The organism is Pseudomonas sp. JZ134 (genome assembly GCF_051027695.1).
GTDB classification, from domain to species: Bacteria; Pseudomonadota; Gammaproteobacteria; order Pseudomonadales; family Pseudomonadaceae; genus Chryseomonas; species Chryseomonas luteola.
The window spans coordinates 1,037,017-1,093,835 of sequence record NZ_CP069250.1; the positions used below are offsets into that span (position 1 = coordinate 1,037,017).

Annotated in this window: 55 protein-coding genes and 1 pseudogene (2 of these 56 only partly in view); 20 read left to right on the forward strand and 36 right to left on the reverse strand. The window is 54.2% G+C overall.

Features of this window, described 5'->3' with window-relative positions; all coding sequences use genetic code 11:
* Positions 1–589 carry the 3' portion of a tRNA (guanosine(46)-N7)-methyltransferase TrmB gene (gene trmB, locus JQR86_RS04685; protein WP_219653295.1) on the forward strand. Its footprint begins 83 nt before the window's first position, so only the last 589 of its 672 coding nucleotides appear in the window; its start codon lies beyond the left edge, outside the window; it ends in the stop codon at positions 587–589.
* Positions 590–631: 42 nt separating this feature from the next.
* Here the strand turns inward: trmB and JQR86_RS04690 are convergent, their stop codons facing one another.
* From JQR86_RS04690 to JQR86_RS04730, 9 genes are all read right to left on the reverse strand, one after another.
* Positions 632–955, reverse strand: a complete 324-nt coding sequence (locus JQR86_RS04690) for a DUF3392 family protein (RefSeq protein ID WP_010795411.1) — start codon at positions 953–955, stop codon at positions 632–634.
* A gap of 13 nt (positions 956–968) precedes the next feature.
* Positions 969–2,126 carry a radical SAM family heme chaperone HemW gene (hemW, locus tag JQR86_RS04695; protein ID WP_434154418.1) on the reverse strand — a complete coding sequence of 386 codons (1,158 nt, stop codon included), beginning with the start codon at positions 2,124–2,126 and terminating at the stop codon, positions 969–971.
* Positions 2,123–2,716 carry an RdgB/HAM1 family non-canonical purine NTP pyrophosphatase gene (rdgB, locus tag JQR86_RS04700; protein ID WP_074824946.1) on the reverse strand — a complete coding sequence of 198 codons (594 nt, stop codon included), beginning with the start codon at positions 2,714–2,716 and terminating at the stop codon, positions 2,123–2,125. Before rdgB ends, hemW begins: the two co-directional genes overlap by 4 nt.
* Before the next feature lie 130 nt (positions 2,717–2,846).
* The gene (gene metW / locus JQR86_RS04705) at positions 2,847–3,446 is read right to left on the reverse strand and encodes a methionine biosynthesis protein MetW (protein WP_010795408.1); all 600 of its coding nucleotides are present in this window, start codon (positions 3,444–3,446) and stop codon (positions 2,847–2,849) included.
* 10 nt (positions 3,447–3,456) lie between these two features.
* Positions 3,457–4,596: a homoserine O-succinyltransferase MetX gene (metX, locus tag JQR86_RS04710; RefSeq protein ID WP_407362187.1), complete on the reverse strand. Its 1,140-nt coding sequence runs from the start codon at positions 4,594–4,596 to the stop codon at positions 3,457–3,459.
* 106 nt (positions 4,597–4,702) lie between these two features.
* The gene (locus tag JQR86_RS04715; protein ID WP_407362186.1) at positions 4,703–6,658 is read right to left on the reverse strand and encodes a dynamin family protein; all 1,956 of its coding nucleotides are present in this window, start codon (positions 6,656–6,658) and stop codon (positions 4,703–4,705) included.
* A 158-nt stretch (positions 6,659–6,816) separates the two neighbouring features.
* Positions 6,817–7,449: a YggT family protein gene (locus JQR86_RS04720; RefSeq protein WP_010795405.1), complete on the reverse strand. Its 633-nt coding sequence runs from the start codon at positions 7,447–7,449 to the stop codon at positions 6,817–6,819.
* Between the two features lie 9 nt (positions 7,450–7,458).
* Positions 7,459–8,277 (reverse strand): pyrroline-5-carboxylate reductase, encoded by an 819-nt coding sequence (proC, locus tag JQR86_RS04725; RefSeq protein ID WP_019364342.1) that lies wholly within the window; start codon positions 8,275–8,277, stop codon positions 7,459–7,461.
* 11 nt (positions 8,278–8,288) lie between these two features.
* On the reverse strand, positions 8,289–8,993 hold the full coding sequence (locus JQR86_RS04730) for a YggS family pyridoxal phosphate-dependent enzyme (protein ID WP_407362185.1): 705 nt from the start codon (positions 8,991–8,993) through the stop codon (positions 8,289–8,291).
* A 73-nt stretch (positions 8,994–9,066) separates the two neighbouring features.
* Between JQR86_RS04730 and JQR86_RS04735 the strand changes: the two genes are divergently transcribed.
* Positions 9,067–10,101: a type IV pilus twitching motility protein PilT gene (locus JQR86_RS04735; protein ID WP_010795402.1), complete on the forward strand. Its 1,035-nt coding sequence runs from the start codon at positions 9,067–9,069 to the stop codon at positions 10,099–10,101.
* Positions 10,101–11,240: a PilT/PilU family type 4a pilus ATPase gene (locus tag JQR86_RS04740; protein WP_010795401.1), complete on the forward strand. Its 1,140-nt coding sequence runs from the start codon at positions 10,101–10,103 to the stop codon at positions 11,238–11,240. The genes JQR86_RS04735 and JQR86_RS04740 overlap by 1 nt, the downstream gene beginning before the upstream one ends.
* Positions 11,241–11,243: 3 nt before the next feature.
* Here JQR86_RS04740 and JQR86_RS04745 read toward each other — a convergent pair whose 3' ends face one another.
* From JQR86_RS04745 to JQR86_RS04755, 3 genes are all read right to left on the reverse strand, one after another.
* Positions 11,244–12,662 (reverse strand): UdgX family uracil-DNA binding protein, encoded by a 1,419-nt coding sequence (locus JQR86_RS04745; protein ID WP_407362184.1) that lies wholly within the window; start codon positions 12,660–12,662, stop codon positions 11,244–11,246.
* Positions 12,663–12,664: 2 nt separating this feature from the next.
* Entirely contained in the window at positions 12,665–13,876 is a 1,212-nt protein-coding gene (locus JQR86_RS04750) for a putative DNA modification/repair radical SAM protein (RefSeq protein WP_407362183.1), read from the reverse strand.
* Between the two features lie 97 nt (positions 13,877–13,973).
* Positions 13,974–14,642 carry a C40 family peptidase gene (locus tag JQR86_RS04755; protein ID WP_434154419.1) on the reverse strand — a complete coding sequence of 223 codons (669 nt, stop codon included), beginning with the start codon at positions 14,640–14,642 and terminating at the stop codon, positions 13,974–13,976.
* 208 nt (positions 14,643–14,850) lie between these two features.
* Between JQR86_RS04755 and JQR86_RS04760 the strand changes: the two genes are divergently transcribed.
* Positions 14,851–15,267 (forward strand): NINE protein, encoded by a 417-nt coding sequence (locus JQR86_RS04760; protein WP_010795397.1) that lies wholly within the window; start codon positions 14,851–14,853, stop codon positions 15,265–15,267.
* A gap of 39 nt (positions 15,268–15,306) precedes the next feature.
* On the opposite strand, the gene JQR86_RS04765 is transcribed toward JQR86_RS04760, so the two are convergent.
* From JQR86_RS04765 to gshB, 7 genes are all read right to left on the reverse strand, one after another.
* Positions 15,307–16,578, reverse strand: a complete 1,272-nt coding sequence (locus JQR86_RS04765) for a dihydroorotase (RefSeq protein WP_125887765.1) — start codon at positions 16,576–16,578, stop codon at positions 15,307–15,309.
* A 21-nt stretch (positions 16,579–16,599) separates the two neighbouring features.
* Positions 16,600–17,577 carry an aspartate carbamoyltransferase catalytic subunit gene (locus JQR86_RS04770; RefSeq protein WP_407362181.1) on the reverse strand — a complete coding sequence of 326 codons (978 nt, stop codon included), beginning with the start codon at positions 17,575–17,577 and terminating at the stop codon, positions 16,600–16,602.
* An 18-nt stretch (positions 17,578–17,595) separates the two neighbouring features.
* On the reverse strand, positions 17,596–18,108 hold the full coding sequence (gene pyrR / locus JQR86_RS04775; protein WP_010795394.1) for a bifunctional pyr operon transcriptional regulator/uracil phosphoribosyltransferase PyrR: 513 nt from the start codon (positions 18,106–18,108) through the stop codon (positions 17,596–17,598).
* Positions 18,105–18,566: a Holliday junction resolvase RuvX gene (gene ruvX, locus JQR86_RS04780; RefSeq protein WP_125887764.1), complete on the reverse strand. Its 462-nt coding sequence runs from the start codon at positions 18,564–18,566 to the stop codon at positions 18,105–18,107. The genes pyrR and ruvX overlap by 4 nt, the downstream gene beginning before the upstream one ends.
* Entirely contained in the window at positions 18,567–19,136 is a 570-nt protein-coding gene (locus tag JQR86_RS04785) for a YqgE/AlgH family protein (protein WP_010795392.1), read from the reverse strand.
* A 51-nt stretch (positions 19,137–19,187) separates the two neighbouring features.
* Positions 19,188–20,081, reverse strand: coding sequence for an energy transducer TonB (locus JQR86_RS04790; RefSeq protein WP_407362180.1), 894 nt, complete (start codon positions 20,079–20,081; stop codon positions 19,188–19,190).
* Between the two features lie 107 nt (positions 20,082–20,188).
* Positions 20,189–21,151: a glutathione synthase gene (gshB, locus tag JQR86_RS04795; protein WP_407362179.1), complete on the reverse strand. Its 963-nt coding sequence runs from the start codon at positions 21,149–21,151 to the stop codon at positions 20,189–20,191.
* A 229-nt stretch (positions 21,152–21,380) separates the two neighbouring features.
* On the opposite strand from gshB, the gene pilG reads away from it, so the two are divergent.
* The 8 genes from pilG (at position 21,381) to JQR86_RS04835 (ending at position 34,455) form a co-directional block, all read left to right on the forward strand.
* Positions 21,381–21,788: a twitching motility response regulator PilG gene (gene pilG / locus JQR86_RS04800; protein ID WP_010795389.1), complete on the forward strand. Its 408-nt coding sequence runs from the start codon at positions 21,381–21,383 to the stop codon at positions 21,786–21,788.
* 39 nt (positions 21,789–21,827) lie between these two features.
* Complete coding sequence (gene pilH / locus JQR86_RS04805; protein WP_010795388.1) at positions 21,828–22,193, forward strand: twitching motility response regulator PilH; 366 nt, start codon at positions 21,828–21,830, stop codon at positions 22,191–22,193.
* 24 nt (positions 22,194–22,217) lie between these two features.
* Positions 22,218–22,754 (forward strand): chemotaxis protein CheW, encoded by a 537-nt coding sequence (locus tag JQR86_RS04810; RefSeq protein ID WP_074824906.1) that lies wholly within the window; start codon positions 22,218–22,220, stop codon positions 22,752–22,754.
* 183 nt (positions 22,755–22,937) lie between these two features.
* Positions 22,938–24,968 (forward strand): methyl-accepting chemotaxis protein, encoded by a 2,031-nt coding sequence (locus JQR86_RS04815; protein ID WP_010795386.1) that lies wholly within the window; start codon positions 22,938–22,940, stop codon positions 24,966–24,968.
* A gap of 30 nt (positions 24,969–24,998) precedes the next feature.
* On the forward strand, positions 24,999–25,883 hold the full coding sequence (locus JQR86_RS04820) for a CheR family methyltransferase (protein ID WP_407362178.1): 885 nt from the start codon (positions 24,999–25,001) through the stop codon (positions 25,881–25,883).
* Positions 25,884–25,902: 19 nt separating this feature from the next.
* On the forward strand, positions 25,903–32,949 hold the full coding sequence (locus JQR86_RS04825; protein ID WP_434154420.1) for an Hpt domain-containing protein: 7,047 nt from the start codon (positions 25,903–25,905) through the stop codon (positions 32,947–32,949).
* A complete protein-coding gene (locus JQR86_RS04830) occupies positions 32,942–33,964 on the forward strand; it encodes a chemotaxis protein CheB (protein WP_019364357.1) in 1,023 nt (340 codons plus the stop codon). The genes JQR86_RS04825 and JQR86_RS04830 overlap by 8 nt, the downstream gene beginning before the upstream one ends.
* Before the next feature lie 11 nt (positions 33,965–33,975).
* Positions 33,976–34,455: a chemotaxis protein CheW gene (locus JQR86_RS04835; protein ID WP_010795382.1), complete on the forward strand. Its 480-nt coding sequence runs from the start codon at positions 33,976–33,978 to the stop codon at positions 34,453–34,455.
* A gap of 37 nt (positions 34,456–34,492) precedes the next feature.
* Here JQR86_RS04835 and JQR86_RS04840 read toward each other — a convergent pair whose 3' ends face one another.
* The 5 genes from JQR86_RS04840 to JQR86_RS04860 all read right to left on the reverse strand — a co-directional run bounded on the left by JQR86_RS04840 (position 34,493) and on the right by JQR86_RS04860 (position 37,431).
* Positions 34,493–35,212: a 16S rRNA (uracil(1498)-N(3))-methyltransferase gene (locus tag JQR86_RS04840; RefSeq protein WP_019364358.1), complete on the reverse strand. Its 720-nt coding sequence runs from the start codon at positions 35,210–35,212 to the stop codon at positions 34,493–34,495.
* Between the two features lie 167 nt (positions 35,213–35,379).
* On the reverse strand, positions 35,380–35,727 hold the full coding sequence (locus tag JQR86_RS04845; protein WP_019364359.1) for a HopJ type III effector protein: 348 nt from the start codon (positions 35,725–35,727) through the stop codon (positions 35,380–35,382).
* A complete protein-coding gene (locus JQR86_RS04850) occupies positions 35,724–36,017 on the reverse strand; it encodes a DUF1244 domain-containing protein (protein WP_019364360.1) in 294 nt (97 codons plus the stop codon). The genes JQR86_RS04845 and JQR86_RS04850 overlap by 4 nt, the downstream gene beginning before the upstream one ends.
* Before the next feature lie 35 nt (positions 36,018–36,052).
* On the reverse strand, positions 36,053–36,763 hold the full coding sequence (gene folM, locus JQR86_RS04855) for a dihydromonapterin reductase (protein ID WP_312600851.1): 711 nt from the start codon (positions 36,761–36,763) through the stop codon (positions 36,053–36,055).
* Between the two features lie 95 nt (positions 36,764–36,858).
* On the reverse strand, positions 36,859–37,431 hold the full coding sequence (locus JQR86_RS04860) for an antibiotic biosynthesis monooxygenase (protein ID WP_286787693.1): 573 nt from the start codon (positions 37,429–37,431) through the stop codon (positions 36,859–36,861).
* A 280-nt stretch (positions 37,432–37,711) separates the two neighbouring features.
* Between JQR86_RS04860 and JQR86_RS04865 the strand changes: the two genes are divergently transcribed.
* Entirely contained in the window at positions 37,712–38,164 is a 453-nt protein-coding gene (locus JQR86_RS04865) for a flavodoxin (protein WP_286787432.1), read from the forward strand.
* 86 nt (positions 38,165–38,250) lie between these two features.
* Here JQR86_RS04865 and JQR86_RS04870 read toward each other — a convergent pair whose 3' ends face one another.
* Positions 38,251–39,153 carry a LysR family transcriptional regulator gene (locus JQR86_RS04870; protein WP_434154421.1) on the reverse strand — a complete coding sequence of 301 codons (903 nt, stop codon included), beginning with the start codon at positions 39,151–39,153 and terminating at the stop codon, positions 38,251–38,253.
* Positions 39,154–39,241: 88 nt separating this feature from the next.
* Here JQR86_RS04870 and JQR86_RS04875 point away from each other — a divergent pair, with 88 nt between their 5' ends.
* Positions 39,242–39,616: a CidA/LrgA family protein gene (locus JQR86_RS04875; RefSeq protein ID WP_010795374.1), complete on the forward strand. Its 375-nt coding sequence runs from the start codon at positions 39,242–39,244 to the stop codon at positions 39,614–39,616.
* Complete coding sequence (locus JQR86_RS04880) at positions 39,609–40,292, forward strand: LrgB family protein (RefSeq protein ID WP_434154422.1); 684 nt, start codon at positions 39,609–39,611, stop codon at positions 40,290–40,292. The genes JQR86_RS04875 and JQR86_RS04880 overlap by 8 nt, the downstream gene beginning before the upstream one ends.
* A 33-nt stretch (positions 40,293–40,325) precedes the next feature.
* Here JQR86_RS04880 and JQR86_RS04885 read toward each other — a convergent pair whose 3' ends face one another.
* From JQR86_RS04885 to yaaA, 9 genes and pseudogenes are all read right to left on the reverse strand, one after another.
* Positions 40,326–41,204, reverse strand: a complete 879-nt coding sequence (locus JQR86_RS04885; protein WP_409438717.1) for a methyl-accepting chemotaxis protein — start codon at positions 41,202–41,204, stop codon at positions 40,326–40,328.
* A gap of 27 nt (positions 41,205–41,231) precedes the next feature.
* Positions 41,232–41,951, reverse strand: a pseudogene (locus tag JQR86_RS04890) (MCP four helix bundle domain-containing protein); the annotation flags it as partial.
* A gap of 125 nt (positions 41,952–42,076) precedes the next feature.
* The gene (locus JQR86_RS04895) at positions 42,077–42,886 is read right to left on the reverse strand and encodes a SirB1 family protein (RefSeq protein WP_434154841.1); all 810 of its coding nucleotides are present in this window, start codon (positions 42,884–42,886) and stop codon (positions 42,077–42,079) included.
* A 157-nt stretch (positions 42,887–43,043) separates the two neighbouring features.
* Positions 43,044–45,662, reverse strand: a complete 2,619-nt coding sequence (locus JQR86_RS04900; RefSeq protein WP_434154423.1) for a DEAD/DEAH box helicase — start codon at positions 45,660–45,662, stop codon at positions 43,044–43,046.
* 162 nt (positions 45,663–45,824) lie between these two features.
* The gene (locus JQR86_RS04905; protein WP_286787437.1) at positions 45,825–46,796 is read right to left on the reverse strand and encodes a 2-hydroxyacid dehydrogenase; all 972 of its coding nucleotides are present in this window, start codon (positions 46,794–46,796) and stop codon (positions 45,825–45,827) included.
* Between the two features lie 32 nt (positions 46,797–46,828).
* Positions 46,829–47,704, reverse strand: a complete 876-nt coding sequence (locus JQR86_RS04910; protein ID WP_434154424.1) for a TIGR01459 family HAD-type hydrolase — start codon at positions 47,702–47,704, stop codon at positions 46,829–46,831.
* A gap of 174 nt (positions 47,705–47,878) precedes the next feature.
* A complete protein-coding gene (locus tag JQR86_RS04915) occupies positions 47,879–49,330 on the reverse strand; it encodes a mannose-1-phosphate guanylyltransferase/mannose-6-phosphate isomerase (RefSeq protein WP_434154425.1) in 1,452 nt (483 codons plus the stop codon).
* 497 nt (positions 49,331–49,827) lie between these two features.
* A complete protein-coding gene (locus tag JQR86_RS04920; protein ID WP_434154426.1) occupies positions 49,828–50,517 on the reverse strand; it encodes a PilZ domain-containing protein in 690 nt (229 codons plus the stop codon).
* A gap of 91 nt (positions 50,518–50,608) precedes the next feature.
* On the reverse strand, positions 50,609–51,385 hold the full coding sequence (yaaA, locus tag JQR86_RS04925) for a peroxide stress protein YaaA (RefSeq protein WP_434154427.1): 777 nt from the start codon (positions 51,383–51,385) through the stop codon (positions 50,609–50,611).
* Between the two features lie 378 nt (positions 51,386–51,763).
* Here yaaA and JQR86_RS04930 point away from each other — a divergent pair, with 378 nt between their 5' ends.
* The 5 genes from JQR86_RS04930 (at position 51,764) to JQR86_RS04950 (ending at position 54,859) form a co-directional block, all read left to right on the forward strand.
* Positions 51,764–53,155, forward strand: a complete 1,392-nt coding sequence (locus JQR86_RS04930) for a PhoH family protein (protein ID WP_434154428.1) — start codon at positions 51,764–51,766, stop codon at positions 53,153–53,155.
* A 101-nt stretch (positions 53,156–53,256) separates the two neighbouring features.
* Positions 53,257–53,733: a cyclic pyranopterin monophosphate synthase MoaC gene (gene moaC / locus JQR86_RS04935; protein WP_010795362.1), complete on the forward strand. Its 477-nt coding sequence runs from the start codon at positions 53,257–53,259 to the stop codon at positions 53,731–53,733.
* Positions 53,730–53,981 (forward strand): MoaD/ThiS family protein, encoded by a 252-nt coding sequence (locus JQR86_RS04940; protein WP_074824862.1) that lies wholly within the window; start codon positions 53,730–53,732, stop codon positions 53,979–53,981. Before moaC ends, JQR86_RS04940 begins: the two co-directional genes overlap by 4 nt.
* Before the next feature lie 2 nt (positions 53,982–53,983).
* Positions 53,984–54,433, forward strand: coding sequence for a molybdopterin synthase catalytic subunit MoaE (moaE, locus tag JQR86_RS04945; protein ID WP_434154430.1), 450 nt, complete (start codon positions 53,984–53,986; stop codon positions 54,431–54,433).
* 36 nt (positions 54,434–54,469) lie between these two features.
* Complete coding sequence (locus JQR86_RS04950; protein ID WP_434154431.1) at positions 54,470–54,859, forward strand: DUF3592 domain-containing protein; 390 nt, start codon at positions 54,470–54,472, stop codon at positions 54,857–54,859.
* A 44-nt stretch (positions 54,860–54,903) separates the two neighbouring features.
* Here JQR86_RS04950 and rhlB read toward each other — a convergent pair whose 3' ends face one another.
* Together rhlB and JQR86_RS04960 are read right to left on the reverse strand one after the other, a co-directional pair.
* A complete protein-coding gene (gene rhlB / locus JQR86_RS04955; RefSeq protein WP_010795358.1) occupies positions 54,904–56,355 on the reverse strand; it encodes an ATP-dependent RNA helicase RhlB in 1,452 nt (483 codons plus the stop codon).
* Positions 56,356–56,460: 105 nt separating this feature from the next.
* Positions 56,461–56,819 carry the 3' end of a GGDEF domain-containing protein gene (locus tag JQR86_RS04960; RefSeq protein WP_037030444.1) on the reverse strand. 580 nt of this gene lie beyond the right edge of the window, so 359 of the gene's 939 nt are visible here — the last part of the coding sequence; the start codon falls outside the window, past its right edge; its stop codon occupies positions 56,461–56,463.

The window sequence follows — 56,819 nt, forward strand, 5'->3', positions numbered from 1 at the left end:
CTTCGGTCTCGACCTGGATGCGGGGCTACAGGATTTCGACGCTGTGTTTGGTCGCCAAGCGCCTCGTACCTTTGAAATCGGCTTTGGTATGGGACACTCTCTACTGGAAATGGCAGCCGCAGCGCCGGAGCAGGACTTCATTGGTGTTGAGGTCCACCGTCCTGGGGTCGGCGCGTTGCTGAATGGTCTTCTGACCCAGCAATTGTCCAATGTGCGTGTCTATAGCTGCGATGCCTTGGAAGTGCTTCGCCAGTGCGTGGCTGATGCAAGCCTGGATCGGGTCCTACTGTTTTTCCCGGACCCATGGCACAAGGCCCGCCACCATAAGCGTCGTATCGTTCAGCCTGAGTTTGCCGAGCTGATTCGTAGCAAGCTCAAGGTTGGTGGGGTGCTGCATATGGCAACCGACTGGGAGCCATATGCGGAATACATGCTGGAAGTCATGAGTGTCGCGCCGGGGTATCGGAATCAGGCTTCAGATGAGCGCTATGTTCCGCGTCCCGAAGAGCGACCCATCACCAAGTTCGAGCGTAGAGGTGAGCGACTTGGGCACGGTGTCTGGGATCTGAAGTTCGAGCGTACCGAATAATAAAAAAGGCCTGACAGATGTCAGGCCTTTTTTCTGCGTATCTCAGCGTCGCTCGGCTAGAACACCCAGCAGACAAGCACCGACCAGCAAGGCGGGTGCCAGGCTGTAATTGTTGAACTGTCCTAAGCCTTTCACAACCCAGGGGGTCAGGTGGGTAGTTGCTGCGCCGTAAAGACTTACTGAAGCCGAAGCCAGAACCGGAACCCGTACAAAGGTAGGCAAATTGCCCAGGCGCTGCTTCATCCAGTTGTTGATTTCAGTGCCGAACATTACCAGCAGGGTTGAAATCAGAGCCAGGGCGATCTCGGCCAGATGACCGCGGCACCAGCGAGAAGCCTCTGCAATAAGGCTAAGTAGGTAGTCCAAGCGTCATGTCTCCTTAGTCAGACAGAAAATGCTGCAGCACATCATTCAAAAAAAGCTGCCCTCGGGACGTAGGGGCCAACCTGGTCGAATCCTTCTCAAGCAGACCTTTGCCGCGTAGCGCTTCCAGTGCCCCAGATAGGCTTTCCAAGGGCTGACCAGTTCGCTGTGTATACTGCTCACTTGAAACGCCCTCTACCAGGCGCAGGGCATTCATCATGAATTCAAAGGGTAGCTCTGCTGGCGTCAGTACACGCTCACCGGCCTGGAAATGCTTGGCAGAATCCAGATAGTCCTTGGGAAGGCGCGTCTTCCAGGTGCGAATAATCTGACCATCAGGTGCGCTCAGCTTGGCGTGGGCGCCCGCGCCAATTCCAAGGAAGTCACCGAATGTCCAGTAATTCAGGTTGTGACGTGCCTGGCGTCCAGGCTGGGCATAGGCCGAGGTCTCGTATTGCCGATAACCCATTTCGGCAAGTCGAGCCTGTCCCGCTTCCTGAATATCCCAGAGGGTATCGTCTTCAGGTAGCTCAGGCGGCTGGCTCCAAAAGACGGTATTGGGCTCCATGGTGAGCTGATACCAGGAAATATGCGTAGGCGCGAGGGCAATCGCCTGTTCAAGATCTGCCATCGCATCGGCAACGCTCTGGTCTGGCAGGCCGTGCATGAGGTCCAGATTGAAGTTATCGAACCCTGCCCGACGTGCCATCTCGGCGGCTCGAACCGCTTCGTCCTGCCCGTGGATCCGGCCCAAGGCTTTTAACTTGGCGTCCTGAAAGCTCTGGATGCCAATTGAAAGCCGGTTGATGCCGAGCTGCCGGTAGGCGGCAAACTTGTCCTGTTCGAATGTCCCTGGGTTAGCCTCAAGGGTAATTTCGATATTGGAAGCAAAGGCAACGCGGCGTTCGACGCCTTCAAGCAAGCGCCCCAGCGCCCTGGCTGAAAACAGACTGGGAGTACCACCTCCAAAAAAGATGGAGGTCAGTGGTCGGCCATGCACATGGACAAGGTCCGCATCCAAGTCTGCCAGCAAGGCATCGACATATGCCTCTTCAGGTAGCTCGGGCCCTGCTGCGTGCGAGTTGAAGTCGCAATAAGGACATTTACGCACGCACCACGGAATATGGATATAGGCCGACAGGGGCGGCAGTTCAAACGAGGCTGATCGAATCAAAGTCCGAGCCGCTCACGAAGAATAGCCATGGCACGGGCACGGTGGCTGATACGGTTCTTTTCCTCAGGTGTCAGCTCTGCACTCGAGCAGTCCCGCTCGGGCACCCAGAAAAGAGGGTCATACCCAAAGCCATGCTCACCTCGGGCTTCGAAGAGGATGCGCCCTTCCCAGATCCCTTCACAAACGATAGGAAGCGGGTCATCAGCGTGGCGAACCAAGGCCAGCACACTGACAAACTGAGCGCCACGCTCGGCTTCAGGAGTGCTTTCAAGAGCCTTGAGCAGCTTTGCGTTGTTTGCGGCATCGCCGCGTCCTTCTGCATAGCGTGCCGAGTAGATACCGGGCGCGCCACCCAGGGCGTCGACAGCAAGGCCGGAGTCATCGGCCAGGGCGGGCAGGCCGGATACACGCGCTGCATTACGCGCTTTGAGAATGGCGTTTTCAATAAAGGAAAGTCCGGTCTCTTCCGGTTCGACCTGACTGAATTCACCGACGGAGCGCACCTTGACGGCATCACCCAGCATGGCTTGAAGTTCTTTGAGCTTACCGGCGTTGTGGCTGGCCAGCACCAGCTCGGACAATTGAATCATGTCGTGTCATCTCTGGTTTAAGGCGGAGACAGGCGAATGCCTGCTCGCATGATATGAAATCTGGAAAGTCGATGTACGTGATTCAGATGGCGGGTCATGACGTCATCTGAGTCAGCGTGACGAACCTGTCTTACAACGACTGGCCCGTCACGCGATAAATACCGATCTCGCCCAGGAGGTTGGGCCACAGGCGGCTACCAATGCCGTGGCGGTGCTGACGGTCAACGGCCAGCCGGTCAAGCACCTTGACCTTGAGTTCGTGGCACAGACGCTCGAAATCCTCAAACGTACAGAAGTGGATGTTCGGCGTGTTGTACCAGGTATAAGGCAAGAATTCCGATACCGGCATTCGCCCGTTACGGGCCAGATACCAGCGGCAGCGCCAGTGACCAAAATTCGGGAAGGTAATGATGCATTCTCTGCCTACGCGCAGCATTTCCTCGAGAATACGATCAGGATAATGTACCGCTTGCAGGGCCTGGCTCATGACAACAATGTCAAAGCTGTTGCTGGCAAAATTCCCCAGCCCCTTATCCAAGTCCTGCTCAAGGACGTTTACACCTCTGCGAATGCACTGCTTGATGTTTTCGTCGTTGATCTCAAGGCCATAGCCGGTGACCTGCTTGTTTGTCTGCAGATAGGCAAGCAGCTCGCCATTACCACATCCCAGGTCAAGGACCCGGCTACCGGCGGGAATCCAGTCTTTGATGATATCCAGATCGGCACGCACGTTCAGGCCCTCATACAGCAATGCGATTCATATAACTAACGAAGGCTTCCAGGTACCGGGGGATCGGTAGAAGAAAAGCGTCATGCCCTTGTGGCGCGTCGATGTCGAGATAGCTGACATTCTTTTTCGCTGCAATCAAGGCATCCACGATCTCGCGTGAGCGGGCCGGTGAGAATCGCCAGTCTGTCGTGAAGGACATGATGCAGAAATCAGCCTTTGCATCTGCAAACGTTCTGGCTAGATCACCATCGTGTGCACTGGCGGGATCAAAGTAATCCAGCGCTTTGGTCATCAGCAGGTAGGTATTGGCGTCGAAGCGGCCTGAAAACTCTTCGCCCTGATAGCGCAGGTAGCTTTCGACTTGAAATTCTACATTGTGGAAGTCGTAGTTCAACTTGTCTGTCTTGAGTTCGCGGCCAAACTTCTGCCCCATTGCGTCATCGGACAGATAGGTGATGTGACCTACCATGCGGGCCAGCATGAGTCCTCGCTTGGGTACGACGTTCTGCTCATAGAAGCGACCCCCATGAAATTCTTCATCAGTCAGAATGGCTTGGCGTGCCACTTCATTAAACGCAATGTTCTGAGCTGACAGTTTGGGCGCCGAGGCGATAGCCATGCAGTGACGTACACGATCAGGGTAGCTGATGGTCCATTGCAGGGCCTGCATGCCTCCCATGCTGCCGCCTACGACGGCCGCCCATTGTTGAATGCCTAGCGCATCAGCCAGACGTGCCTGGCTATTGACCCAGTCTTCCACGGTAATGACGGGAAAGTCGGCGCCGTAGGGCTTTCCTGTAGCAGGATTGTCGCTGCCTGGGCCTGTTGATCCGTTACAGCCGCCCAGGTTGTTCAGTGCGACGACAAAGAACCGGCGGGTATCGATGGGCTTTCCTGGACCGATACAGCTGTCCCACCAGCCCGGCTTGCGATCCTCCATGCTGTGGTAGCCCGCCGCATGGTGATGGCCGGACAGGGCATGGCAAATGAGCACGGCATTGCTACGGTTTTCGTTGAGCTCTCCATACGTCTCGATGACCAGATCGTACTCGGCCAAAGACCTGCCGCAAGCCAAGGGGAGCGGCTCGGAGAAGTGAAGGACCTGAGGCGTAACCAGGCCTACGGAATCAGGGGGTATGACGCTGGGCATTTAAGGCTCTTATACGTGAGAGGGCGCCAGTCTAAAGAGCGCCATCGCAAGCGGCAAGCATCCTGCAAGCAGGGTGCTTGCCGCATCGGATAAAGGCCCGATGTGGCTAGGCGACACTTACCCCGGGGAGAGCGACGACCTTGGCATGGCGTTGGGCCGGAGCAGGGCGGCGCAACTGTCGCAAGATATCGTTGGCCTCATCAAGCTGACCTGCCAGTGTTTCGCAGTAGGTTTGCAGACGACTCTTCTGTTGCTGGGTATCCAGCGCCTGCTGGGTCAGCGCCTTGAGCTCCAGCATATTGGATTCCAGCAACTGCTTGTGCTCGCGAGTAAACTGAATGAGAGGCAGCAGGGCAACCTCGTTCCAGCGTTTGGCTTCCCGACAGGCCTGCTCATGCACGAAGACCGCTTCCTTTACCAGCGTTGCAAAGAACCGGCGAGTCAGCACACGCTGTTCAGTAAACAGCGTTTTCATCTGACGACGGAAACGATCCGACTTCTGCTGTAGCTGGCGAAGCGCACGAATCTGCGCTTTGACACGCAAACGGGGAGCATCCAGGCGATGGCCAGGATTTTCTTCGTTGTGACGCTGGTAAATCGACTGAAGAACCTTGTTCGCACGTTCACCCTCGTAGTAAAGGGATAACATGTCGTGTTCGACGCTTTGGAAGAAGCGATGGATCGCTTCGCTGATGCCTAGTGTGGTCCAGCTTCCTGCAAGGTTATTGCGTACGTCGGTCAGGTGCCTTTCAAGGCGTGCCGGGTTCAGGGCATCGTTAAGTAGGACGGCCTGCCCCTGAAGCATCCGCTGTGTGGTGCGCAGGTTAAGTAGCCGCTTGTGATAAAGCGCATGCTCCTCACGTGTTTTTTCTATCTGCTCTGCCAGCGTCGAGCCGGTAGCGGCATTTTCCAGTAATGCATGTTGCCGCTTCATATCCTCGAAGCGTTCGCCCAGAAGCGCATGGCTGCTCGCCAGAAGTGAAATCACCTGATTGACCACTCGGCTTTGTAGCAAACGCTCTCTGTGCCCAACGATACGGTCACAGAGCAGGCGTTCGAGGGCGGCCAACTGGCTGCGCTCAATCAGCGCTGTGTCATGGCGTACCTTGGCAAGCAAGGCTTGCTTGGCAGACAAGGGCAGTACATCCGTCATGGGAATGCCCAGATGACGAGCGCTGACCTCACGAATGCGCTGGATGGACTGATCGACGGATTCGTCACCATTCAGGTCGCCCCAGAGGGTATCGATCTTGTTGAGTACCGCGAACAGCGAGCCTTCCGCGTCGTCACTGGTTGGCTTGATGTGATGCTCCCACAGCTGAAGGTCGGAGGCTGTAACCCCCGTATCGGCCGCGAGCAGAAACAGTACGGCCTGAGCGGCTGGAAGCATCGAAAGTGTCAGTTCAGGCTCACTGCCAAGCGCGTTGAGGCCTGGCGTATCGAGTATGCGCAGGCCCTGACGCAGCAAGGGATGATCGAAGTTGATGATCGCATGGCGCCAGGTCGGGATTTCGACCATCCCGTCCTTGCTGGGCTTGTCCAGCTGCTCGGCATCGAATCCAAGGGATATGGCCTGCTCAACCGGCACTAGGCGCGTTTCGGCGACCTTTCCGAGCGCAGCTGCCATGAGGTCCGGCTGTTCGTAATCCAGTGCAATCTGTTGCCAACGGGCCGTATCGCTTCTCAGATCTGCAATACTGAGGTCATCTAGCCGTGATTCGATAGGTAGAAGCCGAATATACGGGGCTTCTGCCTTGATATCATAGAAGAGCTCGGTAGGGCACATGGTTGTTCTGCCAGCCTGGGACGGCAGCATGCGCTGCCCGTAGTCGGCGAAGAACAAGGCATTGATCAGTTCGGTTTTTCCACGGGAAAACTCACCAGCGAAAGCTAGCGTAATGTGATCGTCGCGCAGGATCTGAACACAGCGTGCCAGGGTTTCATCAAGGCTTTGCGAATTGAGGCGATTACGAACAAGCCAGCCGCTGTAGCGATTGATCTGCTGTATGAGTTCAAGCTTCCAAGTCGCGTAGGCATCGACTTGCTGAGACAGACGCTCCATACCCCATCCCTGTCATCATCATGAGCGTAATAAAGGGCGGTACGGTGCCGTAAGGCGGGTCTTGCGTCAATCAAGACCCGACGGGATTCTCTAGGCGGTCACGCAAAGTGTGTGAATGGTTAACGATAAAGGCCCCACCGAACAGATGGGGCCATCGCTTACAGGAACGGTGCGAGGACCGACGGCATACCTGACATCATGGCCAGGTTGTTGATGACCAGCATGTCGATCAATTTGATCGCAATGAACGCGAAAATGGGCGAGATATCCAGCCCGCCCAGGTTGGGCAGAAGGCGGCGGAAAGGCGCCAGAACAGGTTCGCAGATCTGGTTTACAAGCTGGGCACTGGGGTTGTAACTGCCTGGCGCGACCCAGGAGAGAATCACGCTGATGATCATGGCGAAGAAAAAGACCTTGAGAAACAGGGACGCCACGGCAATCAACGACCAGATGAACAGATGGGCAATTGCTCCGCCGACGCCATATTGCATGGTGATCAGGGTGAGGCCGTTTATGCCTTCAACGTTGGTCAGGAGGAGCAGCAGAACCATGAGAACCAGCTGTACCAGTACCGCAAGCGCCAGCGATGCCAGATCGATGCCGCCAAAGCCTGGAATGACTCTGCGTAGCGGGCGCAGCAAGGGTTGTGTGGCTTTGACGATGAATTGACTCAGGGGATTATAAAAATCTGCCTTCACGAGTTGTAGAATGAAGCGCAGCAAAACAATGAGCAGATAAAGACTGCCAAGCGTTTGCAGAATAAGAATCAGGGCGGTATTCAATCCGTACATGACTACTCCTTATTTACCGAGCTCTTCCGCCAGCTCGGCCGAGCGGCGTGCAGCCGCTGAAAGTGCTTGTTGAACGAGGGCTTCGAAGCCGCCCTCCTGAAAGGTCTTGATGGCCTGTTCGGTAGTGCCTCCAGGTGAAGTGACGCGGCGGCGCAGTTCGGCCGGTGATGCCTCGCTGTTCAAGGCCATCTGGGCAGCGCCAAGGGCTGTCTGCAGGGTCAGCCGTGCTGATGTCTCCCTGTCCAGGCCAAGTGCTTCACCGGCCTGGGTCATGGCTTCCATCATCAGGAAGAAATACGCTGGGCCGCTGCCTGATACTGCCGTTACGGCATCCAGTTGCTTTTCGTCTTCTACCCAGACGGTAAGGCCTACGGCAGACAGTAACTGCTCAGCCTGGTCGCGCTGGGTTGATGACACATGCTCGTTGGCATACAGGCCGCTGGCACCCTGGCGAAGCAGTGCCGGGGTGTTGGGCATGCAGCGCACCAGGGCACGCTCGCCTAGCCATTGAGTCAGGCTGGCACAGGTGATTCCAGCTGCAACAGAAACGATCAGCTGAGTGCCGGTAAGTGCGCTGGAGAGCTCCTCACAGACGCTTTTCATGACCTGTGGTTTGACCGACAGGACAATTACATCAGCCTGTTGGGCAGCCTCAAGGTTAGACGTGAATGTCTGAATCCCATGGTCAGACTCAAGCGCTGAGCGTTGTGCAGCGTCAGGATTGCTTGCAGTAATGCAGCTGGCCGGCAGTCCCTGTGCGAGAAGACCTCCAATCAGACTGGCCGCCATATTTCCGGCGCCGATAAAGGCGATGCGGGTATCGCTCATAGGTAAATTCCTTAATGAGAAGCAGGCGAAGGGATTGCGCTGTAATGTCTGGCACCAAACAGTGCTGTACCGATTCGAACCCAGGTCGCGCCCTCGGCAATCGCTGCTTCCAAGTCGTGGCTCATGCCCATGGACAGGGTATCAAGATTCAGGTTCAGCGCCTCGCTGAGTTTTCGTAGGGATGAAAAGGCAGCATGCTGCGCCTCAGGTTCCGTAGCGGCTTCTGGTATAGCCATCAGCCCACGTAAGACGAGGTTGGGCAGCTGAGCAACGGCACGGGCCAGCTCAGGCAGTTCTTCTGGCAAACATCCTGACTTGCTGGCCTCACCACTGATATTGACCTGTAGGCAAATATTGAGCGGGAGCATGTCCTCTGGGCGTTGCTCGGAAAGCCGCTGGGCGATTTTCAGGCGATCAACGGAATGCACCCAATCGAAATGGCTAGCGATCGAGCGTGTCTTATTGGATTGAATCGGGCCGATGAAATGCCAGGTCAAGGGCAGATCTTTCAGCATCTCCTGCTTCTGGATCGCTTCTTGCAGGTAGTTCTCGCCAAAATGTTGTAACCCGCAGTTGTACGCTTCGCGTAGATCCGATGCCGGTTTGGTCTTGCTGACGGCAAGTAGACCAACGGTCTCAGGGTCACGACTACAAGCCTGCGCTGCGGCTTGGATACGGGTGCGTACTGTTGCGATATTTTCAGCTATCGTTGACATTCAATCTCGTTCTCTAAATACCGCTGCTGATAAGGCGGCATTCTACCTGCTTGTTTGTATTAAGGGAGTCTTCATGGATATCACGGAACTGCTGGCGTTTTGTGCCAGACAGGGTGCATCCGATCTACACCTTTCCTCCGGTTTGCCACCCATGATCCGTGTCGACGGCGATGTTCGACGCATCAACCTGCCCGCTTTCAACGATAAGCAGGTGCATGCGCTCATCTACGACATCATGAATGACAAGCAGCGCAAGGATTATGAAGAATTCCTTGAAACCGACTTTTCGTTCGAGGTGCCAGGCATTGCACGCTTTCGTGTCAATGCCTTCAATCAGAACCGTGGACCGGGTGCCGTATTCCGTACTATTCCCTCTAAAGTGCTTTCGATGGAAGAGCTGGGAATGGGCGATGTGTTTCGCAAGATAACCGATGTTCCTCGTGGTCTAGTGTTGGTCACCGGTCCTACAGGCTCCGGCAAGTCAACGACGCTGGCGGCCATGCTGGATTACCTGAATAACACCAAGTATCACCATATCCTGACTATCGAAGACCCGATCGAATTCGTTCACGAGTCCAAGAAATGCCTGGTCAACCAGCGGGAAGTGCACCGCGATACTCTAGGCTTCTCGGAGGCATTGCGCTCTGCGCTGCGTGAGGACCCGGATATCATTCTGGTCGGTGAGCTGCGTGACCTTGAAACGATCCGGCTGGCGCTGACCGCTGCGGAAACCGGACACTTGGTATTTGGTACGCTGCACACCACATCGGCCGCCAAAACGATCGACCGTATCGTGGACGTTTTCCCGGCCGAAGAGAAATCCATGGTTCGCTCGATGTTGTCCGAGTCGCTGCAGGCCGTTATCTCTCAGACCCTCGTCAAGAAGGTCGGCGGGGGCCGTGTGGCTGCCCATGAAATCATGATTGGGACGCCTGCGATCCGCAACCTCATTCGTGAAGACAAAGTGGCGCAGATGTACTCTGCCATCCAGACAGGTGGTGGTCTTGGAATGCAAACGCTGGATATGTGCCTGAAAAACCTGCTGGCGAAGGGGTTGATCAGTCGCGACAGCGCTCGTGAGAAAGCCAAGATTCCGGAGAACTTCTGATGGAATTCGAAAAGCTGCTGCGGCTGATGGTCGAAAAGGGCGGCTCCGATCTATTCATTACAACCGGTGTTCCACCGTCCATGAAGGTGAACGGTCGTGTTCTGCCGGTAACCAAGGAGCCGCTTTCGCCTGATCAGGCTCGGGAAGTAGTCCTTGGCGTCATGAATGAACAGCAGAGAGCGGAGTTCGCCGAAAAGCATGAATGCAATTTTGCGATCAGCTCCAGAGGGGTGGGGCGTTTTCGGGTAAGTGCGTTCTATCAGCGTAACCTGGTGGGCATGGTGCTTCGGCGTATCGAGGTAAACATCCCTACGCTTGATCAGTTGCGTCTGCCCGAGGCGTTGAAAAAACTGTCCATGACCAAGCGTGGCCTGGTGCTGTTCGTCGGGGCAACCGGCACGGGCAAATCCACGTCGCTAGCTGCCATGATTGGTCACCGCAACAAGAACTCCACTGGCCATATCATCTCGATCGAAGACCCTATCGAATACATTCACCAGCACCAGAACTGCATTGTGACGCAGCGGGAAGTGGGCCTGGATACGGAGTCTTTTGAGGTCGCGCTGAAGAACACGCTTCGTCAGGCACCTGATGTCATCATGATCGGCGAGGTACGTACTCGGGAAACCATGGAGTATGCGGTGGCATTCGCCGAGACCGGCCACCTGTGTTTGGCAACGTTACACGCTAACAATGCGAACCAGGCGTTGGAGCGGATCATCCACTTTTTCCCGGCTGATCGGCATCAGCAGATATGGATGGACCTTTCGCTCAACCTTAAGGCCATTGTGGCTCAACAGCTGGTTCCCACGGTTGATGGTAAGGGCCGTAGGGCGGTTATCGAAGTGTTGATCAACACGCCGTTGGCGGCAGACCTGATTCGGAAGGGAGAGGTGCATGAGCTCAAGCCGCTCATGAAGCGCTCGACGGAATTGGGCATGCAAACGTTCGATCAGGCCTTGTACCAGTTGTATCGCGACGGTGAGATCAGCTACGAAGATGCGTTGGCGCATGCGGACTCTGCCAATGATCTGCGCTTGATGATCAAGCTGGGCTCCGAAACCGATGCGGATCATTTGACGAACATTACTCAAGGACTCTCCCTGGATATGGGCGAGGACAGCAAGCGTTTCCGATAACCTTTAAGGCTCAAGTAGCTGCCTGGCCTGTACCAGGGCTGCGGTAAGCGCTGCTTGGGCCTGTCTCTGCCTGGCTTCCTCGGGTACGCGCAGAACATAGGATGGGTGATACGTGACGATCAGCCACCGCCCCTGCCACTGTGTAACACGACCCATATACTCACTCAATGAGCCTGGTTTTCTGTGCATCAGGGACTCCAGTGCGGTAGCCCCTAATGCAACAATGACGTCCGGCTTGATGGTATCCAGCTCGTTCTCCAGCCAATGGCGGCACGGGGCGATCTCAACGGTAGGGGTAACGTGTTTGCGTCGACGTCCCTGTGGCGTCCACTTGAAATGCTTGACGGCATTGGTCAGATAGAGCGATTCCCGCTGCAGGCCTGCCTCTCGAATAGCTCGATCAAGCACCTGCCCAGCCGGCCCCATGAAAGGGCGGCCTTGCAGATCTTCCTGATCGCCAGGCTGCTCGCCTATCAGGAAAAGCCTCGCATTGAGAGGCCCCTCGCCTGGAACGGCTTGAGTGGCGCGCTGCCAGAGCGGGCAGCGACGGCAGGTTTCCAGGGTGCTTGGTTGTTCGCGTACCGGTAATACCTCAGCAGCTGATACGGGTACCGTTTTTCCTGTCTGTTCGCTTACGCTTTTCGCTTGGGCCGTTCGCTGCGTACCGGTGCGCGCCTCGCTAAGCAGTGTGGGGATCAACGGTCCCTCCGGCAGGTCTTTCCAGAATCGCCTGGGCATATGTCCCGTCATGACCTTGGGGTTGGCGCGGGCGGGATTGAATGTGCTTGCGTAATAAGCCATCCAGAGGCGCTCGCCATCATCACGTTGCTGTTTAGCAAGCGCTTCCAGTCCTGTGGGGCAGGGGGCCTCGAGCGTTAATGTCTTTCCATCCCATAATGCGGCTGCCTCCGGTGTGGCGATCAGCCAGGAGGTATTCCCCATCCGGTTGCAGAAATGTGGAGCGGCCAGCGCCAACACATCATGAGCCGGTTCATGCCAGGCAACGTAATGGGGGTTACCCGCATGCTCGCCCCGCTGTTTAAAGCGTAGGAAAGCATGTAAATGATGAATTTCTCGTCTGACTGCCTTGGCCCAACGGTGCAATTCGCTACCATCCTCGTCACCAGCCAGCATCGCTGCTTGATCACCCCGTACGACTCGCCACAGGACACGGTATAGCAGTGCCCAACGCTGGGGATGTCGATAACAGGCTGCCAAGTTCAATAAGTCTGCAAGCTGCTTGGGTACTCGGGTAGTTGATGAGGCCGTTTCCAATGGCTGTGCATCTGCAGTAGCAAACAAATCATTTGATAGAGGCTCGGTTTGCCAACTGATTTCATGGGGCGCTACGTCCTGCTCTAGCAACTGTCTGGCTACGCGCCGCCAACCTGCAAACGAGCCGTCAAAGGAAACAGTGCGCATGGTCACCAGAGCGCCAATTGGGCAGGCTTTTCACTGAGCTCAGTACGAAGGTGCAAGGACTCCGCAAGCATGGAGCTGGGACGGTAATCGTGAACAATGATGAACGGCCTGGCTTTTTCCAGGCTGCAACGAAGACGAATGAGATCTGCATAGCGGATACGCCGTTGCTGTCTTAAGGTCACGAGGCGCTTGGCTGACAACATCCCGATGCCTGGAACCCGAGCAATTAACGCAGGCTCCGCCTGATTGAGATCAAGGGGAAAGGTGTCACGGTTACTCAGAGCCCAAGCAAGCTTCGGATCGATATCCAGCGGGAGATTTCCACCTTCCGTTGGTAATTCCGTGGCCGTAAAACCGTAACCTCTAATAAGAAAATCTGCTTGATAAAGCCGATGTTCGCGCAATAAAGGCGGAGGTATGAGAGGTACGGAGTTCGGACTATCCGGGATAGGGCTGAACGCCGAATAGTACACGCGTTTCAACTGATAGGCGCCGTACAGGGTCTGCGCGGTATCCAGTATGGTTCGGTCATCAGTAGCATCAGCGCCTACGATCATCTGCGTACTTTGCCCAGCCGGCGCAAAGCGTGGCGCATTCTTTTCGGCGGCGGTTTCCTCCAGACCAAGACGGATCGTGCCCATGGCTTTTTTGATGCTGCGAACCTCCTTTTCAGGGGCAAGACGTGTCAGGCCCGATTCGGTAGGCAGTTCGATATTGACTGAAAGACGATCGGCATAAAGCCCTGCCTTGGTGATTAGTAAGGGATCTGCATCAGGAATGGTCTTTAGATGAATATAACCTCGAAACTGATGCTCCTCGCGCAGTAACTGAGCCACTCGGATCAGCTGCTCCATCGTATAGTCTGCCGAGCGGATAATTCCTGAGCTCAAGAAGAGACCGCTGATGGTATTGCGCCGATAAAAATCGAGCGTAAGTTTTACAACTTCTTCCGGCGTGAAACGGGCGCGGGGGACATTGCTGGACCTACGATTGACACAGTATTGGCAGTCGTAGAGGCAAAAGTTGGTCAGTAAGATTTTAAGCAGGGAGACGCAACGGCCATCGGGCGTAAAGCTGTGGCAAATACCCATGCCATCTGTGGCGCCTAGACCATCCTTACCCTTGGATGAGCGCTTGGGTGCTCCACTACTGGCACATGACACGTCATATTTGGCGGCGTCAGCCAAAACGATGAGTTTGTCGGTCAACTCCATGAAGCAGCCCTTTATACTGTATATGTGCACAGTATAAAGGGCTGCAGAAAGTCTTCAACCGCTTCTGCTCAACGGTGGGCTTACGGTAGCGCTATCGTTAGGACTTGTGAGGATTAGGCGCACTACGTGGGCGGACCTGCTGTTCACTCGTGGCGACCATCTGGGGAAGAACACGCTTGGCTGAGGCGAAACGCGTTTTCCAGTAGGGGCGGCTGAGATGATCAATTCGTACGCTTTCTCCACGACGTGGTGCATGGATAAAGCGGTCATGGCCCATATAGATTGCAACGTGATCAACGTTACGGCCGTGGATCTTGAAAAAGATCAGATCGCCAGGTTTTAGATCCTTTTTTCCAACCTTCATGCCATCCATGCGAGCCAGCTCCTGAGAGGTACGAGGTAGCTCAAGATTCTGGACGTCACGGTATACATAATTCACGAGTCCGCTGCAGTCAAAACCATGCTTAGGTGTTGTGCCGCCCCAACGGTAGGGTGTCCCTAGTACATCGATTGCGCGGTTGACTACTTTGGTGCTTTCCTTGGCCGCAGCATGCTGAGCGGCAGCATGTGCTTGCATAATGGTTCCCGCCTTGGGCTTGGCAGGAGCATAAACATGTTGTGTACGTGCCTTGGGCTTATTGGCACGTGGTGCTGACTTGGCATGAGCCGGAGCGGCAGCGCGAGCACTAACGGCTTCTTTGGCCTGGACTGCCGTCACAGGCAGTACCAAACAGGCTGATAGCCAGGTAATGAGTAAAGAGCGCATTGTCGACGGACCTGATAATCAAAATCGCGCAACTTTATATCAGATCGATAGTTTTATTTCCGCTCCGCCGGTCGAGATATTTATCAAAAATCAGCGGTTCATGTCGCAAAAGGTTTCTATACCAGTTGGAATCACTGGCAGAATGACCAGTGAAATCAAAAAATCTTGCTTATGAAGCAGACATTACCGCTCTGTGACTGAGGTTGTCATGAAGTACCAAAACGATACGCATAGCAAAGTGCTTGGATACCTGTTGTGGATTTTTGGCTTTCTGGGTGCTCATCGCTTTTATTACGGAAAGCCGGTTACCGGCACCATTTGGTTTTTTACGCTAGGCCTTCTAGGGGTTGGCTGGCTGATCGACCTGTTCCTGATCCCCAGCATGGATCGTGAGGCAGATATGCGGTTCCAGGGCGGTCGCGTCAATTACAGCATTGCGTGGATACTGTTGACCTTTCTAGGCATTTTTGGCGTCCATCGGTTGTACATGGGTAAATGGATTACGGCCATTTTGTACTTCTTTACCGGCGGATTTTTCCTGTTGGGTGTGCTGTACGATTTCTGGACGCTGAACGATCAGGTCTCCATCGAGAATCGGCAGAAAGGAGGCGGTATTCTAGGGTAGGGATGAGCGAACCCGCTGTACACAGCGGGTTCGCTGGTTTCAGGCCTGATACGTTGTCTTGCCTGCAACCAGTGTGTGGCGAACCCTTCCCGGCAGCTCTACGTCCATGAATGGCGTATTGCGCCCGCGTGAAAGCCAGGGCTTGCCTACGGTGGTACGCTCTTCGAGCGAGAAGAGGACGATATCGGCTGGAGTACCTACTGATAACTGACCGGCAGGCAGATCCAATACAGAGGCAGGGCCACTTGTTAGCCTGTGAAGGGCAGTCGATAAATCCAGTAACCCTTCCTCTACAAGCTTCAGGGTCAGAGGTAGCAACAGTTCTGCACTGCTGATACCGGGCTCGGTGGCTGCGAAAGGCGCAAGCTTAGCATCTTCTTCATGCGGCTGGTGATGACTGGCAATGGCCTGTACTACGCCGCTTCGTACTGCTTCACGCAACGCCTGCCTGTCTCGCTCAGTGCGAAGAGGCGGCTGCACATGGTAAAAACTGGAAAACCCTTCAAGCCGTTCATCAGTAAGGAACAGTTGATACAACGCTACATCGGCGGTGACAGGGAGCCCCCGTGCCTGCGCTTCAGCGATCATCTCGATTCCACGGGCGCTGGTCAGCTGGCTAAAGTGTGCTCGTACGCCGCTTTGCTCAACCAGAAGAAGGTTTTGGGATAGGGCAACGGTTTCAGCTGTCTCTGGTATGCCAGCAAGACCTAGGAAGCTAGCGGTAGGGCCCTCATGAGCCAGCCCGCCTTCTGCTAGATCAGCATCCTGAGACGTAAAGATAACCTTCAAATCAAAGGTCGCTGCGTACTCCAGTGCTCGCCGAAGCGTGCGCATGCCTGCCATGGGAGCCAGCCCATTGGTAAAGGCTACACAGCCTGCACTGTGCAATGTAACGAGTTCGGCAAGTTGCTCTCCGGCCAACCCTTTTGTCAGGGCACCAACAGGAAAGACACGCGCTTTACCTGCCGCTTGCGCACGATCCAGAATGAGTTCGGTGACCGCAGTAGTATCCAGTACGGGCTTGGTAGACGGCGGACAACACAGGCTGGTTGTACCACCTGCTGCCGCTGCCTGCGTTTCGCTTTCTATAGTGCCTTTTCGGGTATGGCCTGGTTCGCGGAGCGACACATTCAGATCAACAAGGCCGGGAGCTGCTATCAGTCCAGAGGCATCAATTACAGTTTCTGCCTTGAAACCAACAGGGGCTTCACCCAAGGCAATGATATTGCCTTGGGAAACGTGAATATCGGTTATTTGATCGAGGCGGGTGGCGGGATCTATTACTCGCGCCTTGATAATGCTCAGAGTCACTTAGATATTCTCCTGCTCAAGTTAACGCTGGGCCGTTTGCCCGCTCATTGCCATGGATAGAACAGCCATACGTACGGCAATGCCGTAGGTCACCTGATTGAGAATCACAGATTGACTCCCGTCAGCGACGGCCGACTCTATTTCCACTCCACGGTTGATCGGTCCGGGGTGCATGACAATTGCGTCTGGTTTAGCCTGAGCCAGGCGTTGTGTGGTCAGTCCGAACAGCTTGTAATACTCGCCTTCGCTGGGCAGTAGCCCACCCTGCATCCGTTCGCGTTGAAGACGCAGCATGATGACTACATCCACATCTTTCAGTCCGGCCGTCATGTCCGTAAACGTTTTTACGCCATAACTATCTTCAAGGCCGATGGGCAGGAGCGTGCGTGGTGCGACGACGCGAATGTCCTGGCATCCCAGAGTCCGTAGCGCCAGCATATTCGAGCGCGCCACGCGGGAGTGCAAGATGTCGCCAACAATCGCTACAGACAGTTTTTCGAAATCACCTTTGTGACGGCGAATGGTGAGCATATCGAGCATGCCCTGTGTGGGGTGTGCATGACGACCGTCGCCGCCATTGATGATTGCTACCTGTGGACAAACATGCTCGGCAATAAAATGGGCAGCGCCGGAGTCGGCATGTCTGACTACGAACATGTCCGCCGCCATAGCTTCCAGGTTTCGTAAGGTATCGAACAGTGTTTCGCCTTTGCTGGTCGAGGAAGTCGAAACGTTCAGTGTGATGACATCGGCAGAAAGCCGCTTGGCCGCCAGCTCGAAAGTGGTTCGAGTCCGGGTTGAGTTTTCAAAGAAAACATTGCATACCGTTTTGCCGCGCAACAAGGGTACTTTCTTGACTGCGCGTGCGCCTACCTCAAGAAAGGAGTCTGCCGTATCAAGCAGTTCGGTCAGCAGAGGGCGAGGTAAGTCATCCAGGGAAAGAAAATGGCGCAACTGACCATTGGCATTCAGTTGCAAGGAACGCGTAGCGTTGGTCATGGCGGTAAGCCTTGAGTGTCAAATAGCAGAAGAAAGGGCTTTTCGTTCAAAGGCCAGGGGAGTAGGCCCTGTCAGCTTGATGCGCTCATCCGGACCCAAGGGAAGCGTTTGACCAACAATGTCGGGGCGAATAGGAAGTTCGCGCGCCTCCAGATCCAATAGGCAGACGAGGGTCACGCTGGCTGGGCGGCCATAATCGAACAATTCATTCAATGCCGCACGAATGGTGCGCCCGGTCATAAGCACATCGTCAACCAGAACAAGGTGCCTGCCTTCTATTTCAAAGGGGAGGGCAGAGGGTTGTACCTGTGGATGCAACCCATTCTGAGTAAAGTCATCCCGATAGAATGAAACATCCAGGGTGCCTAGGGGCCATTCATTTTGAAGAGCATCCAGTAGCGCTTGAGCAACCCAGACACCTCCGGTTCGGATTCCCACCAAGCAGGGTTCGCTAATACCCTTGCGCTCAAGGTGGCGAGTCAATTGATCCGCCATTTGCGGAATTAGATCGGTAGGATTCGGGGTGCTCATGCATTCTCCTGCGGAGGCTCGGGTTTGACCGTCTCGGCTTGGGCAGTAAGCCAGCCTTCAAGGAGCATGGCAGCGGCCAAGGCGTCGACAGGGCGCTCACGGTAACCATCACGCTGGCCTTGGGCAAGACGTACACCCTTGGCTTCGTATGTGGTCAGGCGCTCATCGTAGGTGTAAACAGGTAGATTGAATCGACCATTGAGGCGTCGTGCGAATTTCTCCGCACGTGTACTCATCTCGCTAGACGTACCGTCCATATTCAATGGAAGGCCCACTACCAGCGCATCGGGTTGCCACTCTTTAAGCAGGCTCTCAACCTTCGACCAGTCCGGCACACCATTTTGTGCTTTGAGAATGCATAGCTCTCGAGCTTGGCCTGTTACAGGCTGGCCCACCGCAACGCCTATCTGGCGCGTGCCGTAGTCAAATCCCAGTACCAGCTTAAATGAGGAAATCATTCAGGCATGACCCGATTGGCTGGTCAATAAGGATAGGTTGATACCTAGCTGGGCCGCCGCTGCTTTCAAACGAAGCTCACTGGGAACATCGAACAGAATGGATGGGTCGGCCTCGCAGGTAAGCCAGGCATTTTCAGCCAGCTCGACTTCAAGCTGGCCTGCTTCCCACCCGGCGTAGCCCAAGGCAATCAGGTGCTGCTCGGGCCCGTGGCCATCGGCTATGGAAAACAAGATGTCCTGAGAGGTGGAAAGTGCCAGCTCACCCAGCTCCAGTGTTGCCTGGAATTGCGGGCCGGATGGATGAAGAACAAAGCCGCGCTCGACTTGCACTGGTCCGCCGTTATAAATGGCAGTGCTTCTCGAGGAGAGCGGCGGCGCTTCATCAGGGCGCAGCTGTTCCAGAACATCTTCCAGATTTAATGCGCTGGGCTTGTTGATGATAATGCCCATGGCACCATCCTCGCCATGCTCAACCAGATAGATGAGCGTCTGGGCAAAGTTGGAGTCCGCCATGTGCGGCATGGCGATCAAAAGATGGTTTTTGAGGTATTGCGGAGTGCTAGCGTTCATGCTGCTAGTTTCTAGCTTCACGTAGGAAGCTTCAAGCCTAACTCAACAACATTATTGGCTGGCGAGTCGGTCTCCACGCTCAAAGCGCCATGTCCGTATGATTTCAAGCCTGTCGATATCGCTAAGGTCTCCGCTAAACGGTGCAAATGGCGCAGCCAGGCGCACAATGCGCAGGGCGGCCTGATCAAGCACGGTCTGTCCAGAGGACTCGAGGATTTGAACCTCGTAAAGCGAGCCGTCTCGGTTGATAGAAACCAGCAGGCGAAGACTTCCGTAAAGTCGTTCGCGGCGGGCTTGTTCTGGATAGTTCAGGTTGCCGACTCGCTCGATCTTCTTGCGCCAGTCTTCCTTGTACCAGGCGCCTTTGTCCTTCATGGTAGAGGCTGCATTGATCCGGTAGATCTTTGGCCGCTTGGCGTACTGCTGACGCTCATGGGAAAGCTGGGCCTCAAGGCTGGCTATTTCGCTTGAGATCTGAGAATTATCAAAGTGAGGTGTTTCTCGGGCGACAGCTTCTGGCTCGGGTTTTTCTTTCCGAGTAGGTGCTTTGTCCTGACGTGCCGACTTGGTCGTGACGGCGGCCTTGGGGGTCTTGGGTTCAGTGGTTTGCCGAGGGGAAGTCGGCTTGATGGCAGGCTTTATCTCGCTGTCCTTGAATGGCACCTCTTCTGTAGTGCTGGGGGCCAGTGCCTTATCAAGCGTGCCGCTGCCCTGCTGATTTTCCTGGGCCAGAAAATCCGCTTTCTCCGGCGCCTTGTCGCTCTTGAATGAGGCGAGTGTAATCTCAAGGGACTTGCTGACTTCACTAGATTCCGGCATGGAAAAGCCCAAACCCAAAATCAGAACGACATGAACCAGTGCCGCTATAAAGAGGGTAAAGCCAAGACGGTCTGCAGGGCGAACGGCAGAGGCGGCAGGCAGCGTATTTGGGATAGCGGCATTCATGATGAGTAGTTGAGATTACGCTATGAGAAAACTGCTAACCGGCAGGACGATCCTGTCGTGCCGGTTGATGACTATTGAGGAAGTCTGAAGAGAGTTGGGACAAATGTCTATCGTCCAGGTCTCATCGCCACCTTCTTTTCGATGACATCCATCAGCCGCTCGGCGATGCGGGTATCGTAGGCGTTATCAATTTCCCGAATACAGGTAGGGCTGGTCACGTTGATTTCCGTCAGATGCTCGCCAATTACATCCAGCCCTACAAACAGTAGGCCACGCTTGCGAAGCTCAGGTCCTACCTTGGCCGCGATCTCTCTGTCCTTATCAGACAAGGGCTGCGCGACACCCCGGCCACCCGCCGCCAGATTGCCTCGGGTTTCGCCTTGAGCCGGTATTCTGGCAAGGCAGTACTCCACGGGTTCGCCATCGATCATGAGTACACGCTTGTCGCCACTCTTGATAGCCGGTAGGTAGCGCTGCGCAATGATCTGTTGTGTTCCGTGCTGTGTCAGCGTTTCCAGTATGACCGACAGGTTTGGGTCGCCTTCGCGGTGTCTGAAGATGGACGAGCCACCCATTCCATCAAGCGGCTTGAGGATGACGTCCTGATGGGTTTGGGCAAATTCCCGAATCAAGTCGGCACGTCGACTGACCAGTGTAGGGGGTGTCAATTCTGGGAATAAAGTGGCAAAAAATTTCTCATTGCAGTCGCGAAGGCTGGAGGGCTTGTTAACAATCAACGATCCTTCCCGCTCTGCCTGTTCCAACATATAAGTAGCATAGACATACTCATTGTCGAAGGGTGGATCCTTGCGCATCAGAATGACGTCTAAGTCTGCAAGAGGAATGTCCAGCTCATCATGCAAGTCGTACCAGTGTTCAGAATTTTGATGTACCTTCAATAAACGGCAGCGCGCACGAGATTTGCCGTCAAGGTGGTACAGGTCCTGCATCTCCATGTAATGTAGTGTCCATCCACGCGCCTGAGCAGCCCACAACATGGCAAGGGAACTGTCTTTTTTGTAGGCAATATGGGCAATGGGATCCATAACTATCCCGATGCGTATGCTCATTGATCGATTCTCCAAAGCAAACGGTTTGACGGCTCTGATCGGCCGACACTGATGAATGCTCAGAGTGGCGATAGCGCGCTTAGTTATCAAGAAAAACCGGTAGTCCGGTGGTTAATAGATAGACCCTGTAGACTGTGCTAAAAAGATTCGATTTCCAGCCGATAGCTTAAAAGGGCTGGAATGCATTGATAAAGGCGTCATAACTCGCCTATGTGGTGGTAAAGCAAACATGGAACAGTACTCCGAAGGTCTGAAGGTAATGGTAATCGATGATTCGAAAACGATTCGTCGAACCGCCGAGACGCTTCTCAAGAAAGTAGGCTGCGAAGTTATTACTGCCGTCGATGGATTCGATGCGCTCGCAAAAATTGCGGATAACCATCCCAACATCATTTTCGTTGATATCATGATGCCTCGTTTGGACGGTTATCAGACCTGTGCGCTTATCAAGAACAATAGCGCATTCAAATCGACGCCGGTCATCATGCTTTCTTCGCGTGACGGCCTCTTTGACAAGGCTAAGGGTCGGATCGTTGGGTCCGATCAATACCTGACCAAACCGTTCAGCAAAGAAGAGCTGATCGGCGCAATAAAAAACCATGTGCCTAATTTTACCCCAGTCGAGCATACGTCCTGAGGCGTCTGGTTCGTGGTACTGACCAAGTAGGATTCGAAAATGGCTAGAATTTTGATAGTCGATGATTCACCGACTGAAATGTACAAGCTGACCGCCATGCTGGAAAAGCACGGCCATCAGGTTCTCAAGGCTGAAAACGGTGCTGATGGCGTTGCCTTGGCTCGTCAGGAAAAGCCCGATGTCGTTCTGATGGACATCGTGATGCCCGGTCTGAACGGTTTTCAGGCAACCCGTCAGTTAACCAAGGACAGCGAAACCAGCCAGATCCCTGTCGTTATCGTGACGACCAAGGATCAGGAGACCGATAAGGTCTGGGGCAAGCGTCAAGGTGCGCGTGATTATCTGACGAAGCCGATTGATGAAGACACATTGTTGAAAACCTTGGCTGGTGTACTCAGCGCTTAAGGTCATTCAAGGCAGGATCTTCATATGAATGGAAGCCATACTCCTTATACCCTTTTCGCTCAGATCGATCAGCGATGCCGGGACTTGGCGGCGGGATTGCCTGCTCAGCAGGAGGTGGTGCGCTCATGGAGCGGGGTCGGGTTCCGTATGGGAGGCCGTCTGTTTGTTGCTCCAATGGGGGAGGTGAGCGAAATTCTCCATGAGCCTCGTTATACCCTTTTACCTGGCGTAAAAAGCTGGGTGAAGGGTGTAGCCAATGTTCGCGGACGCTTGCTTCCCTTGATGGATCTCAATGGATTTCTGGGCGGCGAGTCATCGTCTGTTCGTGCTCAGCGCCGTGTTCTGGTTGTTGATCACCAGGACATTTATGCTGGACTGATCGTCGATGAAGTGTTTGGTATGCAACATTTTTCAATCACTTCCTTCAGTGAAAAGTCCGCTGCGCCGATAGAAAAGCTAGAGGCTTTCATTCACGGGGTTTTTATCCGGGAATCGGAGTGGTTGGTTTTCAGTCCACACGCACTGGTTCAACACCAGCAGTTTTTAAACGTTGCCGCTTAGCGCACAACGTAACATCAGTATCGCCACGCTTCTCTGTATAAGACATGCAGGCGGACACATCCATGCTGAACGAGAGCCAGTCAAGCTGGCCATCTAATTGCATGGGCAATGGATTGTGGGGCCAAATGAATTGGCTTTATCACAAAGGAATATGCAATAAACCGGTCCAGGCGGGGGCCAGCAATGAAGAAAACGAGTACGGGGAAAACGAGTCCTTTGGTCGCCGGCCTTTTTGTCGCGCTGATCATTTCAATTGTTCTGCTTTTCGCAAACTTCGCGTATCTCAGTACGCAAGCCAACCACGATAAGCAATATCTTGAGCATGCGGGTGAGTTGCGTGTTCTCTCACAGCGTATTTCCACCAACGCGAGTGAGGCTGCAACAGGTAAGCCCGAGGCATTCAATCAGCTTAAGGCGGCTCGTAACGAGTTCGAAAGACGCTGGGATATCTTGCGTAACGGTAATGAGCTAGCAGGTTTGCCGCCTTCTTCATTGTCTGTTGCCCCACAAATGGAAGCGGTACAGGCTGAATGGGATCGTGTCCGGAAAAGTGCGGATGACATTACGGCCAGTGAGCAGACCGTACTATCATTGCATCAGCTTGCGACTACGCTTGCCCAGACGATTCCCCAGTTGCAGGTAGAGTACGATGAGATCGTTAACATCCTGCTGGAGCGTAAGGCACCCGCTGAACAAGTAGCGGTCGCGCAACGTCAGTCACTCCTGGCTGAGCGTATTCTGGGTTCGGTTAACAAGGTGCTGGCTGGCGATCAGTCTGCTGTTCAGGCCGCCGATAGTTTCGGTCGTGATGCCAGTATGTTTGGCCGTGTCTTGAACGCGATGCTTGAAGGCAACGCTTCGATGAACATCGCAAAAGTGACTGACCCCGAAGCTGTTAGCCGTTTGAATGAGGTTAACGAGCTGTTTGAATTCGTTTCCGGCAACGTGGACGAAATTCTCGGTACGTCTTCTGAACTGCTTGTCGTGCGTGAAGCAGCCAACCAGATTTTTGCCAGTTCACAGCAGCTTTTGACCAAAGCGTCGGATCTGGCGCAAGGTTATGGCAACGTAACGGCTGAGCGACGTATCAACGTCCTCGGTAACTACGTTCTGGGCCTTATCGCGTTGGTATCGATTATTTCAATCGGTCTTATCATTGTAAAAGAAGCACGTCAGCGTCTGGCTGAAACCAATGAAAAGAACCAGCGTAACCAGGCTGCGATTCTTCGCTTGCTTGACGAAATTGCAGACCTTGCCGACGGTGACCTGACCGTAGAGGCAACCGTTACCGAAGACTTTACAGGGGCGATTGCTGACTCGATCAACTACTCGATCGACCAGTTGCGTGACCTGGTTAAAACCATTAACCAGACAGCGGTTCAGGTATCGGCAGCTGCTCAGGAAACTCAGTCAACCGCTATTCATCTGGCGGAGGCTTCCGAGCACCAGGCGCAGGAAATCGCCGGGGCTTCTGCCGCTGTTAACGAAATGGCAGTTTCTATTGACCAGGTATCGGCCAACGCCTCCGAGTCGACTGCGGTAGCAGAGCGCTCTGTATCCATTGCAAACAAGGGCAACCAGGTCGTACATAATACGATCGTGGGCATGGATAACATCCGTGAGCAGATTCAGGACACCTCCAAGCGGATCAAGCGACTGGGTGAATCCTCCCAAGAGATCGGTGACATCGTTAGCTTGATTAACGACATTGCCGACCAGACAAACATTCTGGCCCTTAATGCGGCCATCCAGGCTTCGATGGCCGGTGATGCGGGTCGCGGCTTCGCCGTGGTAGCCGATGAAGTTCAACGTCTTGCTGAGCGTTCCTCTGGCGCAACCAAGCAGATCGAAGCCCTTGTAAAAGCGATTCAGACTGATACCAACGAAGCTGTTATTTCCATGGAACAAACGACCTCCGAAGTAGTTCGTGGTGCCTCTCTGGCCCAGGACGCGGGTGTGGCGCTCGAGGAAATTGAAAAGGTTTCCAGAGCGTTGGCAGGTCTGATCCAGAACATTTCCAATGCTGCGCGTCAGCAGGCGTCGTCTGCAGGTCACATCTCGAACACCATGAACGTCATTCAGGAAATTACTTCGCAAACCTCTGCCGGTACTACCGCTACCGCTCGTAGCATTGGAGACTTGGCGAAGATGGCGAATGAAATGAGACGTTCGGTTTCGGGCTTCAAGCTGCCAGAAGATCAGTCTCCTAGCTAAGTGCATAGCTCGTACGGAGCGGCGAGAGGTATGGACGCTATCGCAACGAATGTCGAGCATCCCCAGGGCTGGAGTTTCCAGCCCTCAATGGAAATGCTGCCAAGCGAATTCATCGCTTGGCAGCATTTGCTTGAGAGTCGTGTTGGGATTGTTATCGACATCGCGAGGCGCCCATTTTTTCAGACCCATTTGACGAGCCGTATGCGAGCGCTGGGTATCAACGATTACGCAGACTACTATCGATATGTAACACGGGGAGTGACGGGCGCAAGGGAATGGACTGATCTGCTGAATCACTTAACCACGCAGTTCACTCAGTTTTTTCGCCACCTTCCTTCCTTCGAGACGTTGGAGGCTTATTTGAGTCAGCGTATCCAATTGGACAGCGAGGCAACCTTGTCTTTGTGGAGTGTGGGTTGCTCCAGTGGAGAAGAAGCTTACTCAATGGCAATAACGGCCTCAGAGACCTTCCGCAAGGCGGGTTTATCCGAGCGCTACGGTGTCTTTGCTACAGACATTAGTTCATATGCCTTGAGCAACGCTCGTCTTGGAATATATGCCTCTGAGAAAGTTAAGCATTTAGATAGTTCGCTGCTTGATCGCTATTTTTCAAATCATGCAGATGGAACGTTTTCCATAGCTTCCGCTTTGAAAGCTCGCCTGTGTTGCGCGCGATTGAATGTGCTCGAGCTTGGTAGAACACCCATATCTGGCATGGATGTCATTTTCTGTCAAAACCTGCTCATTTATTTTCGTCGGTGGCTTCGTAAGGACATTCTCAATCAGCTTGTCAGCAAGCTGAACCCCGGCGGACTTTTAGTAATTGGCGTGGGAGAGGTCACTGGCTGGAGTCATCCAGACCTGATCCCGGTCGCTGATGAGCGTGTTTTGGCTTTTACCCGCAGGGTAGCTTAACGGTATGAATGGAGTGAATATGGCAGATCGGCACGATTATGTCGCTCTGGAGTGGGTGAAGGGTGAGATTGCCGAAACGCTGAAGCAAGCCCAGCATGCACTTGAAGCTTTCGTTGAGAATCCTCAGGACACTACCCGGATTCGCTTCTGCCTGACCTACATTCACCAGGTCCACGGCACCCTGCAGATGGTCGAGTTCTATGGCGCGGCGCTGCTTGCCGAAGAAATGGAGCGGCTGGCCGAGGTGCTTCAGAACGATCCGGCAGCAGCCCAGAGTGATGCGCTTGAAGTTCTGATGCGAGCCATCTTGCAACTTCCATCCTATTTAGATCGCATTCTCGGTGCCCGTCGCGACCTGCCGATGATGGTGCTGCCGCTTCTGAATGAACTGCGTGCAGTCAGAGGCGAGAAGCCTTTATCCGAGGTTAACTTCTTCTCGCCAGCTTCTCCGCCTCTTGTGCCGCTTCTCGAGCCTGAAGAGCTGGCTCGCAGACAAGCAACCGATTGGCCGGTAGTCGTACGCAAACTCCGTCAGGTTTTACAGGTTGCACAAGTCAGCCTGTTCCGTAACCAAGGTGTTGCCAGTCACCTCAATTATCTGACGAAGGTGTTCGAGCGTCTTGAGCATTTATGCGCAGGCAGTCCGCTTGGCGAGTTGTGGCCGATGGCTTCTGCTCTGATTGAAGGACTCAGCGCTGGCGTCTTCGAGAACGATAGCCGCGTACGTGTATTTCTGCGTCGCATCGATAATGAGCTCAAGCGGCTGCTGGCAAGCGGAACAGCGGCACTCAATGTGCCAGCTTCTTATGATCTGACACGCGATCTGCTTTTCTATCTGGGCCAAGCTACAAGCGATACGCCCCGGATCAAGGAAATAAAGGCTCTCTACAAGCTCGAAGAAGCGCTGCAGATTTCAGGGCAGGGTGATACTGGAAACAATGGAAGCATTGGTCCGGATCGCGATGCGATGCGCTCCGTGGTGACAGCTCTGTGCGAAGAGCTGGTGCGCATCAAGGACAGCCTTGATTTGTATGTACGTAGCGACCGTCAGCAGTCTAGCGAGCTGGGCGCACTGCTGCTTCCCTTGAAGCAAATTGCAGACACGTTGGCTGTCCTGGGCTTTGGCCAGCCGCGTCGCGTCATTCTAGATCAGATCGATCAGGTCTCGGCGCTGGCCGCTGGTGATGTGCCCAGTACCGATTCTGCGCTCATGGATATCGCAGGTGCGTTGCTTTATGTCGAGGCAACACTGGCGGGCATGATTGGCGTGACGGATCATGGCGATGATGAAGAGTCTCATCTTCCCACGACAGACGTTGCCCAGGTACATCAGCTTGTCATTAGAGAGGCGCGTAACGGTCTTGAGCAGACCAAAGATGCCATTATCGAATTCATAGCCTCTCAATGGAATCATGAGCATTTGTTGCCGATTCCCCAGTTGCTGACCCAGGTTCGAGGCGGCCTGGGCATGATTCCTCTGGAGCGTGCAGCAGGCCTGGTTGAGGCATGTAATCGCTATATTCAGCAAGAGCTCCTGGCTCGCCAGGTCGTTCCAGACTGGCAGAGCTTGGACACGCTGGCAGATGCTATTACCAGTGTCGAATATTACCTTGAACGTCTCGCTGACGACTCCAATGCACAGCAGGAGCTGATTCTTGATGTAGCAGAGGAGAGCATGGAAACCTTGGGCTATCCCTTGGTATCCAGTTCGACTGATGTGCCTCTGGTTGTAGAGGAAGTAGCTACAGAGCCGACGCCGGACGCAAGCGCTGACACCGCGATGAGCGATGCTGATGCAAAGGTTGAAGAGCCTGCACACGCTGAAGCGGTTGATTCGCTCGAAAGCAGCTCTCCTGAAGCCAGCACCGCTTCTGGTGTTGACGGCCTACAGGAGGACGCCACATCACTTGAGCCGACGGCGGAGGAGGCGCTTTCTCACGAGCCCTCGACAGAGCCAGAACTGCCTGCCGACGCAGCTGCCGGTGCCTTGGAAACCAGTGATGACGCGCAGGAAGCCACTGCGTCTCTAGATGCAACGCAGCCGACTAAGGCTGAGGCGTTACCTGAACACGTCGATACAGTAGCTGACGCCTCTCTCCCTAGTCATGGCGAAGAGACAGGTATGGATCTGGGGGAAGTCATGGCCTCCCCTGTGCAGGCTATCAATCCGCCTGCAAAAGAAGTTCCTCCCTCTATTCTTCCTCCTCCTGTTGATGAGGAGCCTGTCGATGAAGACTTGAGAGAGGTCTTCATCGAAGAGGCAGAAGAAGTACTTGAAACGCTTAACACGTATATTCCCCGCTGGCTGACTAATGCCTCGGATCGTGAAGCGTTATCTGAGAGCCGTCGAGCCTTCCATACCCTGAAGGGCAGCGGGCGCATGGTGCGCGCCTTGATCATTGGCGAGCTCTCATGGGCAGTTGAAAATCTTCTCAACCGTGTCATCGACCACAGTGTAGAAACCTCTGCCGATATTCAGCATGTAGTAAACGAGGTCGTACAGCTACTGCCGCAGCTGATTGATGAATACGAGTTGAATGCTCAGCGTCAGCGTAACGATGTCGATTACCTTGCAGCAGCGGCTCATGCGCTGGCCCGCGGGCTTCCGATTCCAGACGCGCTTGAGTCTTCTGAACAGGTAGAGCCTGCTTCTGAGGTTGAGCCCGGTTCTCAGGATGAAAATGCTGACGTCGAGGCTCCGGTTACGGCTGTAGACCATGCTGAAGAGCCAGAGCCAGAGCCAGAGCCAGAGCCAGAGCTTAGCCTTGAAGCTGATGACGAAAAGTCGCTGGATGCGCAGGTCACAAGCGAGCCTGTGCTTGAAGAGCTGCCTGAGCGTGAAAATGTTGATCCGTTGCTACTGGATATCTTCCGTAATGAGGCGGAGGCTCATCTTGCAATAATTGCGGAATACCTCGAACAGGCGGACCCTGAGGTACCTCAACAGGTTACTGATAATCTGCTGCGTGCCTTGCATACCCTCAAGGGTAGCGCTCATATGGCAGGTATTTCAGCGATTGCTGACCTTGCTTCGTTGTTGGAGCGTGTTGTTAAGGAATACAAGGCAAGCCATACACCGTTTGGCTCTGAAGAGCAGCAGGTACTGGCGGATGCAGCGTATTCGATAGAGGACGGCCTCAGACAGTTGAGTGACGACCATATCGATATTCAGCTTATCGATAATGATGCCTTATTGGCTCGATTGCAGGATCTGCTGGAGCAAAGATCCGAGCAGACCGCTTCGATCGATGCGGCAGAGTCGAATACGCATCACAACCGTCAACGTCTCTCCGATTTTCTTATCGAGAGCATGGATATCCTGCTCAAGGCCGATGGGCTGCTAGAGGCCTGGCAAGCAACGGGTGATGATGCTCATCATGCTGCCGCGCTGTCTGCTGAGTTTACTCATTTCTCTGATCGGGCCGCTAACGCGGGACTTTCAGACGTGGAGGCGTTGAGTTCGGTTCTTTGCGAGGTCTATCAATCTTGCATTAGTGCGCATATTCCTCATCGCGACGCGTTCTTCGAAGAGGTGCTGGCTTCCCAGGAAGCCTTGGTCAGCATGCTTAACCAACTGGCCGTGGGGCTTAGAGCCACACCTCAGGGTGAGCGCATCAATGCATTGCATTTGCTTCTTGCTGAACTGGATGCTACTGAGACTGAGACTGAGACTGAGACTGAGACTGAGACTGAGACTAAGGCAGTGTCGGCTGATCATATCGATCCGGTAGTCGAGTCCTCTGCGATCAGTACGGCCGAGCCCGTTGCACAGGCTCCTGCTATTCCAGTTGACGATGAGCTTGACAGCGAGATGGTGGCCATCTTCCTGGAAGAGGCGGTCGACCTGCTTGATAGTGCTGGGCAGGCACTTGAGCGCTGGTTCAAGGAGCCGACCAACCATAACAATCTCTGGATTCTGCAGCGCGACCTACATACCCTCAAGGGCGGGGCGCGGATGGCTGATATCGAGCCCATCAGCCTTTTGGCCCATGAGCTTGAGACGTTATACGAGGGGCTTGTTGACGGTCGTTACCAACCAAGTGACGACTTAAAACCGCTGCTCCAGCGTTGTCATGACCGCTTGGCTCAGCAGCTTGACCAGTTGCAGAATCATCAAGCGCTTAGTCAGCCTGATGACCTGATCGATGCGATTCAGGCCTATCGGCAGGGTATACAGCGGACGCAGCAGGTCGAGCAGGATGAAGACGCTGCGTATTCCGAGGACACGTCAACGCCAGAGGTACAACCTTCCGAGCCTCTGGACGAGGCTGACGAGGAACTGATCGATATTTTCCTTGAGGAAGGTTTCGATATTCTTCAAAGCGCGGCAGGTTCTCTGCAACGTTGGCAGATGGACACGCATAACAGCTTTGAGCTGGAAGCCTTGCAACGTGACCTGCATACGCTCAAAGGCGGTGCCCGTATGGCTGACATCACACCCGTCAGCGATTTGGCCCATGAGCTTGAGTTCCTATACGAGGGATTGAGTGCAGGACGCCTCCGTTCAAGTGAGCACTTGTTTGGCCTTCTACATCAAAGCCACGATCTGTTGCTTGAGATGCTGGAAAGTGTCCGTAACCGCCAACCTGTACCGTCTGGTCAGCGTCTGGTGGAGGCCATTCATGCTTTCCGTACCAGCACGGATCAGCAGTTGGAGCAGCCTGTCAGCATTACATTGCCGCCTGCTCAAGTAGAAGACTCCGATGAAGACGAAATTCTGGAGATCTTTATCGAGGAGGCTGAGGACTTGCTCACCAATATGGAGTTGGCGCTCCATCGTTGGGAGGAAGTCGAAGGCTCGAATGAGGCCGTTGATGATCTGCTGCGCTGCCTGCATACCTTGAAAGGTGGTGCTCGTCTCGCAGGCCAGTTCGCACTAGGTGACCAGGCCCACTTGCTTGAACAGGAGCTGGGGGACGCCAGCCCATTAAACGGGCCCGTTGCCTCGGACCGTATTGTTGAGTTGAAAGGCAAGGCCCGTGACGGCTTGGCTGATCTAGGGGCACGAATTGCGGACCTGCGTGAACATTTCACCGCAGCGCCCATGCCTGCATTGGCTGTAGCGATTGAACCTGAACCAGTGAGCGAGCCCGAGCAACCTCTGGAGGTGCTTGCCCCTGTCATGGCCGCTGCACCGCAAGAGTCCAATGATCAGGTTCAGGTGCTGCCTTTCGTACAACGGGCGCAGGAAGCGGCGCGCAAAGACAGTAACCGTCGAGCTCCTCAGGAATTGGTACGCGTTCCGGCTGATCTGCTCGAAAACCTGGTTAATCTGGCCGGTGAGACTTCCATTTTCCGAGGTCGTGTCGAGCAGCAGGTTAGTGATATCGGTGCCACGCTCAGTGAGATGGAAGCGACCATTGAGCGGGTCCGCGATCAGTTACGTCGCTTGGATACCGAAACGCAGGCCCAGATCCTCAGCCGTCACCAGGATGAGCATGAGCGTGCGGGCTATGAAGAGTTCGATCCATTGGAAATGGACCGATACTCGCAACTGCAACAGCTGTCCCGCTCCTTGTTCGAGTCGGCGTCTGACTTGCTCGATCTGAAAAACACACTGGCATCCCGTAACCGTGATGCGGAGACCCTGCTATTACAGCAGGCTCGCGTCAACACGGAACTTCAGGAGGGCCTGATGCGTACGCGCATGGTGCCTTTCGACCGTATGGTTCCACGTCTGCGCCGCGTTGTTCGGCAGGTGGCGGGTGAGCTGGGAAAGCAGGTTGAGTTTGAGGTAAACAACCCTGAAGGCGAAATGGATCGCAATGTGCTGGAGCGTATTGTCGCTCCGCTCGAGCACATGCTGCGTAACGCGGTAGACCATGGTATCGAAAACAGTGAAGCACGTAAGGAAACAGGCAAGCCCGAAACGGGCAATATCCACCTCTCCTTGAGTCGTGAGGGCGGTGATATTCTGCTGACGCTTTCTGACGATGGCCGTGGTATCGATTTGTCTGCGGTACGTCGCAAAGCCATAGAGCGCGGCCTGATGGATGAGGGCAGTGAGCTTTCCGAGCAGGAAGTCATGCAGTTCATCCTGGAGTCGGGCTTCTCCACCGCTGCACAGGTGACTCAGATTTCCGGACGCGGCGTTGGTATGGACGTGGTCCACTCCGAGGTTAAACAATTGGGTGGAACCATGGGCATTCACTCGGTTGCAGGAGAGGGAACGACCTTTTCGATCCGTTTGCCCTTTACGGTGTCGGTCAACCGGGCACTGATGGTGCACTCTGGCGAGGACCTGTATGCAGTTCCGCTGAACACAATCGAAGGTATCGTTCGTGTGTCGGCGACGGAGCTGGAAGCTTACTATCAGGCCGGTGCTCGTTCCTTCGAGTATGCAGGCCAGACGTATGAGCTGAAATACTTGGGTGAGCTGCTGGAAAATGGGCAACGGCCTAAACTGATCAACCAGCCGCTTCCCTTGCCGGTTATTTTGGTGCGCTCGAATGACCATGCCGTGGCTATACAGATCGACAGCCTGGCCGGTTCGCGAGAGATCGTAGTAAAGAGCCTGGGCCCACAGTTTACCGGCGTGCATGGTATCTCTGGCGCTACGATTCTAGGGGATGGTCGAGTAGTCGTGATTCTTGACCTGCTGGCCTTGATTCGCAGCCGCTATGCTCGTGCCGTTGGCGCGCCGGCCGACCTGTCTATTGCGATCGACTATGCCGTGGAGACCGAAGTTGAGCGGCCGACACTGGTTATGGTGGTTGACGACTCGGTTACGGTTCGCAAGGTGACTAGCCGTCTGCTTGAACGGAGCGGGATGGACGTGATTACCGCTAAGGATGGCGTGGATGCGATTGCTCTACTTCAGGAGCGCAAGCCCGATATCCTGTTGCTTGATATCGAGATGCCGCGGATGGATGGCTTCGAGGTGGCTTCACTCGTGCGTCACGATGAGCATCTCAAGGACCTGCCTATCATCATGATTACGTCACGCACAGGCGAGAAGCACCGTGATCGTGCTTTCACTATTGGCGTAAATCATTACCTAGGCAAGCCGTACCAGGAAAATGAGCTTCTCAATCACATCCAACAGTTGGTCAAGGTAAATGACTGAGAAAGCAATAGTTCGAGTTGCCATTCTGGCTGATACCTCGTTGCAACGGTATGTGTTGCAACAGGTATTGGCTGGCAACGGCTATCAGGTGGTATTCAACAGCGATCCGACGCGCCTTGATGTGGAAGCCTTGCGAGCCTGTGAGACGGATCTTTGGCTGGTGGATCTGGCTGAGTCGGAAGACTCCAACGTGCTGGAGGATCTGCTTGAACATACCTCTACGCCCGTCCTCTTTGGAGAAGGCCAGGCACCTGAGTTCAGCTCGGATCTTTTCCCGCGCTGGGAGCGCCGCCTTATTACCAAGCTGAAGCATTTGGTGGGTGATACGACCGAGGCAGTTGGTCCGAGCCTTCAGGCGCTTCTGGCTGATACCGAGCGTCCGGAGCGACTGAGTTTGCCAGCGTCTCTGGCCTCAACACCCTTGCAGATGGGGGAGTCTGCCAAAGAGGTATGGCTGTTGGCCGCATCGCTGGGCGGACCGGATGCAGTAAAGGCTTTTCTTGACGCTTTGCCAGGCGGATTGCCGATTGGCTTTCTTTATGCGCAGCATATCGATGCCAATTTCGAGGCAACACTTCCAATGGCGGTAGGTCGCCACAGTCAATGGCATGTACAAATTGCGCAGCCGGGACTTGAGGTCAGGTGTGGTGAGGTCATAGTCGTTCCAACACAGAACGAGCTGAGCTTTCGTAATGATTCCAAGCTGGATGTCCTGAGCCGCAAATGGCCGGAGCCCTATACGCCTTCGGTCGACCAGATGATGCTCAATCTGGCTCAACATTTCGGTTCGCGTTGCGGCATGATCATTTTTAGTGGCATGGGTAATGACGGTAGCAGCTCGGCAGCCTATATGCGCCGAAGAGGTGCGGAGATATGGACTCAAAGCGCCGACAGTTGTAGTTGCGCCAGTATGCCAGAGACACTTCGAGAGGCAGGATTCTCTTCGTTCACGAGTGATCCGCGGGGGCTGGCCGAAGCGCTGGTCAACCGCCTAGCCAAGCAGCATGCTCATTGAAAGGAGTTCCTATGAGTCAAACACCAGCACTCACAAGCACACCTGAAAACCTGACAGGACTGCTGCTTTCCCTTACGGACCGCACGCTTTTGCTGCCTAACGTTGCTGTGGCTGAGTTGATACCGTATCGACCGGTTGCCAAGCTGGCCGATCAGCCTGACTGGTGTTTGGGGCAGGTGGCGTGGCGAGACCTTCGGCTCCCGCTGCTCAGCTTCGAAGCCGCCTCGGGAGCGCCGTTGCAGTTTGACCGTAACAGTACGTCAGCCCGGGTCGCGATCATCAACGCCTTGGGAGGGCGTGCTCATGTGCGTTTCCTGGCCATCCTCGTGCAAGGTATTCCACGTTCCATGAGAGTTACACCTGACCTTGAGTCGGCTGATGTTCCTCTGGATCCTCTGGAGCTGGCAGCTGTGAAGCATCAGGGTAGTGTAGTGAAGATTCCCGATCTGATTGCGCTGGAAGAAAAGCTGGCTGAAATCGGAGTGATCTAATCAGAAAGCCCGGTTGAGACCAGGCTTTCTAACTCTTCTAGAAGTCTCCCCAGAGCTGCTGTGCTACAGCCAGCGCCACAACCGGCGCTGTTTCAGTCCTGAGTACACGCGGTCCCAGACGTGCAGAAACAAAACCGGCCTTCTGGGACTCTGCCACCTCGTTATCAGTAAGACCACCTTCTGGGCCTATCAGAAAGGCGAGACTAGAGGGTGGTGTGTGGCTGGTAAGCGGCTCCGCAACGGGATGAAGTACAAGCTTCAAATCGGCCTCGACCTTTCCAAGCCACTCGGCTAGCGTGACGGGGGCATGGATGATAGGGAGGGTTGAACGTCCGCACTGCTCACAGGCGCTAATAGCGACCTGCTTCCAATGTAGAAGACGCTTGTCGGCTCGCTCATCTTTCAGGCGCACCTCGCAGCGCTCCGTCATGACAGGAGTGATTTCGGCGGCGCCCAGTTCTGTCGCTTTTTGTATAGCCCAATCCATTCTTTCCCCTCGGGAAAGACCTTGCCCTAAATGGACACGAAGCGTTGATTCCTCCACTCCGGAAAAGCGCTCCTGTATGTCCACGTGCGCCGATTTTTTCCCGATCTCGGTTAGCATTCCCTTGTATTCATAGCCAGACCCATCGAATAGCTGTACGGCTGTACCCGAGGTAAGACGTAATACACGTCCCATATAATGAGCCTGTGCTTCAGGGAGGATCTGTTGCCCGAGCGAAAGGGGAAGGTCGACGTAAAAGCGAGATAGGCGCATTGGCAGTCACAGGTTTAGAAAGCAGTCGCTGCCTATTATTACTGACCCATGAGCTGAAGGCACGGCTTGATTCAATTAGGTAAGTAAGATCTAGCCACTGAGCGCGAAAAAGTTATGAGCAACACTGTTGCGCCTTGATCGTTTCGGATCAAGGCGCAAGCGACAGATCAAACCGACTGTTTTGCTGCCAATGGCAGCTGGGCGAAGCGGACGCCTGCCAGACCATGGGTGATCAGCGAGCGGATGTTCGCGTGATCAGCACCTTCAGGAGTCGCAATAACGCTACGGTAATGCTCCCCAAAGGCCAACAGGGCTTCCTGTGTCTCGAAGCTCTCCATCAGCGCAAGGCCTAGAGTTTTGCAGGAGCCTTCGTTTTGGCCAGCTGCGTTTTCTACCGAACCATTTACAAAGGCTTGAGGCGTGTAATCATAGTGCTCTGCAATGAAAGCCAGGGTATCGGCAAACAGATGCTCATCACTACGAAGCCGAGCGCGAAAGGTCTCGAGGGGAGTCATGGCTTGGCACTCTCCTTGAAAGCAGCAGCCTGTTCAGGTGTGGCTTCCTTCTGGTAAAGCGATTTCCACTCGGCATACGGCATTCCATAGACGGCCTCACGTGCATCGTCCATGCTCAGTTCCACGCCCTTTTCATCCGCCGCCGCCTTATACCATTTCGATAGGCAGTTCCGGCAAAAGCCTGACAGGTTCATCAGGTCGATGTTTTGTACGTCGGTACGCTTGCGCAAATGTTCTACTAGTGTACGAAAGGCCGCAGCCTCCAGCTCAATGCGCTCTTGTTCGGTCATGGATCGATTCCTCCAAAAATGAATGCTTGGGACAATCAGGCATTCTTCGAATGACGCAGGTGGCGGCCACCATTGGCCGTAACCGTACTGCCTGTTGTATAGGTGGACTGCAACAGATAGGTCACAGCCTCGATGATCGGCGCGGCTCCAGGCTCATACGGAAGTAGAGCCTTTTTCAGCGTAGCCTCCTGATAATCAGCACTGCTGTCCTCTTTGAAAATAAGGAGGCCGGGAGCAATGGTATTCACTCTGACAGTAGGTGCGAGCTTTTCAGCGAACGACAGGGTCATGTTACTCAACCCCGCCTTGGTCGCTGCATAGGCGATGTGATTCTTGCTGCCCCGGGAGGCACTGTCGTCACAAATGTGGATGATATCGGCGCGCATACTGGCAAGCAGGAGCGGCTCCAGAGCCAGGTTTAGGTGATACGGCGCTTCGAGATGCACCTGATACATGGTCTGGAAATGATGAAGCGAGTCGTCCAGCCAAAGCGATGCATTATGAATGATACCGCGCAGGCTTTTGGCATAAGTGAGTACATAGTCGATAAACCGTTGCCTGTCTTCAACGGAGGTCAGGTCTACCTGAACAGGGTAAACATTTTCCAGCGTCACCAGCTCGCCAGGATCGTTGCGGTACGTGGCTACGATCTCATACCCCTGACTGCTCAATCTCTTGGTCAAGGCAAGGCCGACTCGTTTATTGGCGCCCGTGATAATCAGCGGGGCAGCAAACGTGTGATGCATGGGATGGGGCTCCGACAGACGAAAGGGCTGTCTGCTAGAGATTCGATACTTTGCAGACAGCTTTCGATTATCGCAAACCCTTCACCATCGTGACATCACGAATGACGGGTCGTAGCAGGCCGGAGTGTTCTCCGGCGAGCCTGCGAGGCATCACTATTGAGCCAGCCGGAAAGCAGGCGAGTTACCCATGGGATAAAGAAGCACACCATGATAGGGGTCAGGATCAGGGTGCTGAGCAATATTCTGGGTATCAGTGGCAACCCAGCCAACCTGTCGCCTAACAAGGCATTGAATAGCAGCGATACAGGAAAGAACGCAAGCCAGACAGCAATGCTTTGCTTCCAGCGAGGGGGTGTGCGGCGGGCATCGCCAAACCAGGTATCAAGGCCCTGTGCACGAAGCTCCTGCGGCTGCTCGAAGAGATCCTTGCCCCGCTCAAGCCAGTGCTGACGCGTCGAGGAATGTTCCCACGCACCTAATGTCTGCTCATTAGAAAAACGAAACACGATCTGGACTTCATTATCGCCTGGCGGTGGGGAGAGGACGCCCGATCCAAGATAGCCTTCATAGCAGGTCGCCAAGCGCTCACCTTCGCGGAGCCATTCGAGAAAATTATCGTAACAGCCATCGGCGACACGGCGAGCCACCATCAGGGTGACGGGATGCATCATAGAACTCTCCACATGCAACTATCCGGATAGGACGGTCTGATTACACAGCGCCGGGTAGACACTGCGGTCGAGAACAGGAAGCGGCTCGTTTTGGAGTGCTTCGATCGCCTGAGTATCAGGCTGTGCAAGCATATACAAGGTTCATTCCATTTGCGTTAAATGCCGATGAGCGCTGGCTAGACCTAAGTAGTAGGCGTCATGTCAGTGCAAGAAGCGCTGTGTGTGAACCAAAAGGCAGCATGGTAAGGTTAGGCATACCAGTGATTAAGGAGGTGTCATGAAAGTCGCCATTTTATGTGGCTCTGTTTACGGCACGGCCGAGGAGGTCGCCAGGCACGCCAAGCAGATTCTGGAGGCAGGTGGGCATGAGGTCTGGCTCAATTTGCGTGGAGGATTGGACGATTTGCTGGCTTTCGATGCCGATGCGTTTCTTGCCGTGACATCGACAACCGGAATGGGAGAGCTGCCGGACAACGTACAGCCGCTTTACTATGCTCTGCGCGATACGCTTCCGGCTTGGCGTGGCAGGCCCGCAGCCGTGATCGGTTTGGGGGACGCCAGTTACGGCGATACTTACTGTGGTGGTGGCATGCAAATGCAGGAGCTGTTTGCTGAACTTGGACTGCAGGAAGTGCTGCCTATGTTAAAGCTCGATGCCAGTGAAACCGTTACTCCCGAAACAGACGCGGAGCCGTGGCTGGATCGTCTGATAACAGCCTTGATCCGCTGAGGGGAGCGGCAGCCTGCTAAGTCATCAGGCGCTAATAGCTTGATGACTATGTTGTCATGGCAGACTCTAATTCAAGATATTCAGACTCAAGTATCCAGTTTGCCGAATTGCTCCAGGCTGACTTCCTGCATGAGATCGAGCCAGGCTCTTGCCGCCCGGGAAAGGTATGCACCACGCCGCCAGATAAAGGAGGCGTCCCACCGGAGGTCAGGTTGGGTCAGAGGAATGCGTACGACATCGGGACGTATCAGCTTTTGGGCCACGATTCGGGGTAGGAGAACAACGCCTTGTCCTGCTGCTGCCAATGCTATTAGAAAGTCCGCCTGTCCACTTCTGCCACCTTCTTGGGGCGTAAAGCCCGCTTCGCGGCACGCCTGTAACAGTCGATCGTTCAAGGTATAGCTCTGCTGATATAGCAAGAAGGGCGTAGCGGCCAGCTCCGCTAATGCCAATCGGGACCTATTGGCCAATGGATGAATACATGACAACACGGCATCCAATGGCTCATTGCAAAAAGGTTGATAATCAAAAAAAGGATCATTAGGGGTAAGACAGCCACCAATCTCTATATCACCCTTGATGACCAACTCCTCCATGAGCTTGCTGCCACCTTCCACCAAGTGAACCGTAATTTGCGGATAGCGCTTACGGTAGAGGGAAAAGGGGGCTGCAAACAATGTTTCTGCACCCAGAATGGGTAGCCCAACGCGCAGTTGTCCTTGTCCCAGGCGGGCCAGATCATCCAGCTCCGTCAGCATTTCGCGGTGTTGGCGCAATATGTGCTCAGCATGTTTGAGCACAACATGTCCTGCATCGGTCAATTCTAGGGCGGGGCCTGTCCGATCCAGCAGACGCAACCCCAGACTTTGCTCCAGATGAGCAATCTGCTTGCTGACGGTCGATTGAGTCGCGTGAAGCACACGTGTACTGGCGGTAAAACCGCCCTGGCGTACAACCTCGATAAACATGCGGAGTTGTTTGAATTCCATTTTGGAATGGCTCTGATTCTAATAATTCGCTTCTGGGATAGTAAGGCCGGGCGTATCCTTGAAGCCAGTTAAACGTAATGGATGTCTTATGGTTCCCCGTTACATGCGGACGCTGGTTGAGTTGGCTGTGTTGTTAGGTATCTGGTGGCTAGGCGGATGGCTTGGGCAGTATTTCGGTTTGCCTATCCCAGCAGGTGTTCTAGGTCTGGCGATCCTTCTGCTGTCTCTTGCGCTGCGAGTGATAAAGCCAGAGTGGCTTGAAAGCGGTGCCCGTGTGCTGGTCGGTGAGATGCTGCTATTTTTCATCCCAGCGCTGATGAGTTTGCTTGATTATGGGCCTCTCGTCCGGGAAGAGGGCATCCGTATTCTTATGGCGGTGTGCTTCAGCACGCTTCTGGTCATGATCAGTACCGCTTTGACGGTGGAATGGATGTTTCGTCGCAGGAGCCGCCAGGATGCTTGATTGGACTGGCGTGTTCTGGCTGCTTCTGACGTTGGGTGGGTATATCCTGAGCCGGATGATTTACAAGCGCATCAAGTGGTATGTGCTGGCTCCTATTGTCTTTGTGCCGACTATTCTTTACCTGATTGCCATTCCGACAGGCACGAGCTATGCGCAGTATTCCCACTACACCGGTTGGCTGATCAGCCTGCTTGGGCCGGCTACCGTCGCGTTTGCCGTACCGATCTGGCAGCAGCGTCGACTTCTGGTCCGTTATTGGCGAGCACTTATGGCCGGCATTGTAGTAGGCAGCTTTGTGTCAATCTTCAGCTCTTGGGCATTGGCCCATTTGCTGGCTTTGGAAGCGCCTGTCACGTTATCCCTGCTGCCACGCTCGATTACGACACCGTTTGCCATGCCTATGTCCAAGGATCTGGGGGGCGTACCTGAACTGACCGCTGCTTTCGTATTGGTCACAGGTGTTTTTGGCGCTGTGGTAGGCAGTCTTCTTTTGCGCTTTCTTCCGTTGCGCTCTGCTCTGGCGCGAGGTGCGATGTTCGGTGTAGGTGCCCATGGTGCCGGTACAAGCCGCGCTTACGAGGTAGGCATTGAGGAGGGGACAGTGGCCGGACTGACGATGGTACTGACCGGCTTGTTGAATCTGTTGGGCGCCCAACTGCTGATCTGGGTGCTTTGATGGAGGGGGTGCATCCTTGCACCACGTTCATCCTTAAACCTTGAAATGAGATACCAAGGTATTCAGCTCAACAGCCAGGCGCGACAGCTCTTGGCTGGCTGCCGTGGTATCACGAGCACCTTCCGAGCTCTGGACTGACAGATCCCGAATATTGACCAGATTGTGGTCTACTTCGCGGGCTACCTGTGCCTGCTCTTCGGCTGCGCTGGCAATGACTAGGTTGCGCTCGTTAATCTCGCTGATGGCGCGGGTGATTTCTTCCAGCGCTTCGCCGGCACGACGAGCCACTTCTAGCGTAGAACCTGCTCGGGTTGTGCTGGACTCCATTGAGTTCACAGCCTGCTCAGTACCGTTTTGGATACTCATGATCATCTGCTCAATTTCACGAGTCGACTCCTGGGTACGATGCGCCAGGGCCCGCACCTCGTCGGCGACGACAGCGAAGCCGCGACCTGCCTCTCCCGCACGGGCCGCTTCAATAGCGGCGTTGAGTGCCAGCAGGTTGGTCTGGTCAGCCAGGCCACGAATCACATCAAGCACCTTGCCAATATCGCGTGATTGACTGGCAAGTTCACCGACCAGACATGCGGTCGTCTGAACCTCCGAGGTCATGTGCTCAATGGACGAAACGGTCTCCAGTACGCGACCCTGACCTTCCTGAGCCGCACTGGCAGAGTGCTTGGAGGCTTCGGACGTTGTCATGGCATTGCGAGCCACTTCTTCTACCGCCGAGCTCATTTCCGTTACGGCCGTTGCAGCCATCTGGATTTCGTCATTCTGGCGATTCAGGCCACGTGCACTCTCGTCAGTGATGCTGCTGAGCTCTTCGGAGGCGGCAGCCAACTGGCTCGAGGAGCCTGAGATGCGCTCTAACGTATGACGCAGTTTTTCCTGCATGGTACGCATGGCCATCAAGAGACGAGCGGGCTCATCCTTGCCGGTAACCTGAATGTGCTTGGTCAGGTCACCGCTGGCAATTTCTTCAGCGGCACGCAGAGCCTGATCAACCGGCTGCACGATGCTACGCGTCAGCAGCCAAGCCAGGAGTACGGTCAGTAATGCGACGATGACCAACAAAGTAATAGCGGTGGCCACAGAAGTGGAATAGCTCTGGGCAGCACTTTGATTAGACTTTGTCGTCGAGTCTGCATTGATATCGACAAGTTTGCCTAACACCGCATTGATTGCGTCAGAGTTCTTCAGAAGCTCATCGTTGAGTACAACCTTAAGCTCATCAAGTTGATTCGCTGAGGAGAGCTGCAGCATGCGGTTCTTCAGCTGAAGATAATCACCCCACAACTTTTGGAAATCGTTATAAAAGCCGCGCTCCGCCTCCGATGCAATCAGCTTCTCATAGCGTGTCCGCGCAGCTTCAACCTGACTGATCCGCTGATCAAACAATGCCAACGTCTTTTGCAGATTTTCCGGTTCGCGGTTGATAAGCAAACGATAGGAGAGCACGCGCAGGCGCAGGGTTAGCGATGTAATTTCATCTAGGCTGGTTATGCTGGGGAGCACATTCTGTTCAAAGTTAATACTGTTCTGGCGGATATCACGCATCTGATAGAGCGAGAAAACGCCCAGGAACAAAGTGAGTACAGCTATGAACGCGAACCCCAGAAAAGCACGAGGTGCGATATTCAAGTTACGAAGGGTCATTGCTTAGGTCCTGCTAAGTACAGCGTAAAGGAGGTTGCTTGGCTATCGGCTGTGCTTGACAGGACTTGATACCCGCTTGGCTGGAGACAGAAGGTTCTGACTGTTAAGGCATGTTTCCACATCTATCAATGAAGACGGCGGCGACTATCACTCAGTGCGGCCAGGCGACGGTTCAGGTGCAGTTGCTCGGCTGGGTCATCGCTTAACAATAGGGCATGCTCAAGGTCATAACGCTGGGCCTGAGGGCAGTCCAGCCGGCTATACAGTTCTGCACGAGCCAGATGATCCGAGACGCTGGGCGGCCCTACTTCCAATACCCGCTGCGCATCTTTCAGGGCTGCCAATAGTTGGTTATCAAATTCATGCAACTGACGAAGATTTCGAGACAGTCTCTGGAGCAGTTCGCGAGGCTGAGCAGTGCGTAGGTGCTGCGCTTGCAGCTGGGCATGTGGACCAAACTGATAGGCGAGCAGTCCGCGGCAATCCTTGGAATAAAGTCGTCTTCCACTGGTAGGGTCAAGCAGGTGATCCGCCTCAGGGACACGTAGCAGGAAATGGCCTGGAAAGTTGACGCCGACCAGAGGAATGTCCAGTCTGCGGGCCAGCTCCATCGCGATCAGTGATAAGGAAAGTGGCTGTCCCCTTCGACGAGCCAGCACCTTGTGCAGCAACGCTGCCTGAGGCTTCAGCGGCCAGTCATCGGCGTGAAAACCCAGCTCGATCATCCGGCGTACGAGCTGCTGCGCGCGCTCGGCGGACGAGCCTTGATGATCAATAGCTGCCTCGACAGAAGGAATGAGATCCGTCAGAAGATGCTGAGCCATTTCAGGCTGAAAGGTCAGGTCATGTTCGGCGGCTATCCAGAGTGCTGCCTCAAATATAGCAGGTGGCTCACGGTTGAGCGCATCCAGGCAGGCTTGGCGCGGTAACTCCATCGCAATCTCCCAAACCCCATGCCACAGCAGGGTAAGCGCAGACAAACACCATCCAGATCATAAGAGATATGGACTTTATTATGTTTGACAAGTTTAGACCGCTTCTCGAGTGATGCACCGCTCTGCTCAGGCAAGCAGAACGGCCAAGGAGGAAAGTCTATTTACCCAATGGGGTGAAAAGCGCTTCGATATCCGCTTCCGACATTCGCCAGTCGGCTGTGTTCTCCTCAAGAATCCCTGCGGCAATGCGAGATTTCTCATGCTGCAATTGCTGGATTTTCTCTTCCAGGGTGCCTCTTGCAATGAGCTTGTACACAAAAACCGGCTTATCTTGCCCTATGCGATAGGCACGGTCTGTGGCCTGGCTCTCCGCCGCCGGGTTCCACCAGGGGTCGAAGTGAATCACCGTATCGGCCGCAGTCAGGTTGAGTCCCGTACCGCCTGCTTTAAGGCTCAACAGGAAAACCGGGGCCTCACCGGACTGAAACTGTTCGACAGGCGTACGGCGATCCTGGGTTTCACCGGTAAGGGTGACATAGTCGATCCGTCTTTCATCCAGCGCCTGCTGGATCAGCGCCAGCATGGAAGTGAACTGCGAGAACAGCAGGACACGACTGCCATTGGCCAATAGGCCTTCGAGCAGTTCCAGCAAGCCGAGTAGCTTTCCAGACGACTTGGCGGATGTTTCGTTGCCGTTGACTAGTCGGATATCGCAGCAGACCTGGCGGAGTTTCAGCAGTGCATCAAGAACGATAATTTGGCTTCTGGCCAAGCCTTTCTTGGAGATTTCGCTACGGACCTTCTCATCAAGTGCAACACGTACCGTTTCATAAAGATCGCGCTGTGGCTGAGTCAGCTCGACCAACTGGACAATTTCCGTCTTGGGTGGCAGCTCGCTGGCTACTCGTTGTTTGGTACGACGCAGAATGAAAGGCTTTACTCGTCCCTTTAATTGGGCGAGGCGTTGGGTATCGCCATTTTTTTCGATCGGCGTTCGGTAGTCGCGCTTGAAGTCTTTTATATCGCCTAACCAGCCTGGCATCAGGAAGTGGAACTGAGACCAAAGCTCACCCAGATGATTTTCCAGCGGGGTGCCCGTCAGGCATAGACGGTGTCGCGTATTGAGTCCCCGCGCCGCTTGTGCCGCTTTGGTTGCCGCATTCTTAATGGATTGTGCTTCATCCAATACCAGAAGATGAAAGGAGAAGCTGGCCAACTGCTCGGCATCGCGCGGTAGCAGGGCGTAGGTAGTCAGGATGATATCGTGCTCAGGTATCCGCTCGAACAGGTTACGCCGTTGAGTACCGTGGAGGGCCAGTACTTTCAGCTCGGGTGTGAACTTGGCTGCTTCGTCCTGCCAGTTAGGTATCAGGCTGGTAGGCATGACGATCATGGCAGGGCTGGTCAACCGGCCAGCCGTTTTCTCGACCAGGATATGAGCCAGGGTTTGCAAGGTCTTACCAAGACCCATGTCATCGGCCAGGATCCCCCCCACATCCAGCTCGCGAAGTGCCTGCAACCAAGCCAGGCCATCACGCTGATACGGTCTTAACTCGGCACGCAGGCTTTCCGGAACGTGCAGGGGCGAAGCTGAGTAATGGCGTAGTCGATGGGCGAAGTTTCTGAGCTGCTCACCACCCTGCCATGTCATTGGGATATTTTCTTCAAGTTCAGCCAGCCGTGCGGCGTCCAGATGAGACAGGCGTATCTGCTTGGTATTAGCAGGTAACGAATGCCCATGCAGTTCCATGAGTGCGGCAAGCAAGGGCTTTAGTCTACCGAGAGACAGGGCTATACGTGCGGGGCGTCCTTGCTTGCGTGCAGCAGGGCTTTCCACGCGGAGCAGCAGGCGCTCATCGTCAGAGCGTCTGGCCAGTGCTCCCGGTTCGAATAATTGGGGATCCCGCCGGATAAGATCGATCAGGATAGGCAGCAGACTGACGCGCCGCCCTTGTACGACGATGCCGAGCTCCAGATCAAACCATTCATGATCAGGCGCCTCCTCAATTTCGCCGTACCAATTCTCCACCTCGGTCAGCTCAAAGGCGAATTCTGGGCGCATATCTATCTGCCAGCCCGCTTCACGCAACTGCGGAAGTGTGACTTCGATAAAGCGCAGCCAACTGGAGTCATCAGGCATTTCAAACATCTCGCCCGCATCTTCGGGCAAGGCTGCGCTTCGCCGTGTCGCTACTCGGAGGCCTGTATCCTGTAAGACTTGTCGCAGGCGCTGCTCAGCTTCACTGTGGCGTGTTGGCAGCGTTGCCGCGCTACTACGACCCGGTACAGGCTTGCCGAACACTTTTTTGCCGTCGTAAAGAAACGCCAGGGCAGCCCTGTGGCGGGTGACGGGGCGCATGCGTGCGGTTTGCCGATCATAGTCAACCTGTGTGTGGCTGCCCAATACCAACAATGGCTTGGGCGGCTTGACCAGATTGATGGCTGTCTCGGCTGCTTCGCGGCGTGGAGGAGGGCTGCCGGCCCGCTGAAGGCGCTCCAGCTCGAACAGCACGGCAGCAGTATGCTTGCAGTTTCTGCCAGCCCCACATGTGCATCGGCCATCAACAAACCAACCTCTTGGACCAGGCTTGAGCGTGATGGATTGGCGGTAATCCAATCCTGAAGGACTGCTGCATATGGCATAGACCAGCCCATCGGCGGCTGACCGGACCGTGGCGTAACCTTCTTGAGCATAGCGCCGGCCACGCTCATAGTTGCGCTCAGTAAAGGAGCCTTTCCAGTCTTGCCAGTGCAGATGGTCGAAACGTAGACGCATATGAAGCCTGTAACACGAAGCACAAACGGGTAATTGTGCCACAGACCGAAAGCGTCCCCGTACTGAAGTCGCTCAGGTTGCTCAAATAGATATCACTTAATTACGACAGCATGGCTTATCTAAAGAGTCTGCTGTTAAGCGCTGGTTTCAGATTGGCTTGATTTAACCCTTCCATACTTCAGGATTAACCAAATCCTGTGGTCGATTGCCGCTTAAGGCGGCTGTCAGATTGGAGACGGCGCGCTCTGCCATGGCATACCGTGTCTCGTGAGTCGCTGAGCCGATATGCGGTAAGGTGACGACATTCTTCAGCGAAAACAGGGGCGATGATGAAAGCGGTTCCTGCTCAAAAACATCCAGGCCTGCGCCGCGAATGTGCTGGTTGGAAAGCGCCTCGATTAGAGCCGCTTCATCAACCACTGGCCCGCGTGCAATATTGATCAGAATACCGCTGGGCTTCATGAGCCTTAGTTCACGTGCGCCGATCATCTGGCGAGTGGAGTCTGTCAGAGGGACTACCAGGCAAATAAAATCGGATTCCTGAAGCAGAGCTTCAAGGTCTCGATACTCTGCCTTGAATTCTTTCTCCAGCTCGGGCTTGCGGCTGCCTGCATGATAAAGAATCCGCATGTCGAAGCCGAAGTGGCCGCGCTTTGCAATGGCTGCACCTATGCGACCCATACCTACGATTCCCAGCGTCTTTCCATAAACGTCTGTACCGAAATGCTCTTCCGTTATGCCTTTTGTCCATTGCCCTGCCTTGGTGTAGGCATCCAGCTCAGGCAGGCGGCGAGCGGTACTCATCAGCAGAGCAAATCCAAGGTCTGCTGTGGTCTGGGTCAGTACATCGGGGGTGTTGGTCAGTAGAATGCCCTGCTCGGACAGGTAGGGCACGTCATAGCTGTCATATCCAACCGAAACGCTGGAAATTACTTCCAGGTTTTCTGCATGTTGCAACTCATGGCGGCCTAGTGTCTTGCTGGCACCAATCAGGCCGTGTGCGTGAAGGAGGGCATGCTGGAACTGCTCATCGACATTGCCCTGAGTATCAATGACGGTAACATTAAAGGCTTCGCTCAGCTGTTGAACCAGTGGAGCGGGAAGACGATTATAGATAACGACATTCTTTCTCACGGGCAACGGATCTCCATTAGGGTTTGGTTTCTTTAGACTAGACCAGCAGCAACATATTGAGGGCGTATCGAATAATCCATCAGGAAGCGCTCAAGTTGCTCTTGCTCCGGTTGCTCATTGAACTCCGCGCCCAATGCCTCGCGGTGGATTCCAGTTGACGCCAGCCATAAGCAATCAATGTTGGCTGAAACTGCACCCGGTACGTCGGTGACCAATGAGTCACCCACAAACAGCAGCTTGGTGGCGCCCAAAGTTGCCAGTTCTCGTTGAGCACAAAGAAACGCATAGGGATCAGGCTTTCCGTACCAGCGCACACTTCCGCCCAGCGAAGCGAAGTAGTCGGCCAGCTTGCCGGCGGCATAGTAGGGTAGGCCGCCAGAGACTACTGTGCGATCAGGGTTGGCGCAGAGAAACGGTAAATGCGTGAAGTCCTTGAGTGGGGCCTGACGAAGCGCCAGCTCATCCTGAGGGAAGCTCCCTACACCTAGGATGAGGGATGCCTGTTGGATGTCGGTTACGAATCGGCTGCGTATGTGCTCGGGCCAGCCAGTCTGACCTTCGCCAGGTCCGGTCAGATAGATACCGCCCTGTGCCAGCGCTGGCTCCTGGCTAATGGCGTCGATGGCCAGCTGCCCTGAGGTCGTTATACCGGCAAATTGCTCTCGAGCGATACCCAGTTCAACCAGGTGATCCGTCATGGAGGCGGCATCACGGGATGCGTTGCTCAGGAACCAGACAGGTTTGCCTTCGGTTGCACGCCGTGCCAGCCAGTTCTGCGCACCGGGAAAGGCGTCGTAGCCGTCGATCAGTACCCCCCATAGGTCGAGAATAAATCCATCGTACTGTTCGCATACAGCATCCAGATCAGAATGGGAGACAAGGTGAGGAAGGAGCGTGGATGGCGTCATGGAAAATAACGTCCTGATAAGGTTGCAAGAGCTGAAAGGATCCAGGGTACCTGCTTTAGCGATTGAGATCACTTCGGCCTAGAAAGCACAACACCGGCGCTTGGCCGGTGTTGTTGAATCTGGAGACAAGAGGACTCTTGTTTTTATTTTTTCTCTTGGCTCAGCTCAGAGCGATTAACGCGCTACAACGTTAGTGCTCTTGGTCTGTGGCGCGTCGACGCGACCGTAAACGTCTTCGTAGCGAACGATATCGTCTTCGCCCAGGTAGCCACCTGATTGTACTTCGATGATTTCCAGCGGTACCTTGCCAGGATTGGCCAAGCGATGTACAGACGTCATCGGCAAGTAAGTGGACTGGTTTTCGGTCAGCAGGAAGGTCTTGTCATCGCACGTGACCTGCGCTGTGCCAGAGACCACGATCCAGTGCTCGGCGCGGTGGTGGTGCATCTGCAGAGACAGCTGAGCGCCTGGTTTGACAGTGATGCGCTTGACCTGGAAGCGCTGACCCATGTCGACGGAATCGTAAGAACCCCAAGGACGGAACACTTCCAGATGGCTCTTGACCTCTTGGCGACCTTGCGCTTCGAGCTTGTTGACCACCTTCTTGACGTCCTGGACCTTATCCTTATGTGCGATCATGACCGCATCTTTAGTCTCTACAACCACGACATCTTCGATACCGATCAGGGAGACCAGCTTGTTGGTGCTGTGAACGAGGCAGTTACGGGCTTCGTGCAGAACCACGTCACCTTTGGTAACGTTGCCATCGCTATCCTTGTCATGCACATCCCAGATGGCTGACCAGGAGCCCACATCGTTCCAACCGGCAGACATTGGAACTACACAAGCGCGAGTGGTCTTTTCCATGACAGCATAGTCAATGGAGTTGTCCGGGCAGACGGCAAACGAGTTGCGGTCGATAATGATGTGATCGCCATCAACCTGGCTGCGCTCAAGCGCAAGCAGGCAGGTATCGTAAATATCAGGATCGTGCAGCTTCAGCTCTTCCAGGAAGCGGCTGGCGCGGAAGATGAACATACCGCTGTTCCAGTAGTAATCCCCAGATTCTACGTATTGGGTCGCGCGAATGGCGTCTGGCTTCTCTACGAAGCGCTCGACGCGATTGACCCCTTCAGGTAGGTTAGCTGAGTGGGTTGCCTTGATATAGCCGTAGCCGGTTTCCGGGCGCAGTGCAGGAATGCCGAACAGCACCATTTCGCCTTTTTCAGCGGCTTCGGTGGCCGAATTCAAGGATGCTTTAAACGCATCGATATCTTCGATGACATGGTCTGCTGGCAGAACCAGCATCAGTTCATCTTTGCCATCGGCCAGCAGCTTCATGGCAGCAATCGCTACGGCAGGAGCCGTATTGCGACCAAACGGTTCCATGATCAAGGACTGAGGCTGGCACTTAACAGCCTTGAGCTGCTCCTCAACAATATAGCGGTGCTCGATATTGCAAACAATCAAGGGCTGCTGCATGCGTTCTTCGCAGGCCAGTCTTGATATGGTTTCTTGGAACAGGGTCTTTTCGCTTGCCAAAGCCAGGAACTGCTTTGGATACATTTTTCGAGATAGCGGCCAGAGTCGTGAACCGCTTCCCCCGGAAAGAATCACTGGAATCATGGCATTCTCCTTCAGCGCTTGCTGAGTTGTAGGTCGCAGTCCCTTCGGGCGGGACGAAGCGTCCGTGCTTCTAGTTCCTGCTTGAGCAGGGTTATGAAATAAAAAATAAAAGCCAGGCTAATTAGTTAGCTTTTTTGGTTACAAATTAATTACAGCTTATAGGCAGTACATCATCCCCAGGCTAATAAGCATTGAATTGCTTTACCCAAATGATGATCGGTACCGCTGATTAGAATGATAATTTAGGAAGATGGCTCGAGTGATTCCTTTGTGCCATCAAGGTCTTCATTGACATGGTTCTCTTAAAAAAGTTCATTAAAGCCTAAGCACTCCAAAATGCCAGGGCAGGAATCAACTGTAGTAACGCTAGTTCCTCTGAGACTTCTTTTCTGTGAATCGTTCACCCCAAAAAGTGGCTTCTTTTCTTTTTGTGATCTGGGTCAAGCCACGAAGAAGAAAAGCAGCCCTTGTTTAGAGCTGCAAGAGAGGAGGTACGGCTAGGCGTGAGAGGCAGCGAAGATCTTTACAGGGGTGCCTGTATAGGCCGCGGGAATTTGTGTTCCAGGCTCAATGGTCGCAATGACTACGTAGGTGGCGCCAGCTGCCTCAAGCGTTAAGGAGGTAATGATCCCTGACCTTGGCTGTTGCTCATCGAACAGATAAAAGTCGACTGACGAGCCTGGCAGAACAAGGCGATACTCATCGAATTCAAACCGCCCTTCGATGAGTGGTACTGTTCCGCTTTCTTTTATAAGCCCGGCGGCTCCTCTACTTAGCCGTTTCTGGGCAAATGCCGAGTCGATCATATGACTGACGGTAACGTCATCATTAAAGCGATAAGCCTCAATCAGATATTGAAGCGCAGAAAGTTCTCTGGGGGCGAGATTAGAAAAGGCGCAACCTACCCGACCTGTATCCCGGTCAACTGATTTGATTTCAAATGCTACGTCAATAGCAAGACTGAGGGAGTTGATTGAAAAAAGCAGTTTGCCCTTGAGGTTATCGCCAGTACGAGCGGTAATCGATTTTGAGATAAAGCTAAATCCGCCTATGGAAAGCTCAAGCAATTGATGCTCCATGCCTTCACGGTGGGCGCCTTGATACCGGATCCTGGCTGGTAGCTGAACGCGTAGGTGTTGCCTTTGTGTAGAACTGGTGTCGGGTGCGCTCATTGGATCTATCTCCATTGTAAAATTTTCATCTGCTTTAACAAAAGCAGGCAGGCGAAACTAAGCATGATTAATAGGGAAGGCTTATATGAAGAAATTATCTGTTCATTTAAACAATATTGTCTCGCAGGAAGATCAATTTTTCCTGAGTAGAAGATTGTTCACTAAAAACATACCCTTCAACATCAAATGACTTTAAATCGGCAAGGTCTCGTAACCGATTTTTTATAATGTAACGCGTCATGAGTCCGCGGGCTTTCTTTGCATAGAAGCTGATGATCTTGTATTGACCGCCTTTAAGATCCCGAAACTCGATATCGATAACGCGGCCCTTGAGCTGTGCACGTTTGACGGAGCCGAAATATTCGTTCGAGGCCAGGTTGATGAGAATATCGTCGCCCTGATTTTCCAACGCATCATTTAATCGCTGTGTGATGTGCGTGTCCCAGAAGGCGTAAAGGTCCTTGCCGCGTGAGTTGACCAACTTGGTTCCCATCTCCAGCCGGTAGGGCTGCATAAGGTCCAGAGGACGCAAGATGCCATAAAGGCCAGACAGCATGCGCAAGTGTGTCTGGGCAAAGTCAAAGTCAGCGTCGTCGAAACCCTCAGCCGCTAAGCCGGTATAGACGTCACCCTTGAAGGCCAGTAGAGCCTGTTTGGCATTTTCAGGCGTAAAATCTGGAGACCAGCTGGCAAAGCGTGCAGCGTTAAGGCCGGCGATTTTGTCTGAAACTCCCATGAGTTTTGCGATATCGGCAGGCGAAAGCGTAACGAGCTGATTGATTAACGCTTGAGCGTCGTCGAGGCATTCAGGCTGTGTATAGCGCCGAGTGGCTGGCGGTGTTTCGTAGTCAAGGGTTTTGGCGGGTGAAATCACCATCAGCATGGTATGGAGCTCCTTTCGATTAACGGCTCATTGTAGGCCGTGCACAAAACGTAGCTCCAGTTGGAAAAAGCTATATGGCATATGAAGGTAGGAAGCTCTGTAAACAGCGGGCAAAAACTTTAGTACCAGATCGGCAGCGTTGCCAGCGGTATTAGCCAATAAGAAAAAAATGGTGTCCAGTTTAAAAAAAGGGGTTTTGCCTGCTCAAAGATTAAGGTATTACCAAGAGGTCCGCTGCACGAACGGGGTTGCCCTTGAGTTGCAGGCTTGGTCCTGAAGCCCCGAGGTGTGGTGGCACCTTTCGCTGCGGAGCGCCGTATCGGCCTCCGTCGACTGGCCACAAGAGTCCCGTTGGGATTCTCGATGAGGTGAACGAGTATGGATGATCATGGACGCTCCCGCCCCACCCAGCCCACCCTCTATGTGCTCGACACCAACGTACTGATTCACGATCCTAATGCACTACTGAACTTCGAAGAACATCACGTTGCTATTCCGATGACGGTGTTGGAGGAGCTCGATAAGTTAAAAACCGGGAAACATAGCGTGGCTGCCGAGTGCCGTCAGGCGATTCGGCTGATTGATACCGTTCTTGCTGAGGCCTCTCCTCAGGATGTCGAAAAAGGTGTGCCCATACCGCGCGGCAAAGGGGAGACGAAAGGGTATCTCTCCATTCTGATGAACAAGCGGGCGGCCCCTGTTACCTGGCTGCCTGATAATCACAACGATAATCGCATCATCAATCAGCTGGTTGAATTGTGTACTCACCATCCCGGTGAGCGCGTAGTACTGGTAACCAAAGACATCAACATGCGTTTAAAGGCGCGGGGGTGCGGGATTGATGCTGAGGATTACCATACCGATCAGCTGGTAGATGATATTGCACTGTTGTCGCGTGGCTATCACACCCTTGAAGGCTCTTTCTGGGATCGCGTCAGCAAGGTCGATTCACGACAGGATGTAGGACGCGTCTGGCATCGGGTACAGCTGTCCGATAGTTTGCCGCCAATGCACCTGAATGACTTCATTATCGACGAGCAGGGGTTCGTTGGTTGGGTCAAGGCTGTTCGAGATGATGAACTCATTATTCTCGATATGCATCAGGAGCCTCTGCTGCATCAAGAGGCCTGGGGCCTTCGACCTCGAGACATCTACCAAGGCCTAGCGTTGTTCGCTCTGTTGGATCCTGACATTCACCTGGTAAACCTGACCGGGGCAGCCGGGTCGGGGAAAACCATTCTTGCCCTGGCCGCAGCCATTGAACAAACCATGGTTACCAAGCGTTATCGTCGAATCATCGCGACGCGTAGCGTTCAGGGTCTGGATGAGGATATTGGCTTCCTACCCGGCACCGAAGCGGAAAAGATGGAGCCATGGCTGGGTGCCATTACCGACAACTTGGAAGCGCTGCATATGGATGATGAAAGTCCTCATAGCAGCGTCGACTACATCCTGAGTAAGGTGCCGCTTCAGTTCAAGTCCTTGAACTACATTCGTGGGCGTAGTTTTCAGCAGAGTCTGATCCTCATTGATGAGTGCCAGAACCTTACGCCGCATCAGATGAAAACCATTATTACCCGCGCCGGTGCCGGCTCAAAAGTCATCTGTCTGGGTAACCTGGCGCAGATCGATACGCCGTATCTGTCAGCAACCAGTTCAGGATTGACGTATCTGAGCGAGCGTTTCAAGGGCTTTCCCCACGGGGTGCATATCTCGTTGCAAGGCGTGCCTCGCTCGGTGCTGGCCGAGTACGCCGAAGCGCATATGTAATGACCTCCTGGCAGGAAACCGGCAAAGGATATTGCCAGTTTCCTGCTTATCCCCTTCGTCCATAGTAGAATCAAGGGCCTCTGTATAACGGAAGGCCAAACATGCTGACCCATCTTGATTCCCAGGGCCGCGCCAACATGGTGGACGTTACCGACAAGCAGGTAACGTTTCGTGAAGCTGTTGCTGAAGCGCAAGTGCGCATGCTCCCTGAAACACTACAAATGATTCAGCAGGGCGGCCACCCGAAAGGTGACGTCTTTGCAGTGGCGCGTATAGCCGGTATTCAGGCGGCCAAGAAAACCCATGAATTGATCCCCTTGTGTCATCCGCTTCTGCTGACAGGCGTGAAAGTTGAACTCACTGCCTGCGAGCCCGATAGCGTTCATATTCAGGCAACGTGCAAATTGTCAGGCCAGACGGGTGTGGAAATGGAAGCCTTGACTGCTGCCAGCGTGGCGGCCTTGACGATCTATGACATGTGTAAGGCTGTGGATCGGGGTATGAGTATCGAAGCGGTTCGTCTGCTGGAAAAAAAGGGTGGCAAGAGCGGCCATTTCAAAGTGGAGCACGACGCATGATCGAAGTGCATTATTTCGCGCGTTACCGTGAAGCATTGCAATGCGAGCACGAGCGCATCCAATGGCAGGATGAATTTACTCAACTAAACGATCTTCGTGCTCACCTGGTCTCCAGAGGTGGGGTGTGGGCGGATGTGTTAAGCGAGCGAAACCTGATGTGCGCACGTAACGAAGAGCTATGCATGTTGGATGAGCCGTTGGTTGACGGTGATCAAGTGGCTTTCTTCCCGACTGTAACGGGAGGTTAGACATGACCATACGAGTGCAGGCCGAGGCGTTCGATCCTGGCGTCGAAACCAGCGCAATGCATGCGGCCAATGTAGGCGTAGGTGCTGTCGTAACCTTCATAGGCTATGTACGCGATTTCAATGACGGACTGAATGTATCTGGTCTTTATCTGGAGCATTTTCCTGGCATGACTGAAAAGTCGCTGGCGAAGATCGCTCATGAGGCAAACTCGCGTTGGCCGCTACTCAAGGTGGATATCATCCACCGGGTAGGGCGTCTGGAGCCTGGTGAGCCTATCGTTTTCGTAGGTACGGCAAGCGCACATCGTCAGGCGGCGTTCGAAGCCTGTGCATTTATCATGGACTATTTGAAAACAAGGGCGCCTTTCTGGAAGAAGGAAGATACTCCCCAAGGCCCACGCTGGGTTGAAGGCAAGAGCAGCGATGTCAGCGCTGCCCAGCGCTGGACGTAGGCCCATGCTCTGACAGCGTAAAACCGGAGGGCAGGTATGGTTTGGCTGTGTGCGATGGGAGCCGTTCTTGGGCTGGTACTTGTCATAAGCCTCTGTCAGTTGTGGCAATGGCTGAAGCTGACAGACAGCGCGTTGACAGACGGGTATATCGTTTCTCTGGAAAAGGCCCCACTCTACCGGCTGACATTCAGCTATCAGGTCCAAGAGCAGCGCTACAGCCTGAATTTCCTGGATACGCTGATGGGGTATTCGTCTTCCAGTCTAAAAGCCTTGGCGGAGCAGGTAGCAGTAGGCGATAGGATCAAGGTTTACTATTGCACCAGCGACCCTTCGTTCTGTTGTGTGGGCTTTAAACCAACACACAGGAGTATCGTTAAGGTCTGGTTGTTGAACCTGTTGGCACCGCTGGCACCTTTTGGCTTTTGAGGCGCGCAAAGGGGAGCAGAGTGTTCGACTCCGCTCCCGAGTCGTCAGGAATGCTTGCGTGGGACTGGCTTAAGTAGCTCTGCCGGAGGCATATCACATGCGATTTTGCGGCCTAGCAATGTCTCGATTGGCGGTAGGGCAAATGCGTCGTCCTCGCCTGCAAAACTGATTGATATTCCGCTGGTACCTGCACGACCTGTACGTCCTATCCGGTGTACATAGTCATCTGGATCTTCCGGTAGCGTGAAATTGATAACGTGGCTAATGCCGTCGATATGAATGCCACGACCCGCGACATCTGTAGCGACCAGGACACGGATCTTGCCCTCGCGGAAGCCTTCTAGCGTTCGGATCCGCTTATGCTGTGGAACATCGCCCGACATCTGCGCTGCACTGATGCCGTCTTTAGTCAGACGTTCCTCAATACGACGTACCTCATCCTTGCGGTTGGCAAAAACCATCACGCGTTCCCAGTTGTTCTGGCTGATGAGGTTGTATAGCAAACGATACTTGTCATCTGAAGACACTGCGTATACGCGCTGGTCAACGGTCTCGCTGGCTACGTTTTCAGGCTCGATTTCCACAATGGCTGGATCGACTGTCCACTGCTTGGCAAGGTTCATGACGTCCTCGGTAAAGGTGGCCGAGAACAGCAAGGTCTGACGTTCGTTCTTGTGGGGAGTCTGGCGAATAATCTGGCGGACCTGGGGGATAAAGCCCATGTCGAGCATGCGATCCGCCTCGTCCAGAACCAAGACCTCCACCATATCCAGATGAACCTCGCCACGCTGGTTGAAGTCCAGCAAACGCCCTGGTGTTGCGACAAGGATATCACAGAAGCGCGACTCCAGTTGCTTGAGCTGTTTGTCGAAATCCATTCCGCCTACGAAGGTCATCACATTGAGGCCCGTGTACTTGGTCAGATTTTCTGCATCCTTGGCAATCTGTACGACCAGCTCTCGAGTCGGCGCAATAATAAGTGCACGTGGCTCACCCATGTAGCGCTCTTCAGGCGGCGGGGTGGTAAGCAGCTGGGTAATGGTCGAAATCAAAAATGCGGCTGTCTTGCCCGTCCCGGTTTGAGCTCGACCTATGGCATCTTGGCCTTTCAGTGTAAATCCCAGCACTTGTGCCTGGATGGGCGTGCAATAAGGAAAACCCAGGTCATGGATGGCATGCATCAGGCTGGGTGCAAGGTTGAAGTCGTGGAAGCGGACCTTGCCTTCCTGAGGCTCTACTGCAAAGTCATTAAGCGTCCAGTTGCTGACAGGCGCCTTGCGCTCGCGTCGTGGCTTTGGTGATCTGGTCGCTGCAGGTTTCCCGCTTTCTTTCTTCGGTGGCCTGGGCTGACGCTCGGCTTTCGCCTGAGTCGTGGGTTGTGCCTGTTCAGGCTGTGACGGGGTTTCGTCGCGCTGAAGGGGCGCAACCTTTTCAGGGGTGGGCTGAGGTGCTTGCGCATCTCCTTTGCCAAATAGTTTTTTTAGTGCCTTGAGCACGGTTTATCTCGTAATTTGAATAGAAATTAAGCCAGGAGTGTAAAGCAAGTTACGGGCCTGGCAAATGAGGCTTGATCGAGAGGAGGGAGGGGAGTGTTGCCTGTTTTAGCCAAACAGGCAATTTCTTCCGTTGCGCTTGGCTTCATAAAGCGCTTTATCTGCACGCTCTATGTGAGTCTCGAGCGTATCCTGTTTATGCATTTCAGCCAAGCCGATTGAAATGGTAACGCCTGGTAATTTGCCAGCAGGAGAGTAAAAGTCGGCGATACTGGCAAGGCTTTCCCGCAAACGCTCGCCAATCATTCGAGCTTCAGGCTTATCCAGCTCAGGAAGCAGAATGACAAATTCTTCTCCACCGTAGCGCGACATGCTGTCCTTAGGCCTTAACTGGGAGCGCAGGGTATTGGCTACCATGCAAAGTGCGTAGTCGCCTGCCAGATGCCCATACGTATCGTTATAGCGTT

Bases quoted from the DNA above. Each gene is read 5' to 3' on its own strand.
- yaaA (WP_434154427.1), bottom strand. From the start codon at position 51,385: ATGCTGATGGTGATTTCACCCGCCAAAACCCTTGACTACGAAACACCG.
- JQR86_RS04810 (WP_074824906.1), top strand. From the start codon at position 22,218: ATGAATGGAAGCCATACTCCTTATACCCTTTTCGCTCAGATCGATCAG.
- JQR86_RS04850 (WP_019364360.1), bottom strand. From the start codon at position 36,017: ATGACCGAACAAGAGCGCATTGAGCTGGAGGCTGCGGCCTTTCGTACA.
- pyrR (WP_010795394.1), bottom strand. From the start codon at position 18,108: ATGAGCACCCCGAATCCTACCGATCTAATTCCGCAAATGGCGGATCAA.
- JQR86_RS04740 (WP_010795401.1), top strand. From the start codon at position 10,101: ATGGAATTCGAAAAGCTGCTGCGGCTGATGGTCGAAAAGGGCGGCTCC.
- moaC (WP_010795362.1), top strand. From the start codon at position 53,257: ATGCTGACCCATCTTGATTCCCAGGGCCGCGCCAACATGGTGGACGTT.
- JQR86_RS04735 (WP_010795402.1), top strand. From the start codon at position 9,067: ATGGATATCACGGAACTGCTGGCGTTTTGTGCCAGACAGGGTGCATCC.
- JQR86_RS04930 (WP_434154428.1), top strand. From the start codon at position 51,764: ATGGATGATCATGGACGCTCCCGCCCCACCCAGCCCACCCTCTATGTG.
- JQR86_RS04920 (WP_434154426.1), bottom strand. From the start codon at position 50,517: ATGGAGATAGATCCAATGAGCGCACCCGACACCAGTTCTACACAAAGG.
- gshB (WP_407362179.1), bottom strand. From the start codon at position 21,151: ATGAGCATACGCATCGGGATAGTTATGGATCCCATTGCCCATATTGCC.
- proC (WP_019364342.1), bottom strand. From the start codon at position 8,277: ATGAGCGATACCCGCATCGCCTTTATCGGCGCCGGAAATATGGCGGCC.
- JQR86_RS04895 (WP_434154841.1), bottom strand. From the start codon at position 42,886: ATGGAGTTACCGCGCCAAGCCTGCCTGGATGCGCTCAACCGTGAGCCA.
- JQR86_RS04790 (WP_407362180.1), bottom strand. From the start codon at position 20,081: ATGAATGCCGCTATCCCAAATACGCTGCCTGCCGCCTCTGCCGTTCGC.
- JQR86_RS04910 (WP_434154424.1), bottom strand. From the start codon at position 47,704: ATGACGCCATCCACGCTCCTTCCTCACCTTGTCTCCCATTCTGATCTG.
- JQR86_RS04825 (WP_434154420.1), top strand. From the start codon at position 25,903: ATGGCAGATCGGCACGATTATGTCGCTCTGGAGTGGGTGAAGGGTGAG.
- JQR86_RS04870 (WP_434154421.1), bottom strand. From the start codon at position 39,153: ATGGAATTCAAACAACTCCGCATGTTTATCGAGGTTGTACGCCAGGGC.
- JQR86_RS04875 (WP_010795374.1), top strand. From the start codon at position 39,242: ATGGTTCCCCGTTACATGCGGACGCTGGTTGAGTTGGCTGTGTTGTTA.
- JQR86_RS04880 (WP_434154422.1), top strand. From the start codon at position 39,609: ATGCTTGATTGGACTGGCGTGTTCTGGCTGCTTCTGACGTTGGGTGGG.
- JQR86_RS04745 (WP_407362184.1), bottom strand. From the start codon at position 12,662: ATGCGCACTGTTTCCTTTGACGGCTCGTTTGCAGGTTGGCGGCGCGTA.
- JQR86_RS04755 (WP_434154419.1), bottom strand. From the start codon at position 14,642: ATGCGCTCTTTACTCATTACCTGGCTATCAGCCTGTTTGGTACTGCCT.
- JQR86_RS04785 (WP_010795392.1), bottom strand. From the start codon at position 19,136: ATGAACGCTAGCACTCCGCAATACCTCAAAAACCATCTTTTGATCGCC.
- JQR86_RS04770 (WP_407362181.1), bottom strand. From the start codon at position 17,577: ATGACCAACGCTACGCGTTCCTTGCAACTGAATGCCAATGGTCAGTTG.
- JQR86_RS04885 (WP_409438717.1), bottom strand. From the start codon at position 41,204: ATGGCCATGCGTACCATGCAGGAAAAACTGCGTCATACGTTAGAGCGC.
- JQR86_RS04720 (WP_010795405.1), bottom strand. From the start codon at position 7,449: ATGTACGGATTGAATACCGCCCTGATTCTTATTCTGCAAACGCTTGGC.
- JQR86_RS04900 (WP_434154423.1), bottom strand. From the start codon at position 45,662: ATGCGTCTACGTTTCGACCATCTGCACTGGCAAGACTGGAAAGGCTCC.
- ruvX (WP_125887764.1), bottom strand. From the start codon at position 18,566: ATGATTTCCTCATTTAAGCTGGTACTGGGATTTGACTACGGCACGCGC.
- JQR86_RS04830 (WP_019364357.1), top strand. From the start codon at position 32,942: ATGACTGAGAAAGCAATAGTTCGAGTTGCCATTCTGGCTGATACCTCG.
- pilG (WP_010795389.1), top strand. From the start codon at position 21,381: ATGGAACAGTACTCCGAAGGTCTGAAGGTAATGGTAATCGATGATTCG.
- folM (WP_312600851.1), bottom strand. From the start codon at position 36,763: ATGCATCACACGTTTGCTGCCCCGCTGATTATCACGGGCGCCAATAAA.
- JQR86_RS04940 (WP_074824862.1), top strand. From the start codon at position 53,730: ATGATCGAAGTGCATTATTTCGCGCGTTACCGTGAAGCATTGCAATGC.
- JQR86_RS04715 (WP_407362186.1), bottom strand. From the start codon at position 6,658: ATGGAGCGTCTGTCTCAGCAAGTCGATGCCTACGCGACTTGGAAGCTT.
- JQR86_RS04760 (WP_010795397.1), top strand. From the start codon at position 14,851: ATGAAGTACCAAAACGATACGCATAGCAAAGTGCTTGGATACCTGTTG.
- rdgB (WP_074824946.1), bottom strand. From the start codon at position 2,716: ATGATTCAATTGTCCGAGCTGGTGCTGGCCAGCCACAACGCCGGTAAG.
- JQR86_RS04730 (WP_407362185.1), bottom strand. From the start codon at position 8,993: ATGTCAACGATAGCTGAAAATATCGCAACAGTACGCACCCGTATCCAA.
- JQR86_RS04840 (WP_019364358.1), bottom strand. From the start codon at position 35,212: ATGCGCCTATCTCGCTTTTACGTCGACCTTCCCCTTTCGCTCGGGCAA.
- moaE (WP_434154430.1), top strand. From the start codon at position 53,984: ATGACCATACGAGTGCAGGCCGAGGCGTTCGATCCTGGCGTCGAAACC.
- JQR86_RS04815 (WP_010795386.1), top strand. From the start codon at position 22,938: ATGAAGAAAACGAGTACGGGGAAAACGAGTCCTTTGGTCGCCGGCCTT.
- JQR86_RS04820 (WP_407362178.1), top strand. From the start codon at position 24,999: ATGGACGCTATCGCAACGAATGTCGAGCATCCCCAGGGCTGGAGTTTC.
- JQR86_RS04915 (WP_434154425.1), bottom strand. From the start codon at position 49,330: ATGATTCCAGTGATTCTTTCCGGGGGAAGCGGTTCACGACTCTGGCCG.
- JQR86_RS04950 (WP_434154431.1), top strand. From the start codon at position 54,470: ATGGTTTGGCTGTGTGCGATGGGAGCCGTTCTTGGGCTGGTACTTGTC.
- metX (WP_407362187.1), bottom strand. From the start codon at position 4,596: ATGCCCAGCGTCATACCCCCTGATTCCGTAGGCCTGGTTACGCCTCAG.
- JQR86_RS04860 (WP_286787693.1), bottom strand. From the start codon at position 37,431: ATGCATCCCGTCACCCTGATGGTGGCTCGCCGTGTCGCCGATGGCTGT.
- JQR86_RS04845 (WP_019364359.1), bottom strand. From the start codon at position 35,727: ATGACTCCCCTCGAGACCTTTCGCGCTCGGCTTCGTAGTGATGAGCAT.
- JQR86_RS04835 (WP_010795382.1), top strand. From the start codon at position 33,976: ATGAGTCAAACACCAGCACTCACAAGCACACCTGAAAACCTGACAGGA.
- pilH (WP_010795388.1), top strand. From the start codon at position 21,828: ATGGCTAGAATTTTGATAGTCGATGATTCACCGACTGAAATGTACAAG.
- JQR86_RS04750 (WP_407362183.1), bottom strand. From the start codon at position 13,876: ATGGAGTTGACCGACAAACTCATCGTTTTGGCTGACGCCGCCAAATAT.
- JQR86_RS04865 (WP_286787432.1), top strand. From the start codon at position 37,712: ATGAAAGTCGCCATTTTATGTGGCTCTGTTTACGGCACGGCCGAGGAG.